At 61.9% G+C, this 57,671-nt stretch carries 43 protein-coding genes (1 of these 43 running past the window's edge); 16 read left to right on the top strand and 27 right to left on the bottom strand.

The features are described from left to right. Window positions 1-3,217: the 3' portion of an AAA family ATPase gene (locus VHX65_05630; protein ID HEX3998013.1), read on the top strand. It extends 299 nt beyond the left edge of the window; only the last 3,217 of its 3,516 coding nucleotides appear in the window; its start codon lies off the left edge, out of view; its stop codon occupies window positions 3,215-3,217. A 29-nt stretch (window positions 3,218-3,246) separates the two neighbouring features. Here the strand turns inward: VHX65_05630 and VHX65_05625 are convergent, their stop codons facing one another. The 10 genes from VHX65_05625 to VHX65_05580 form a co-directional block, all read right to left on the bottom strand. Further along, window positions 3,247-7,230 (bottom strand): hydantoinase B/oxoprolinase family protein, encoded by a 3,984-nt coding sequence (locus tag VHX65_05625; protein HEX3998012.1) that lies wholly within the window; start codon window positions 7,228-7,230, stop codon window positions 3,247-3,249. 200 nt (window positions 7,231-7,430) lie between these two features. Further along, window positions 7,431-8,663, bottom strand: coding sequence for a PLP-dependent aspartate aminotransferase family protein (locus VHX65_05620; GenBank protein HEX3998011.1), 1,233 nt, complete (start codon window positions 8,661-8,663; stop codon window positions 7,431-7,433). Window positions 8,664-8,771: 108 nt separating this feature from the next. Then, the gene (locus VHX65_05615) at window positions 8,772-10,208 is read right to left on the bottom strand and encodes a pyridoxal-phosphate dependent enzyme (GenBank protein HEX3998010.1); all 1,437 of its coding nucleotides are present in this window, start codon (window positions 10,206-10,208) and stop codon (window positions 8,772-8,774) included. A 253-nt stretch (window positions 10,209-10,461) separates the two neighbouring features. Next, on the bottom strand, window positions 10,462-12,021 hold the full coding sequence (locus VHX65_05610) for an arylsulfatase (GenBank protein ID HEX3998009.1): 1,560 nt from the start codon (window positions 12,019-12,021) through the stop codon (window positions 10,462-10,464). Between the two features lie 127 nt (window positions 12,022-12,148). Continuing rightward, window positions 12,149-12,775, bottom strand: a complete 627-nt coding sequence (locus VHX65_05605) for a hypothetical protein (GenBank protein HEX3998008.1) — start codon at window positions 12,773-12,775, stop codon at window positions 12,149-12,151. 529 nt (window positions 12,776-13,304) lie between these two features. Further along, window positions 13,305-14,768 (bottom strand): UDP-N-acetylmuramoyl-tripeptide--D-alanyl-D-alanine ligase, encoded by a 1,464-nt coding sequence (murF, locus tag VHX65_05600; GenBank protein ID HEX3998007.1) that lies wholly within the window; start codon window positions 14,766-14,768, stop codon window positions 13,305-13,307. A gap of 40 nt (window positions 14,769-14,808) precedes the next feature. After that, window positions 14,809-16,329 (bottom strand): UDP-N-acetylmuramoyl-L-alanyl-D-glutamate--2,6-diaminopimelate ligase, encoded by a 1,521-nt coding sequence (locus tag VHX65_05595; GenBank protein HEX3998006.1) that lies wholly within the window; start codon window positions 16,327-16,329, stop codon window positions 14,809-14,811. 237 nt (window positions 16,330-16,566) lie between these two features. Beyond that, entirely contained in the window at window positions 16,567-17,025 is a 459-nt protein-coding gene (gene rpiB, locus VHX65_05590) for a ribose 5-phosphate isomerase B (protein HEX3998005.1), read from the bottom strand. Window positions 17,026-17,180: 155 nt separating this feature from the next. Then, entirely contained in the window at window positions 17,181-18,305 is a 1,125-nt protein-coding gene (locus tag VHX65_05585) for an L-threonylcarbamoyladenylate synthase (GenBank protein ID HEX3998004.1), read from the bottom strand. A 237-nt stretch (window positions 18,306-18,542) separates the two neighbouring features. Next, window positions 18,543-19,733, bottom strand: coding sequence for an SUMF1/EgtB/PvdO family nonheme iron enzyme (locus VHX65_05580; protein HEX3998003.1), 1,191 nt, complete (start codon window positions 19,731-19,733; stop codon window positions 18,543-18,545). A gap of 20 nt (window positions 19,734-19,753) precedes the next feature. Here VHX65_05580 and VHX65_05575 point away from each other — a divergent pair, with 20 nt between their 5' ends. Genes VHX65_05575 through VHX65_05565 form a run of 3 tightly spaced genes read left to right on the top strand, consistent with a single transcriptional unit; the run spans window position 19,754 to window position 22,119 of the window. Further along, window positions 19,754-20,221, top strand: coding sequence for a sigma-70 family RNA polymerase sigma factor (locus VHX65_05575; GenBank protein ID HEX3998002.1), 468 nt, complete (start codon window positions 19,754-19,756; stop codon window positions 20,219-20,221). Beyond that, window positions 20,218-20,628, top strand: a complete 411-nt coding sequence (locus tag VHX65_05570; GenBank protein HEX3998001.1) for a hypothetical protein — start codon at window positions 20,218-20,220, stop codon at window positions 20,626-20,628. The genes VHX65_05575 and VHX65_05570 overlap by 4 nt, the downstream gene beginning before the upstream one ends. 27 nt (window positions 20,629-20,655) lie before the next feature. Further along, window positions 20,656-22,119 (top strand): hypothetical protein, encoded by a 1,464-nt coding sequence (locus VHX65_05565; protein HEX3998000.1) that lies wholly within the window; start codon window positions 20,656-20,658, stop codon window positions 22,117-22,119. A gap of 122 nt (window positions 22,120-22,241) precedes the next feature. Here VHX65_05565 and VHX65_05560 read toward each other — a convergent pair whose 3' ends face one another. The 4 genes from VHX65_05560 to VHX65_05545 form a co-directional block, all read right to left on the bottom strand. After that, entirely contained in the window at window positions 22,242-23,171 is a 930-nt protein-coding gene (locus VHX65_05560) for a DNA integrity scanning protein DisA nucleotide-binding domain protein (GenBank protein HEX3997999.1), read from the bottom strand. A 169-nt stretch (window positions 23,172-23,340) separates the two neighbouring features. Then, on the bottom strand, window positions 23,341-23,790 hold the full coding sequence (locus VHX65_05555; GenBank protein ID HEX3997998.1) for a VOC family protein: 450 nt from the start codon (window positions 23,788-23,790) through the stop codon (window positions 23,341-23,343). A gap of 144 nt (window positions 23,791-23,934) precedes the next feature. Continuing rightward, complete coding sequence (locus VHX65_05550; protein ID HEX3997997.1) at window positions 23,935-25,110, bottom strand: TlpA disulfide reductase family protein; 1,176 nt, start codon at window positions 25,108-25,110, stop codon at window positions 23,935-23,937. A gap of 470 nt (window positions 25,111-25,580) precedes the next feature. Then, on the bottom strand, window positions 25,581-25,994 hold the full coding sequence (locus VHX65_05545) for a hypothetical protein (protein ID HEX3997996.1): 414 nt from the start codon (window positions 25,992-25,994) through the stop codon (window positions 25,581-25,583). Window positions 25,995-26,268: 274 nt separating this feature from the next. Between VHX65_05545 and VHX65_05540 the strand changes: the two genes are divergently transcribed. The 7 genes from VHX65_05540 to VHX65_05510 all read left to right on the top strand — a co-directional run bounded on the left by VHX65_05540 (window position 26,269) and on the right by VHX65_05510 (window position 35,545). Next, the gene (locus tag VHX65_05540; protein HEX3997995.1) at window positions 26,269-26,868 is read left to right on the top strand and encodes a DUF4416 family protein; all 600 of its coding nucleotides are present in this window, start codon (window positions 26,269-26,271) and stop codon (window positions 26,866-26,868) included. A gap of 70 nt (window positions 26,869-26,938) precedes the next feature. Further along, entirely contained in the window at window positions 26,939-28,114 is a 1,176-nt protein-coding gene (locus VHX65_05535; GenBank protein HEX3997994.1) for an MraY family glycosyltransferase, read from the top strand. Window positions 28,115-28,191: 77 nt separating this feature from the next. Then, window positions 28,192-30,792 (top strand): O-antigen ligase family protein, encoded by a 2,601-nt coding sequence (locus VHX65_05530; protein ID HEX3997993.1) that lies wholly within the window; start codon window positions 28,192-28,194, stop codon window positions 30,790-30,792. A gap of 179 nt (window positions 30,793-30,971) precedes the next feature. Then, the gene (locus tag VHX65_05525) at window positions 30,972-32,150 is read left to right on the top strand and encodes a DUF1573 domain-containing protein (GenBank protein HEX3997992.1); all 1,179 of its coding nucleotides are present in this window, start codon (window positions 30,972-30,974) and stop codon (window positions 32,148-32,150) included. A gap of 27 nt (window positions 32,151-32,177) precedes the next feature. Then, entirely contained in the window at window positions 32,178-33,782 is a 1,605-nt protein-coding gene (locus VHX65_05520) for a multiheme c-type cytochrome (GenBank protein HEX3997991.1), read from the top strand. Between the two features lie 95 nt (window positions 33,783-33,877). Continuing rightward, a complete protein-coding gene (gene truB / locus VHX65_05515) occupies window positions 33,878-34,765 on the top strand; it encodes a tRNA pseudouridine(55) synthase TruB (GenBank protein HEX3997990.1) in 888 nt (295 codons plus the stop codon). A 96-nt stretch (window positions 34,766-34,861) separates the two neighbouring features. Then, window positions 34,862-35,545, top strand: coding sequence for a hypothetical protein (locus tag VHX65_05510; protein ID HEX3997989.1), 684 nt, complete (start codon window positions 34,862-34,864; stop codon window positions 35,543-35,545). A gap of 343 nt (window positions 35,546-35,888) precedes the next feature. Here the strand turns inward: VHX65_05510 and VHX65_05505 are convergent, their stop codons facing one another. Next, window positions 35,889-37,724 (bottom strand): PQQ-binding-like beta-propeller repeat protein, encoded by a 1,836-nt coding sequence (locus tag VHX65_05505; protein HEX3997988.1) that lies wholly within the window; start codon window positions 37,722-37,724, stop codon window positions 35,889-35,891. 199 nt (window positions 37,725-37,923) lie between these two features. After that, window positions 37,924-40,569, bottom strand: a complete 2,646-nt coding sequence (locus VHX65_05500) for a PQQ-binding-like beta-propeller repeat protein (protein ID HEX3997987.1) — start codon at window positions 40,567-40,569, stop codon at window positions 37,924-37,926. 895 nt (window positions 40,570-41,464) lie between these two features. On the opposite strand from VHX65_05500, the gene VHX65_05495 reads away from it, so the two are divergent. After that, a complete protein-coding gene (locus VHX65_05495; GenBank protein HEX3997986.1) occupies window positions 41,465-41,869 on the top strand; it encodes a hypothetical protein in 405 nt (134 codons plus the stop codon). A 147-nt stretch (window positions 41,870-42,016) separates the two neighbouring features. Beyond that, entirely contained in the window at window positions 42,017-42,172 is a 156-nt protein-coding gene (locus tag VHX65_05490; GenBank protein ID HEX3997985.1) for a hypothetical protein, read from the top strand. 503 nt (window positions 42,173-42,675) lie between these two features. Here VHX65_05490 and VHX65_05485 read toward each other — a convergent pair. After that, window positions 42,676-43,629 carry a nucleoside hydrolase gene (locus VHX65_05485; GenBank protein ID HEX3997984.1) on the bottom strand — a complete coding sequence of 318 codons (954 nt, stop codon included), beginning with the start codon at window positions 43,627-43,629 and terminating at the stop codon, window positions 42,676-42,678. 233 nt (window positions 43,630-43,862) lie between these two features. Here VHX65_05485 and trpD point away from each other — a divergent pair, with 233 nt between their 5' ends. Then, window positions 43,863-44,897, top strand: coding sequence for an anthranilate phosphoribosyltransferase (gene trpD / locus VHX65_05480; protein HEX3997983.1), 1,035 nt, complete (start codon window positions 43,863-43,865; stop codon window positions 44,895-44,897). Between the two features lie 107 nt (window positions 44,898-45,004). Here the strand turns inward: trpD and VHX65_05475 are convergent, their stop codons facing one another. The 4 genes from VHX65_05475 to VHX65_05460 form a co-directional block, all read right to left on the bottom strand. Beyond that, entirely contained in the window at window positions 45,005-45,793 is a 789-nt protein-coding gene (locus VHX65_05475; protein ID HEX3997982.1) for an MBL fold metallo-hydrolase, read from the bottom strand. A gap of 147 nt (window positions 45,794-45,940) precedes the next feature. Next, window positions 45,941-47,284 carry an acetyl-CoA carboxylase biotin carboxylase subunit gene (accC, locus tag VHX65_05470; GenBank protein ID HEX3997981.1) on the bottom strand — a complete coding sequence of 448 codons (1,344 nt, stop codon included), beginning with the start codon at window positions 47,282-47,284 and terminating at the stop codon, window positions 45,941-45,943. Window positions 47,285-47,528: 244 nt separating this feature from the next. After that, the gene (gene accB, locus VHX65_05465; GenBank protein HEX3997980.1) at window positions 47,529-48,029 is read right to left on the bottom strand and encodes an acetyl-CoA carboxylase biotin carboxyl carrier protein; all 501 of its coding nucleotides are present in this window, start codon (window positions 48,027-48,029) and stop codon (window positions 47,529-47,531) included. A 177-nt stretch (window positions 48,030-48,206) separates the two neighbouring features. Then, window positions 48,207-49,295, bottom strand: a complete 1,089-nt coding sequence (locus VHX65_05460) for a Xaa-Pro peptidase family protein (GenBank protein HEX3997979.1) — start codon at window positions 49,293-49,295, stop codon at window positions 48,207-48,209. A gap of 227 nt (window positions 49,296-49,522) precedes the next feature. Between VHX65_05460 and larB the strand changes: the two genes are divergently transcribed. Continuing rightward, a complete protein-coding gene (gene larB / locus VHX65_05455; GenBank protein HEX3997978.1) occupies window positions 49,523-50,287 on the top strand; it encodes a nickel pincer cofactor biosynthesis protein LarB in 765 nt (254 codons plus the stop codon). Between the two features lie 388 nt (window positions 50,288-50,675). Then, entirely contained in the window at window positions 50,676-51,530 is an 855-nt protein-coding gene (locus tag VHX65_05450) for an NAD(P)H-hydrate dehydratase (protein ID HEX3997977.1), read from the top strand. Window positions 51,531-51,644: 114 nt separating this feature from the next. On the opposite strand, the gene VHX65_05445 is transcribed toward VHX65_05450, so the two are convergent. The 6 genes from VHX65_05445 to VHX65_05420 all read right to left on the bottom strand — a co-directional run bounded on the left by VHX65_05445 (window position 51,645) and on the right by VHX65_05420 (window position 57,471). After that, complete coding sequence (locus VHX65_05445; GenBank protein HEX3997976.1) at window positions 51,645-52,118, bottom strand: hypothetical protein; 474 nt, start codon at window positions 52,116-52,118, stop codon at window positions 51,645-51,647. 128 nt (window positions 52,119-52,246) lie between these two features. After that, the gene (locus tag VHX65_05440) at window positions 52,247-53,662 is read right to left on the bottom strand and encodes a magnesium chelatase (protein HEX3997975.1); all 1,416 of its coding nucleotides are present in this window, start codon (window positions 53,660-53,662) and stop codon (window positions 52,247-52,249) included. A 287-nt stretch (window positions 53,663-53,949) separates the two neighbouring features. After that, on the bottom strand, window positions 53,950-54,816 hold the full coding sequence (locus VHX65_05435; GenBank protein ID HEX3997974.1) for a hypothetical protein: 867 nt from the start codon (window positions 54,814-54,816) through the stop codon (window positions 53,950-53,952). Window positions 54,817-54,924: 108 nt separating this feature from the next. Continuing rightward, window positions 54,925-55,344 (bottom strand): hypothetical protein, encoded by a 420-nt coding sequence (locus tag VHX65_05430; protein ID HEX3997973.1) that lies wholly within the window; start codon window positions 55,342-55,344, stop codon window positions 54,925-54,927. Window positions 55,345-55,354: 10 nt separating this feature from the next. Continuing rightward, complete coding sequence (locus tag VHX65_05425; protein HEX3997972.1) at window positions 55,355-55,888, bottom strand: hypothetical protein; 534 nt, start codon at window positions 55,886-55,888, stop codon at window positions 55,355-55,357. 392 nt (window positions 55,889-56,280) lie between these two features. Then, complete coding sequence (locus VHX65_05420; GenBank protein HEX3997971.1) at window positions 56,281-57,471, bottom strand: SMI1/KNR4 family protein; 1,191 nt, start codon at window positions 57,469-57,471, stop codon at window positions 56,281-56,283. Window positions 57,472-57,671 lie beyond the last annotated feature (200 nt).

Raw genomic sequence — 57,671 nt, 5'->3', positions numbered from 1 at the left:
CGCGATCGTCGAAGAAGAAGCATTGCGCGGTTTTTTGGGCGGAATCGACCCGATGCGGTTCAAGACATTTTTCGGCATCGATCATGGAATGCTGGTGAAAGGCGGCAAGGAAATCATCGAAGGCGGCGGCGACACAGGCCAGATTCTCTTCTCCGCCGGCGGGGCCAACGATCTGCGCGAAATTCTTAGCGGCCTGCAAAAAGATGCCGAAAAACTGTTCGCCCCCACCGCACGGAATCGCGATCTGAACCGCCTCCTAACGGAACTCTCCGACGCCAAACGAGCCATGCGCGACCATCAATTGCCGGCTCGCGAGTGGGAAGAACACCATCAAGCATTCGCACGGGCCAGCAAGCGCAAACAAGAAGCCGAAGTGGACCTCCATGAGGCCTGTGCCGAAAAATCCCGGCTGGAGCGCATCGCAAAGGCGCTGCCGTTGATCGCGCGGCTCGCGGATTTGGGGCAGAAGGCCGTGCCCCTTTCCGCAACCGTGTTGCTGACCGCGGATTTCACCAAGCGCCGGCAAGCCGCACAGCAACATCTCCGCGATGCCGAGCGCGAGCAAAATCGCGCGCGGGCGAAGATCGAGGAACGGCAACAGCAGCTCGGCGAACTAGACATCCCGACTTCCTTGGTCGAGCGGCGATCGGCCGTCGAGCCGTTGGCACAGGAATTGGGCGTGTATCGCCGAGCGCAGCGCGACCGGCCCAAACAAGATGCCAAGGCCCGGCAGTTCGAAGCCGATGCCGCCGAATTGCTCCGCCAATTGGGCAATGGCCTCAATCTCGCCGCCGCCGAGACGTTGCATCTTCCCGAGAGCAAGCGAGTTCGCATCCGCGACCTTGGCAGTCAATACGGCACGCTGGTGAAGGAGGTGGAAGACTGGGACGTAAAGTTGGCCGAGTTGGAGCCCGCAATCCAGGAAAGCGCGGCCCAATTGCTGCGGCTGCCGGCCGCGCGCGATGCCGGCGCGCTCGCCTTGGCCGTGCAAGATGCGCTTCGCCTGGGCAACATCGAAGAGGAACTGTCGGCGGCGCGCAACGGTTGTGAATCGTCGAGCAAGCAACTTGCGATCGCGCTTGGGCGTTTGTCGCTTTGGCTCGGCACGATTGACGAGCTTGAGACGATCGCGGTGCCGCTCTCGGAAACGATCGAGCGCTTCGAAAAGGAATTCGCCGACATCGACAAGGAGCAAAAAGCCGCGGATCGGCGATTGGAGGAGCACCGCGTAGAGGCGGGCGAACTCGAGCGAACGTTCGACGCCCTGCGGCTCGAATTCGATGTGCCCACCGAGGGCGATCTACAAGCAGCCCGGCAAGAGCGCGAACGAGTCTGGCAGTCGATTCGCCAGTCGTGGCTTGCGGGCGAACGGGGTTCGGAACAACTCGCAGCCGCCTTCGGACGGGGCGTGGAAGCCAGCGATCAGGTCGCCGACCGCTTGCGCCGCGAGGCTGATCGCGTTGCCACGCATGCCCAACTCGCGGCTCAGCAGTCGGAGTGTGCCCGGCGAATCGCCGCCTTGTCGGAGCAACTGCAATCGGTTGCCGCTCGCCGCGAAAGAGAACTCGCTGATTGGAATCGGCTTTGGCAGCCGGTTTGCAATGCTCCGCTGACGCCGCGCGAAATGCTTCGCTGGAGCCGGCAACATGCCGAATTGGTGCAACAGGCGGAATCGCTGCGCCGGCAGCGCGATCGGGCTCAGCAGTTGCAAGAGCGGGTTGAGCAACACCGCAGCCGCCTCGTCGAACTCCTTTCCGCCTTCGACCCCGCACAACTGCCGCCGAGCCCCACGCTCGAGCAACTCGTCGCCGCCGCCACCCGGTGGATCGATGAAGCGGCCGACATCGTTCGGCAGCACCGCGATCTTACCGTCGAATCGGAACGGTTGGAAAAGGAGCAGAAGCGGGCGCAGCACAGATTATCGGCCGCCCAAGTCAAGCTTGACACCTGGCAAAAAGAATGGGCCGCCGTGATTGCCGATTTGCCGCTCGATGCCGCTGGGAGCCCGAATGAAGCCAACGCGGTACTCGACCTGCTCGCGCAATTGCGCGAAAAGCAGCAAGGTGTCAAAGAGGCCCGTGAACGGATCGGCGAAATGGATCAGGCAATGGAACAGTTCGCGGCCGACGTTCGGGAATTGGCAGACCAAGTCGCGCCGGACTTGAAGGATTTGCCCGCCGATCGTGCCGCCGAGGAATTGGGACAGCGACTTCATGCCGCGCTTGCCGCCGATCGAAATCGGGCGCTGCTCGAAAAGCAGTTGGCCGACGAGCGGCAATGTCTTGCCGCTGCCAGCGAAGCAATCGAGAAAGCGCAGATTCAAATGGAATCGCTCTGCCAGGAAGCCCGATGCGAAACCGTCGCCGATCTGCCCGGCGCGGAAGATCGATCGTTCGAACGCCGTGAGCTCGAGAAAACGATCCGCGGTCAAGAAGAAAGGATGCGCGATTTCAGCGCCGGCCAGCCGCTGGCGGTCTTCATCGCGGAAGCGCAAACAGCAGATGCCGACGCGCTCGAGCCGCGGATTCGCCAGCTCGACCAACAAATCGACCAACTCGACCGCGAATTGAAGGACCAGCTCGGCCCAAAGATCGGCGAGGAGCGGCATGCGCTCGACATGATGGATTCAAGCGCCAAAGCTGCCGACGCTGCCGAGCAAGTCCACGACCTGATGACTCAAATCGGCGGCGCCGCCCGGGAATATGCTCGGCTCCAAATCTCGCTTGCGACATTGAAAATAGGGATCGAGCGATATCGCAAGCGGCACCAGGGCCCCATCATTGGGCGGGCCGGCGAATTCCTTTGCCGTCTGACGCTGGGGGCCTTTGCCGGACTGAAGGAAGAGTTTGACAGCGAGGGGCGGCCGGAACTCATGGCCGTTCGCGCCGCCGATGACCGGCTGGTTCGCATGTCGGAAATGAGCGACGGCACGGCCGACCAGCTTTTTCTTGCCGTGAGGCTGGCGTGGCTGAGCGAATATCTCGAAACACATCCACCGATTCCATTCATCGTCGACGACATCCTGATCCGCTTCGACGACGAACGATCGGCCGCGACATTGCAATTGCTTGCCGAATTCTCGGCGCGCGCGCAAGTGATCCTGTTCACGCACCATCGGCATATCGTGGAATTGGCCCGATCGTCGCTGGACGCCGATTCGCTTTTCGTCCACGAATTGCCCTCGGCTTCGGTTGTGCAATCGACGCTCGCGGATTGACAACACGGCAGCGCGGCGTGGCGCGAAGTTCAGCCTTCCGCGCCCCAACCGCCGCCGCCGGGCGTTTCAATGGTAAGAACGTCGCCCAGGGCGAGCGAAAATTGGCTGCACGCGCCGAGATCGAGCGTCGTGCCGTCGGCGCGGCGTAGCGTGTTGCGGCCAAGCGAACCCGGTTCTCCGCCCGCCATGCCGTAGGGCGGATACGGCCCGCGGCGCTGCGATAGAATCGACACTTCCAAGGGGCGCAAGAATTCGAGCCGGCGCACCACGCCATCGCCGCCGCGCCTCTGTCCCCGGCCGCCGGAGCCGCGGCGAATCGAAAATCCCAACAGCCGCACCGGATATCGCCGCTCGAGAATTTCCGGGTCGGTGAGCCGCGTGTTGGTCATGTGCGTGTGCACCGCGTCGGCGCCGGGCTCGTCGGCCGTGGCGCCGGAGCCGCCGCACAGCGTTTCGTAATAGCCGAAATGCGCATCGCCGAACAGCAGATTGTTCATCGTGCCTTGGCTGGCCGCGGCCAAACCGAATGCGCCCAGCAACACATCGACGACGCGCTGCGAGGTTTCGACATTGCCCCCCGCCATCGCGGCGCAAAGCTCCGGCCGATCACGCGACGGTGGATTCAACAAACACTCCGGCAACACCACGCGCACCGGTGACAATACGCCTTCGTTCAGCGGAATATCTTCATCGATCAACAGCCGCAGCACATACATCAGCGCCGCCGTGACAATCGCCTGATTGGCATTCAGGTTTCCGGGTAGCACCGGGCCCGTGCCCGTGAAATCGATTTCGGCGGCCGGCCCATCGGAACCGGGGAATAGCGTGATCGCGACTCGAATCGGCGAACCATCGTCGAGATGATCGACAAACTCGCGCCGGCCGGGCGAAAGCCGGGAAAGGGCGATCCGTGTCTTCCGCTCGGCCGCAGTTTGAATGTGCCGCATATAGGCCTCGATCATCGGCCAACCCTCCCGCGCCACGAGCGCTTCGAGTTGCACGACGCCTTGCCGGTTCGCTGCGACTTGCGCCGCGACATCGGCCAGATTGTCGGCCACCGCGCGGCTGGGAAGCGGAGCGGAGGATAGCAATTCGCCGAGCGCATCGAACCGCGGTTCGCCCGCGGCAAGCAAGCGGAAGTTGCGAATCAGCACTCCTTCCTCGGCCAGGTTCTTCGATTTCGGAGGCATCGAACCGGGAACCATCCCGCCGATCTCGGCATGGTGCGCTCGGCTCGCCGTGATGAACAGCAACCGCGGCGAACGGCCGCCCGCGACGGCGAGCGCCACCGGCTCGTGAACCGGCGTCACGACGGTCACATCCGGCAAATGCGAGCCGCCGCGATACGGGTCATTGGTCACGAACACGTCGCCGGGTTCGATCGCCGGATTGTCGGCCAAAATGCAACGAACCGTTTGCCCCATCGCTCCGAGATGCACGGGAATATGCGGAGCGTTCACGACCAATTCGCCATGAGCGGTGAAAATCGCACAGCTAAAATCGAGCCGCTCCTTCACGTTCACGCTCGAAGCCGTATCGCGCAGAACGACCCCCATCTGCTCGGCAATCCCGGCGAAATGGTTGTTGAAAATTTCCAACAGCACCGGATCGGCGTCCACCGTAGCAGGCACACTCCGTGTGCCGTCCGCCCCGCTGTTGCCGTTTTGCTGCTTGCCAAACGCCGCCAGAGCTTGAGGCATCTGCCCCGAGGATTTGATCTCGTCCGACGATTCCCTTGCTAGCACATCGGGCTCCCGCGATGCGGGCTCCTCTTGCGCGGTGTCGTTTAGCAGGATTTCTCCGCCGCTGAGAACTTCCGCCTCCCAGCCGGGATCGACGACCGTCGTCGAGGCGAACTCGTGCACGATCGCCGGACCGGCAAAGCGATGGCCCGGTCGAAGTTCGTCGCGACGGAAAACCTGCGTGTCGAGTGGCCTGCCATCGAAGCGGACGGTTGTCTGCCGCTTTGTAGAGAGCGGGCGAGATGCGACGCGGCCCGATTGCGACAACGACTCCGCTTGCCGGCCGATCGCTTCGATCCGCGCTGCCACGATCTCCAGCGGACGTTTGGCATGGGTGTAGCCATACAGCCGGCTATGTTCGGCGCGAAAGGCCGCTGCAAAATCGCCGTCGGCAGGCCGATCGATCGTCAAGTATGTATCCGTGCCGCGATAGCGCAGGTCCATCCGCCGCCGGATTTCGATCGCCTCCTGGTTGAATTGCCCAAGCGAATCTTCCGCGGTGATTTCCGCGCGGGCTTCTTCGGCGAGCCGGTCCCAAATCCGCTCCACCGTGCCAAGCGTTTCTTGCGAATAGGGGCCATAAATGCCTTCCACTCGATGCCGCACCGCATCGGCCAGCCCAATGCCCCGAGCGCTGAGCAGGCCCGCGTCGGGGTGCGTGAGAAGTTGCCCAACGCCCAATTGCCGGGCCACCGCGCAGGCATGCTGCCCCGCCGCGCCGCCAAACGGCACCAGCACATATTGCCGCGGGTCGCAGCCGCGGGCGATCGATACCTTGCGAATCGCGCGAACCATGTTCACATTCGCCACGCGGAGCAATCCGTCGGCCATTTCAGCCGGCGAATAGCGCCGGCCCGTCGCCGCGGCGACCTCGGCGGCCAATTCGCTCAGCCGGCGGTCGACGGCGTCGAGATCGAGCGGAAACGGAAAGCCGCCGGGAAGAATTTTGCCCGAGTGGACGTTCAAATCGGTCACCGTAAGCGGACCGCCGCGGCCGTAGCAGGCGGGCCCGGGATCGGCGCCGGCGCTATCCGGGCCGACGACGAGCTTCACGCCATCGAAACGGCAGATCGAGCCGCCGCCGGCCGCGACCGTTTCGATGGCCATCATCGGCGCGACGACACGGACGCCCGACTTCTCGGTTTCGTATTCCAAATCGTATTGGCCATCGAAGCGTGAGACATCGGTGCTCGTGCCCCCCATGTCGAATCCGATGGCCCGATCGAATCCGGCCGATCTTGCGACGCGTGAGAAACCAACGACTCCGCCCGCAGGGCCGGAGAGAATGCTGTCTTTGCCGACGAATTGCTCTGCCGCGACCAGACCGCCCGCCGAGGTGAGAATTCGCAAATCGCTGTCCGCGAGTGCCGTTCGCAGTCGGGCGATATACGATCGCAAAATCGGATTCAGATACGCATCCATCGCCGTCGTGTCGCTGCGGGAAACGATCTTCACGAGCGGGGCCACGACGCTCGATACGCTGATTTCCGCAAAGCCCACTTGGCGAGCAATCTCGGCGACGAGTTGCTCGTGGGCCGGATAGGCAAAGCCATGGAGCAAGCAGATGGCCAACGATTCGATTCCCGTCGGCCGCAGTGCCGCCAATTGCCTGCGAATCGCTTCCGGATCGGGCGATCGCAACACCGCGCCGTCGGCCGCGACGCGCTCGTCGATCTCGACGACCGTCGCCGGCAACACCGGCAACTTGTGAATCGCCAATTCGAATAACTTCGGGCGATTCTGATAGCCGATGTACGGCAAATCGCCGAATCCGCGGGTAGTCACGAGCGCCGTGCGTGCGCCGCGGCGCGTGATCAGCGCATTCGTGCCGCGCGTGGTTCCCAAACGGACCGACACCTGCGGAATCGGCTCGTCGGCCGCTAGCCGCAACAGGTATCGCACACCGAGGATCGGCGATTCCTGTCCCGACGACAGTTCATAAACTTGCCCGACTCGTGGCAACGCATCCATGGGAGCGACCAAGCGCAGGCCGCCGGTCGCAGCGTCAAACGACGCGACGCTCGCTTCCGCCGCGACTTGGCCGCCGGAATCCAACAATCGCAACGTGAAACCGTTCCAAAATCCCAGCGGGTCGGACTTGCGCAACGGGTCGACGATTTCAATGGCGGTTGTGCCGTCGCCGGCTGCTCCTTTGGTGACGCCCGAGCTGAGCAATTTGTGCCGGACGAGCGCGCCATCGGGCCGCCGAGCCACGCAGTCGGTAAACGTGCCGCCGACGTCGATCCAGAATTCCCATAATTTCGGAGTCATGCGCGTTCGACTCTAACCGCTCGACAGCAGAATCGCTAGGGGTTAGCGCGCCGACGCGCTTCGGCATTTCGCCCGGCGGCAACGTATAATCCCAGCATGACAGGCGATACTTTCGATCGCACGTTACGAGCTTTCATGAAGGCGTCAGCCAGATAATCGGCGAGTCGATACAGCAGTCGGCTTAGTCTGTGCGAAAAGGCCTACTGCAGCGCTTGCTCCAGATCGGCGAGCAGGTCTTGCACGTCTTCGACGCCGACCGATAGCCGCACCAATCCGTCGTCGATGCCGATCGCAGCCCGTTGGGCGGCCGGGATCGAGGCGTGGGTCATCAGGCCGGGATGCTCGATGAGGCTTTCGACGCCTCCGAGGCTTTCGGCGAGGGAAAAAATGCGGCAGCGTTCGAGCAGCCGTTTGGCCCGTGGCTGTCCGCCATCGACCACCACCGACACCATTCCGCCGAAAGCGCGCATCTGGCGCTTGGCCAGATCGTGCTGCCGGTGCGAGCGCAGGCCGGGATAGTAGACCCGGACGATGTCGCCGCGGCGCTCGAGCCAATCGGCGATCTGCATCGCGCTTTCGCAGTGCCGCTGCATGCGCAGCGAGAGCGTTTTCAATCCGCGCAAGGCCAGAAAGCAATCGAACGGCCCGAGAATCCCGCCCACCGCGTTCTGCAGGAAGCGAAGCTGATCTGCCAAATCTTTTCGATCGCCGACGATCGCCGCTCCGCCGATCATGTCGCTATGGCCGTTGAGATATTTCGTCACCGAGTGGACGACGATGTCGAATCCCAGCGTCAGGGGGCATTGCACGAACGGCGTGGCAAACGTGTTGTCGGCGACGCTGATCAAATGATGCCGCGCCGCGAGCGCGGCGATGCGCTCCAGGTCGGCCAATTTCAAAAGCGGGTTGGATGGCGACTCGATCCACACCATCCGCGTGTTCGGCAATATGGCCGCTTCGAGCGCCGGCAGATTGGTCGGATCGACATACGTGAAATCGAGGTTCGCCGTGCGGCGGCGCACGCGTTCGAACAGGCGATACGAACCGCCGTATAAATCGTCGCATACGACAACGTGCGCGCCATGGTCGAGCACCTCGAGCACCGTGGCTGCTGCAGCCAAGCCCGAGGCAAACGCGAACGCCGATTGCCCGTTTTCCAAATCGGCCACGCAGCGCTCGAAGGCGAAGCGCGTCGGGTTGTGCGAACGACCGTAGTCGAAGCCCTTATGTACGCCGGGCGACTGCTGCACATAGGTGCTCGTGGCGTAGATCGGCTGCATCACCGCCCCGGTCGTCGGATCGGGATGCTGGCCGGCATGAACCGCTCGCGTGGCGAATCCGAGCCGCGGCGGCAAAGTCGATGCGAGGGGCAGCACGACGGGGACGACACTCGTCGCCGCACCAGCGATTGCCGGAGTTGTTTCGTGAAGCATGTTTGTTCATTTCCTGATGTCGCAAAAACCGATTGATGTTCGACGCGCGAAACCGCAAGCGAGCCACCAGCCCACTCGGCGTGGGAAGCTCGCTTGCGGTTTCGCGCGTTAGCGCCGCCGCAAAAAGTTCAACAGGTCGGTCCGGGTAATCAGTCCGTGAAAACCTGTTTCATCGGCGACGATCACCACCAGTCCACTTGTAAGAATCGCTCGCGCCTCGTCGATCCGGGCGTGTCGCGGCAGCGTCACCAATCGGGAGATCATGTGCCGCTCGACCGGCTGCTGAAAGCCGGCCGGGTCGTCGGCCACCGCCAACAGCAGGTCCGATTCGTCGATCAGCCCGACGATCGCGCTGCGCTGCACGACGGGAAGCTGCGACACGTCGTGCGATCGCATCCGTGTATGCGCGATATAAAGCGGATCGCTCGGCGCCACGGTGACCACGGCCTGATCGGCAAACCGGCGGCTGATCAAGTCGCGCAGATCGCCGGTGCGCTCGCGGCGGTCGATGCCCTGGTCGGCAAGCCAGTTGTCGTTGTACATTTTCGAAAGATATTTGTTGCCCGAGTCGCAGGCGAACGTAACGACGCGCTTCGGCTCGGTCTGCTCGCGGCAATAGCGCAGGGCGGCGGCGACGAGGGTGCCCGACGACGAGCCGGCCAACAGCCCTTCGCGCCGCAACAGGTCGCGGGCAACCTCGAAACTTTCGCGATCGGAAATCTGGTACGCCCGCCGCACGCGGGAAAGATCGGCGATCGGCGGCAGAAAATCCTCGCCGATGCCTTCGACGAGCCACGAGCCGGCCTCGCCGATGCGGCCGGTTGCGATGTAATCAGCCAACACCGAGCCGACCGGATCGGCCAGCACGATTTCCACATGCGGCGCGACTTTGGCGAAATAGCGGCTCAGGCCGGTGAGCGTGCCGCCGGAGCCGACGCCGCACACGACCGCATCCAGCCGCCCTTCGCATTGCCGCCAGATTTCCGGAGCGGTGGTCGTTTCGTGGGCCGCCGGATTGGCTGGATTGTTGAACTGATTGACGTAGAAGCTGCGCGGCGTTTGCCGGGCGATCTGCTCGGCCATGTCTTGATAATATTCCGGATGGCCGCGGCCGACGTCGCTGCGGGTCATCACCACCTCGGCCCCCAGTGCCTTGAGATGGTTCACCTTTTCCTGGCTCATCTTGTCGGGAATGACGAGGATCAGGCGATATTGCTTTTGAGCCGCGATCAGCGCGAGGCCCAAGCCGGTGTTGCCGGCCGTGGCTTCGACGAGCGTCGAGCCGGGCTGAATCCGGCCGTCGCGCTCGGCCGCTTCGATCATCGAGCGGCCGATGCGATCTTTGATCGAACCGCCGGGGTTGCAGTTCTCGAGTTTCACCAGCAGTTCGCACGGACCGGTGTCGATCGCGCGCAGCGGCACGAGCGGCGTATTGCCGATCAGGTCGAGCAGTTGCACGGTGCGCGAGTCGGAGGGGCACGTCGACGTGTGGATTGGCACATTGCCGCCGGCAATCAATCCATCGGCCAAGAAACCGGTAGACATGGTTAGACCTCGCAAGAAAAATCGGGTCGCAGATAGTATCTGCGCGCGGCGAACCGGTCTATGGCAACGCGAGATGCTAGCGGCGAACTGCGGCACACAAGCCCGAAGCATTAGCGAGGAAATCGTTGACAGATTCTCGTGTGCCACTGGCTCTGCCAGTGTGAGCTGCGAGTTGGCAGGCTCCCCAATGAAGACACTGGCAGAGCCAGTGGCACACAAGCAATCGTCCATGGGGCAATACTTCAACGGGCTCTTAGTCGCCGATTTCGCGCAGCTTTTCGCTCGCCTTGGCACTGGCCGTTTTGAAGATTTCGACCCGCACGTCGTTCGACTGCGTGGCGCCGGGCGTGCTGCGGCCTTCCGCAACGTAGCGCTCGAACAGCTTCGTCAGGCGGCGGACGATATCGCGGTGGTCGGCTTCGACATTGGTTCGCTCGCCGACGTCGCCCCGCATGTTGTAGAGCTGAATCTCGGGCAAACCTGCTTTCGTCGCTTGAGCATCGTGCGGCGTGCTCCAACCGCCGGAGCCGGGGCAAAACTCGAGCTTCCACGGACCCTGGCGAATCGCGAACAGGCCGTCGATCGAATGATGCACGACCGCTTCGCGCAGCGGCGCCTTGTCGCGGCCCAACAGCGCCGGCAGGATGCTGACGCTGTCTTCGCCGGCATTGTCTGGAAGCTTGTCGCCGACCAAATCGGCGCACGTTGCCAGCAAGTCGGTAAGGCAGGTGAGCTGATCGCTGGCGGCGGCGGCTTTCACCTGGCCCGGCCAACGGACGATGAACGGAATGCGGTGGCCGCCGTCCCAAATATCCGACTTATATCCGCGAAATTCGGCGCTTGGGTAGTGCCCCTTGGCTTCGAGCTTGTCGACACCGGCGGCCGGACTGCAGCCGTTGTCGCTGGTGAAGATGACGAGCGTGTCGTCGGCCAAGCCGGCTTTGTCGATCGCGTGCAGCACTTCGCCGGTCGCCCAATCGGTTTGCATCACGAAATCTCCATATGGCCCCAACGGACTTTTGCCTTGCCATTCGGCGGTCGGCACGATCGGCGTGTGCGGCGAGGTGAACGCGAGGTACAAGAAAAACGGATTTCCTAACTTCGCGCTCGCCGCATGGCCGCCAATATATGCGACCGCTTTGCGGGTCAATGTCGGCAGAACATCGACTGCGTCGAAGCTTTTCGCGGCTGGCCCGGCACGCAACCACTTCTTGGTCACCGAGGGAATTTCCGTGAAGCGGTGGTTTTCGACGAAGGCGAACGGCGGCATATCGAGCGATGCGCTGATGCCGTAGAAATAGTCAAATCCATGCTCGAGCGGGCCATCTTCGATCGAGTCGGCATAACCGTGCGGGCCGAATTTCAAGCCGAGGTGCCATTTTCCCAGGCAGGCCGTGGCATAGCCGTGTTGCTTGAGCAGCACGGGCACGGTCAGCCGCTGCGGGGCGATGAGCGGAGGACTTTCGCCCGCCAGCACGCCGCTTTGCAGCCGCGAGCGCCAAGCGTAGCGCCCGGTGAGAATGCCGTAGCGCGTCGGCGTGCAAACCGACGAACCGCCATGGGCGTCGGTAAATGCCATACCCTGCGTCGCCAAGCGATCGATATTCGGCGTAGGGATTTTGCCTCGTCGCGGGTTCAAGCAATGCACGTCGCCGTATCCCAGATCGTCGCAGAGGATGTAGACGATATTCGGCCGCGGCGGGGCTTGCTGCGACGAATCCGCTGCGAGAACTGCGTGCGCAGCGGTAGAAACGAAAAGCAAACACGCGGCAACGAAAAAACAAATGCGGGTCAGAAAACTGGTTCGATTCATTCTTTCGTTTTTCTTCCACGGTTGATTGGGCAGCGAACGCCGGCAATCGATGGAGCCCGCAAAGGCTAGGCTTTCGACCGGGAACGATTATAGCAGGCGCGCTGCTCCGGCTCTTGCGCGACAGATCTCACACCAATTCGGCTTCGCTCATGCCGGCAGGGAAGCGGAGTTCCAGGCCATTTGACCCGCCCTGCATCCAGATCAGCCGCAATCGGCTCAAGAAGCGGATTGCCGGACCGCAATCGCCGAAGTCGCGCGCCGCATGCCAGCGGCGATTCGTGCCGAGCGCTGTAAAGATCGCCGCAGCTTGCTCGATCGTTGCATCGGAAGCGCGAGTCACCGATTGCAAGGTTCTGATCGCGAACACGGTTGTTCGCGGCGCGAGAAATAAGGTTTGTGTCACGACCCAAGCCTCTACCAGTGTTGCGCCCACCAGGCGTGTATCCGCTGTCGAAGTGAAAGGGCTTTCGTATTCGCTGAAACCCGACTGCGCGAAATCGTCGAGCTCGAAGAGCGGGCCCGAACTACGCAGCCCCTCGAACGCCAGGATGGCTGTAAACGCCCAAGCGACATAGCAGCTTGGCCCCCACATTCCCTGCACGCCGGCAATCGAGAATGGCAAATAAAATAAATACCGTCCGATCCAAAACGATCCCACCCATAGCACGGGGGCCGCGGCGCAGAGCGCCGAGCCAATCGCGATTTGCAGCCGATTGTGTCGCGACAGTTTCGCTCGCAGCTTTTCGGAGGTCATTGGTGGAGGTCCAGCGAAGGCATTCCAGGGGCGCGGGTTGACGGCGCTCGGATATCTCTGTATTCGACCGTGGCCCGCGATTCTTGGCAAAACCGAGGGAGTGTGAAGGTCTGTCAAAGATACCCCTCGCTAACGCGTCGGGCTTGTGTGGCGGTCTGCGAGAAGGTCCTAAAAGCGGAACAGCGATGGAAAATGGCTTCCATCGCCGCTCGAACCGCGACCCCGGGGGTCGCGGCAACGAATTGTTCCGCGTGTGGTGCTTCCAACCTCGGCTGGCTGCCCCAGCGAGATGCACCACGGCCGCTACGCGCCGCGTGTTCCCTGAGACACCGGAGCGGCACTTGCCGCCCCGGTGCTCAGTCGTAGGCTCCATCGCGAAGCACTTGCCGCTAGCGGTTGACCCAGAAACCGCCCTGCAGCAAGCTGATGCTCCTACCCCAGGAGGGAGGGTGACGCTCCAGTTCCCGCAAACCGAGCGTCTACGATGGAGCCTTAATGTTTCCTTGGGTGTACGGTTCGAAAAAATCGCCTACGCCGCAATTCGCAACGGAATCTTCGACGCCAGCCGTGATTTCAGCGACTCGACAATGCGTTCCATGCCCATCGATCGGCCCCCTTTCACCAGCACGACGTCGCCCGCCCGCACGACGCCGCTCAAATGCTCGAGCGTTTCTTCCCACCGCGCGAAGGGTACGGCCCGATCGGCGGGCATTCCGGCAGCGATCGCGGCAGTGGCTACACGCTCCGCTTGCCGGCCGCAGGCAATGAGTTGATCGGCCCCGCAACGATCGACCACATCCGCGCCCAATCGCTGGTGCCACAGCGCAGCCGCGTCGGGACTATCGAAGGCGAGGCTGCTGTAATCGCCGCTGACGAGAATTCGCCGGCCCGAAGTGTCGATTTCGCGCAGCAATTCCAACGCGGCCCGCATCGACGTCGGATTCGAGTCGTAGGCGTCGTTGATGATTTGCACGCCTGCGGCGCCGGTCATCTCGCATCGCATCGGGAGCGAGCGGAAAGTGGTCAGTGCCGTCGCGATTTCGCGCAGGTCCAATCCGAATGATCGACCGACGGCGATTGCCGCCAGGGCTGAAGTGACGTGATGCCGGCCCCAAACCGGAATATCGAACGCTTGATGTTCGACGCGGAATCGCAGGCGACCGTCGGTGCTAATCACGTCGACGGCCGAAATATCGCATTCCGCGCCGCGGCCGATCCAGACGATTCGACCGGCCCAGCGGCTAGCCACGCGGCGCAGTGCCGGTTCGTCGGCGTTCAGGATCGCGGTGGTTCCCTGCGGCAACTCGCTCAGCAATTCGGCATGCGAGCGGGCCACGCTGTCGGCACTTGTGAAACCGGCCGGATAGGCCAGATGCACATTAGTGATCACGCCGAATTGCGGCCGCGCCAGCCGGGCCAAGCGAGCAATTTCGCCCGGTCGGTTGGCCGATAGCTCGACGAGGCCATATTGGTGCCATTGTTCGAGTGCCAGCAGGCTGAGCGGCACGTCGATCTGGTTGTTGCATTTTTTCGGAATCGCCGCGCCACAGAGGCGGTAGCCCAACACGGTGTCGATCATCCGCCGCGTGGTTGATTTGCCAACGCTTCCGGCGATCGCGACGACCGGGGCCGAGCAACGGCTGCGATTCCAGGCCGCCAGTTCCCACATCGACTTTTGCGAATCGTCGACTTCGAGCGCCCACCGGCCGGCCCACGGCTCGACCCGCCTTCCGGAGACGACGACACCGGCCGCTCCGCGCACGAAGGCTTCTTCGGCGAAATGGGCGCCGTTGAATCGCGAGCCGACGAGCCCCCAAAAAACTTCATCGGACTCGACTTCCCTGCTATCGACCACCACCGGGCCGACCAAGGTCGTTTCGCCGTCGCGCGGCGGCATCGCTCCCAGGCGAAGCTTGCCGCCGAGCAATTCGTGAAGATCGGCCAAAGTAAGCTGCATGACGTAGTCGCTCAAACACTCGTGGGTGTGAATCATGTGCCTAGGGCAGCGTTCGGGATGTCGGAAATTCTTCTTGTTACGCCGCTCTTTGCCGCTGCCATGCCGGCACCAGCATCTCGGTCGAAAGGCCGTGGCTGTACAGCCATTGCCGAGCCGATTGCCGATCGTCGATTGCCAGGCGCCGATTGCCAACGAACTGCTGCTCTTCATGGCCGCGGCCGGCGATCAACACGCAATCGCCCGCTTCGGCTTGCGAGAGGGCCCAGCCGATTGCATCAGTCCGGTCGGGAATCACTTCGACGATGTTGGGCCGCTCGAAGCCGCGAAGCACGTCGCGCAGGATTCGCGTTGGGGGCTCGCAACGCGGATTGGTCTGGGTTAGCACGGCCAGATCGGATTGGCGTTCGACTTCGGCCGCCAGCAGCGGGCGTTGGTCGCGATCCTGTTCCCCTTCGGCGCCGAACACGCAAATCACTCGGCCCGGCGTTACTTCGCGAAGCGTGTCGAGCGCGGCGGCTAGGGCGTCGGATGTGCGAGCATAATCGACAAACACTCCGAACGACTGCCCGCATTCGATCCGCTCCATGCGGCCGGGCACTTTTTCGACGCGTTCCAATCCGCGAGCGATTTCCGACAGTTCGAATCCCCACACCAAGCCCGTGGTCGCTGCGATCAAGCAGTTCGACACATGATGGTCGCCAATCATGCGCGTGCGCACGGCAACCGTGTCGCAGCCGGCGGTGAGCAGAAATGTTTGTTCGCTCATCGATCGATCGACCACTTCGGCCGTCACCTCGGCCATCGCCCGCATGCCGGCCGTGAGCAGCGGAGCCGTCACGGCGGAGGCAAAACTTGCGGCGACCGGATCGTCGGCATTGAGCACGGCGAAGCCATCGGTCGCCAGGTAGCTGAAGATTTTCGCTTTTGCCGAGCGATAGTTGGCCAGGGTGTTGTGGATATCGAGATGATTGCGGCGAACATTGGTGATGCACGCCGCATGCAGCTCGATTCCTTCGATGCGCCCTTGGCTCAGCGCTTCGCTCGAAATTTCCATTACGGCATGCGAGCAGCCGACCGATTCCATGCGGCTAAGCCACTGCGCGAGCACGGCGGCCGATGGCGTCGTTTCCGGCGAGGGAGACGACCACTGGCCGTCGCTCAGCTCGATGGTCCCGAGCATGCCGGTCGCGTGGCCGGCCGCTTCGAGAATGCCGCGGATCAACCAGCTCGTGGTCGTCTTGCCGCTTGTGCCTGTGACGCCGATCACTTTCAGCCGCCGGCTCGGATTATCGACCAGCGCCTGAGCGATGCGGGCGAAGGCAACGCGAGTGTCGGGCACGACGCAGAGCGGCAGACCGCCCGTGGGCACGAAGCGTTCGGCGAGAACGGCGGTCGCTCCGTGGCGCAGGGCGTCGTCGACATGATGATGGCCGTCGGCGCGTGAGCCGACCAGAGCGGCGAACAGGTCTCCCTCGGCAACTTCCTGCCAGTCGCCGGCAATGCTGGAGACGATGATGTCGTCGGCGCCGAAGAACTTTGCCTTGGGGAAAAGTTGGCGCAGGCTGATTGAGCGCGTAAGGGGGGTCCACTGGGGCATATCGCAAGGCCTCCTTGCCTCGCGTCGCCGATCGGGTTCGGCGCCGCCTTTTGGAATGGGTCGTCCGCGGGCGGGAGCCCACTTCCTGTGGTTCCGCCAACGAAGAGTGGGGCGGATTGTGTCGATTTCCCGATTTGTGTCAAGGCAGGTTTATCTGCCGCAATCCGTCGGTTCGCGCGTGGCTCGCCCGACAGTCGGCCGGGTCGCCGAGTTGCCGGTTGGCGATCCGCCAACCGATCATGATTGCCGGCCGGCGGCCTCTGCTTCGAGAGCGGCGATTTTTTCGACCCGCCGCGCATGCCGGCCCCCTTCGAAGGGCGTGTCCAGCCAGATTTCGACCATGCGATCGATCAGCCGTTCGCCCAGCAAATCGGCCGAAAGGCAGAGGACGTTGAGATCGTTGTGGCGGCGGCTCAATTCGGCCGTCAGATCGTCGTGACAGGGAGCGGCACGCACGCCGGGAAATTTATTCGCGGCGATACACATTCCCAGCCCGGTGCCACAGATGAGAATGCCGCGATCGGCGTCGCCGGCAGAGATTTTCCGGGCCACCTTCGCCGCCACGTCGGGATAATCGCAACTTTCGGTCGAACTGCTGCCGACATCCTCGACAGAATGCCCGAGCCGCGTCAAAAGCTCCAAGAGCTTCGATTTCACATGCACGCCGCGATGATCACTGCCGAGAGCCACTCGCATGATTTCGTTCTCTATTCAAAACACCGCCGGTCCAAATCAAGGCATGGCCGGTTCTCGTTGACCATGGACCAGTGAATTGGCACACGGCGAGCAAACCATTCGAAAAAACCTATCCTTGCTCGCGTTGCGGACCCTGGAAACGGGCGATGGGGGAATCACAATTCCAACTTGGAAAGCCTGTCCGACAACTCTTTGTGCAATTGCTTGGCACACGCGCGATACACATCCTGCGAACTGCCGATCGGGTCGGGAATGTCCGTCTGATCGAGGGCCAGCAATTCGGTGCGCCGCGCGGCCTCGGGCCAGCGGGCCAACACCGATTGCCGATGCATCCGCGTCATCGTCCAAATCACATCGGCAAATCGCACCAGACGATCGCCGAGCGGGCGGCTCTCGTGCGCCGAAAGATCGAGCCCCATTTCCGCCATCACATCGACGGCCTCGCAGGCCGCTCCGCCGCCGCTCATCGCCGACAAACCGGCCGATTGCACCGTGATCCCGCGGTCTTCCAAATCGTCCGCCTCGCAGCCCAACCGCTCAGCCAGGATTTGCCGGGCGATGATCTCGGCCATGGGGCTGCGGCAGGTATTGCCGGTGCAGATCAATAGAATCACGAGGTTCGACAGCCGCCGCAGCGTTTGCTCGGAAACAACGCCTGGCCGGAGCAGTTCGAGCCGCCCGTTTTCGACCTTCACCACGCTCGAGCACGATCCGAAACGGCTTTCGCCGTCGTCCAGCACCATGGCCACGTCGTCGCCCAAAGCCCGCACGACTTCCGAAGCCGCTTTCGATTCCGGTTGCCCGCTGCGATTCGCGCTGGAAATGGCCAGTGGCCCGGCCAAGAGCCGCATCACATCGAGAAAAAAAGGATGGGCCGGCACACGCAGTCCGACCGCTCCCGACGGCACCACTGCCTGGCGCACGGCCGGGGCCAGCTGCGTCAACACGCTGGCCGGATGATCGTCGCGGCAAACGAGCGTCACTGGGCCCGGCCAGCAGCGGCGAGCCAGCCGCTGCGCGAGCCCGCTCATCTGTGGCACGTAGTCGAGCGCATCGTCGGCGCTTTTCACGGCCAAGGTGAGTGGGCGAACACTTGCCGCCCGCCGCTTGGCCACGAGCAGTTTGGCCACGGCCGTTTCGTCGAGCGCGCTGGCGGCTAGGGAATAGACCGTTTCGGTCGGCAGCGCAATCACGTGCCCCTCGGCGAGCGCCTGCACGGCCCGATGCACGACATCGCGCGAATCTTCGGCGTTGCGAATATCAAGCACGACCGGAGGCATCGACGAATCCTTGTGTGTCTCGCAGCGTCGGGGCCGGCTCGCCACCAGCGGCGTGCTAAGACTCCGCGCCCCCGCTTTGCCGGCGATCAACCCTAATACTTTACTATAGCAGTCGTTGCGCCGAGCGACAACAAGGATGGCACGCCGCCGCCGGACTAGGCCGGCCTAGGGGGGAGTTCCACGTCTGAACCCTTTTTGACCACACTCGGTCGAATTTGGCGACGCGGGCCGATTCGTCTATTGCATGGTGCGGGCTGGGCGGAAGCCGAGGATGAAGTCTTCGCTTTCCGGAGGATGCTTCAGATCGCGGCGGGCCATGCGGACATTCGGCAGTTCGCTAAGAAACTTTTCGCCCCGCGCGACCCGAATCTGGCCGCTAATGACCGGCGAGGGGTCGATCTTGCCGACGAACGCCAGGTCCCCATGGTCGAAATAATCCTGGCACCATTCGAGCGCGTTGCCCAATGTGTCGAACAAGCCCCAATCGTTCGGCTTCAGCAGCCCGACCGGCCAAAGGTGGCCCGCCGAATTGGCGCCGTACCACGCGTATTTCGGCAGCAATTCGTCGGCCTGGCCGTAATAGTGGCTGGTGCTCGTGCCGGCCCGGGCAGCGCATTCCCATTCCGCTTCGGTGGGGAGCCGATAGCCGGCGCGCTTGAGATAATCGTCGAACGGTTGCATGCCCGCTGCGAACCGGCCGTCTTTGTTCGGCTGGTAGCACGGCTGGAGTTTTTCTTCCGCGCTGAGCCAGTTGCAATAGGCCGCGGCCTGATACCACGACACTCCATTGGCCGGGCATCGCGTGTCGATCGCACCGCCGTCGGTTTTCGCCAAATGTATCTCGTCGGGCTTATACTGATTCGGCGATTTCAGAAATTTCAGGAAGTCGGCAACGGTTACATCGTGTGCGGCGATGGCAAATGAATAGTCGATTTTCACGGTCTTGAGCAGCTCGACATTGCCGGTCTCTCGATTCGGCTCCGACTTGGGCGAGCCGATTTGCACGTCGCCGGGGACATGCACGATCACCATCGTTTGGCTCTGGCTGTTCACATACCACGACTGTCCTTCCGGATGCTGGCCGATCAATTCGTGGTCGATTTCGGCGAGGCGATCTTCGTGCCCCCAATGGCGCAGCAGCCATTCCGCCGCGCCGCGCAAACCGGACTCGGCCGTCTGACGATAGATGGCAGCCAATGGTTCGATCAGGGCTTGCCGCCCCGCATCGCTCAACTGATCCTTCGTGAATTCGCCGAGCGCTAGAATCAGAGCCTGGCGGATCATTGGATCGCTCTCGCGGTTCAATCGATCGACGAGGAGCGCCGAATCGCCGCCGAGTGGAGCGATCCGGTGGATGACGAAGCTTCGCACGCGCGGATAGGTCGGATAGAGTGGATCCTTCCGGTAGCGGCGGAATATTTTTGGCATGGCGTCGTCATAATAAGTAAATGACACCGCACGATTTTGCCCGCCTGCTGGACGACCATTGCGCGGCGCTCATTCTTTACGCCCGGCAATGGTGCGATTCGCCCGAGGATATCGTGCAGGAAGCGTTTTTGAAACTCGTCGCTGCTCGGCGGCAACCTGAAAACGCGGTGGCTTGGTTGTTTCGAGTCGTGCGAAATGCGGCCATCGATGCATCGCGACAGTCGCGGCGCCGGCAGCGGCGCGAGGCGGCTGCAGCCCGGCCGGACCGTTGGTTTGTCGAAGATGAGACGAACGGGCTGACGGCCGGGGCTGCCGTGAATGCCTTGCAAACATTGCCGCTGGACCAGCGGGAAGTGATCGTGGCCCGGCTATGGGGCGGACTGGGGTTCGAAGAAATCGCGGAAATCGCCGGCTGCTCGCAGAGCACTGCCTTTCGCCGTTTTTCAAGCGGCGTCGAAGCGTTGCGCAAGGAGTTGAATTTGCCATGAACGAACAAGACTCCGCGATCGATCGTTTGAGCCGTCTCACGCCGAATCGCGGCAAGATCGATCGCGACGCGCTGATTTTCGCGGCTGGCCGCCGGTCGGCCGGAAAAAACCGGGGCTGGAAGGCGATGACCGGAATTCTGGTCGCTGGGCAACTGCTCACGCTCGCGTTTCTCGGGCCTCATCCGGCGGCCTCGCGGCCATCGAACCAAGTGCGAATTGCGAGCGATCGGCCAGAGCAAGTGGAACGTGGAACGACGGCTCCGCTTCCGAGTGAATGGCTACAGCTCCGCGAAAGCCTGCTTGCCGGCGAGCGTATGCCGGCGCCGAAGGAATCCAACGAGGCGCTGGTGCCCGATGACCCGCCGTTGCGTGCGTTTGCGGTCGCTTCGCCGACATTGCTGAATTGAAATCGCAACCCGAAAAAGGAAATGTCCATGCGTCGAACATTTGCCACGCTGGTTTTGTTGTTCGCGATGCCGAGCGCGGGGGCTGCCGACGAGCCGAAGAAAACGGAGCCGCCCACGAAGCCCGTTGCGACGGCGCCGGCCGCTGCGCAGCAGTCGGAGAGTGCTGAAACGGTGATCCGGATCACCGTGCATCCGATGGCCGCCCCAATTCCGGCTTTGAAATATCAACTGCTGCCCGAGCTTGCGGAGATGAACCAAGGGAACCCCGTTCAGGGATATTTGAAATGTTTCATGGAGGAAAATGCGTTTTTCTTCAGCAAAGAGTCGGAGGCGGAGCGAGAGAAGTGGCTTGCGATGCCGCTCGCGGAATTGCCGCTCGCGAAAATCGGAAATTATGGCGGCAGCGCGCTTCGCCAAGCCGATTACGCCGCTCGGCTCAACGCGCCTGATTGGCAGGTCCTACGGCAACTGAAAACCGATGGACCCTATTTGCTGCTGCCCGACGTCCAGGAAATGCGCCTTCTCGGACGAGCCTTGGAAGTGCGGTTCCGCTCCGAAGTCGCCGCTGGACACTTCGACAAAGCGATCGTCACGGCTAAGACGATGTTGGCTCTTTCGCGGCACCTGTCTGACCATCCCACGCTGGTCGGCAATCTGGTCGGCATGGCAGTTTGCGGATCGGCAATCGAGCCGCTGGAGGAAATGATCCAGCAGCCGGACGCTCCGAATCTGTATTGGGCCCTCTCCGGCCTTCCTTCGCCGCTGGTCGGCATTTCCAAGGGCCTTCAAGGAGAGCGGACAATGTTCGAAAGCGAGCTGGCTCCGCTCGAAACCCGATCGCCGCTAAGCGATGCCCAAGTGCAAAAGAGCTTGGATCGGCTCGACGAACTCGTGAAACTGAGTTCGGGCAATGGCAAAGAAATTCGCGAAACGGTCGAAACAGGGGCCAAGGATGAAGTCGTCTTGGCTGCCGCTCGCAAGCGCCTCGGCGAGGCGGGCTTCGACGCGAAACAACTCGATAGGTTTCCGCCCCTGCAAGTACTTCTCGCGGATGAAATCATCGCCTTTCACCGCCTCCGCGACGACGACATGAAAGCTATGACGCTCCCCTATTCGCAGATGGAAACGGTCCTGGCAGCGAATCGAGAGAAGCACAACGATCCGCAAGCGCTCGGGGCCGTGTCGGCCAACTTCTTTTTGCCAACCATCAGGGTGCGAACAGTGCAAGTCCGGCTTGAGCAGCGGATCGCGCTATTGCGCTCGATCGAAGCGCTGCGGATGTATGGGGCCGATCACGACGGCCATTTGCCCGAGCGGCTTGATAATGCGCCAGCGCCGATTCCGCTCGATCCCGTTTCCGGCAAGCCATTCAGCTACCGGCTCAACGGCACGACGGCCACGCTCCGCGGCGAACCCGCCCCCGGCAAGAGCGGCAGCTATGGATCGAACATCAACGCCGTGTACGAGGTCACCATGAAGGGCGGGAAATGACCGGCAAGGAAATGACGAATGACGAAGCACGAATGACGAACGGCGGCCGGTTTCGCTGCTCCCGTACTCGTCCCTCGTCCCCCGTCCCCCGTCCCTCGCCACTCGTCCCTCGCCACTCGTCCCTAATCCGCCGCCGGCGGTTCGTATTCGAAATCTTTCCATTTCATCGGGCGGCGGAATGGCTCGATGCGCAGAATCACTTCGCCGTTTTGAAAGATGCGCACGGTGCCGTTCGATTCGCTTACCGCCACGGCGACGCTCTTGGTCGCTCGTGTGATCGCGGCGGCTGCCCAGTGCCGAGCGCCGAGGCCCTTCGAGAGCGTGATGTTCGTCGCCGGGGCATCGATGTAGCGATTGGCGGCCTCGACGGTGCCGTCGGGCGTGATAATGAATGCTCCATCCATCTGAGCGACTTCCTTGAGGCCTTCGCGAACACGCGGATCGCTCAGGTTGCGTTCCTTTCGGCCATAGCCACGCACCGGATCGAAACCGGTCGGATGGCTCATTGCCAGCACCTTGCGCGTGTCGCCGATCACGAACAGCGTTCCGACCGGTTTCCCTTCGCGTCCCTCGCGGCCGATTTCGACCGCCAGATCGACCACGGTTTTGAGCGTGTCGAGCGGGACGTGTGTTTCGATCTGCCGCAGGTCGCGGGCGGTGAGTCGTTCGAGCCGCTCGCTCAAATTGATAACGCTGATGGAATCGATCGTGCCGGCATCGAAACCGCTATACATCGCCACGACACGTGCTCCCGGGGTGAGAATGTCGTCGGCGACGCTTTCCAACAGCGCCTGGGTCAGCTTTTCATAGATCGGGCTGTCGACCATGTTGAGCACGACCGTCGCGAGGCCGGCATCGGCCGCCCCCTCGAGCTGCTCCGTGGTGTCGGCGGCCACGAGCACCTTTCCGTCGCCCACCAGCAGCTTCAGTTGGTCCCATTCCGTCGGAGCTTCGAGGAGCACCAGCAGCGCGTCGGCAGCCACCAAACCGGCCAATCTTCCGGCGAGATCGATGATTTTCTGAAATTGATCGGTCAGCCGCTGCGCCTTCATCCGTCGGCTCGCTCCCAAACGCTCAAAAATCCGCTATTTCGGCAAGATCCGAGTGGGCATAGTACGGAGTTTTTTACATCGCTGCAAGGCAAGAGAGGGGCGAGGGACGAGGGACGAGGGACGAGGCGGCAGCGGCACACATGTTGCCCAACTTCCGATCGCTATGGCTTCATCGCTTCGAGGCGGCGGCGCATCTCGTCCTCGGAAACGTCTTCGATGTGCGTGGCGATCGACCATTTGTGGCCGAATGATCTTCGAGCGTACCGGAGCGGTCGCCGTAGAACTGATTTTTCAGCGGCCGCAGTTCCTTTGCGCCGGCGGCGATCGCTTGCTGAAAACGGGCATCGACATCTTCGACATAAAGCAAGATGCTCGTGGCCGTGCCCCCGAGCGATTTCGGGCTCATCGCTCCGACTTCCGGATGCTCGTCGGCCAGCATGATGGCCGGGTCGCCGATCTTGATCTCGGCGTGGCCGATGCTTCCGTCCGGCCCGTCGAGTCGAAACAGTTCCGTAGCGCCGAAGGCCCGTTTGTAAAATTCGATCGCCGCGGCAGCGCCGGAAACGATCAAATAGGGCGTCGCGGTGTGGTAGCCGGTTGGAATCGGATTTACAGCCATAGGAGTTTCTCCCTATGCCGCAGCAAGGCTGGGAGGCTGTTGGGCAACGCGCCGGCGTGTCGCCAAATCTGCCCGCGCGGCAAATCGGTGTTTCCGGCGTTGGCGTGTAGTCTTAAGCCTGTAGCCTCAAGCCTGTCGCACGCCTCACTGTCCCAGATACTTTTCGAGCAATTCGCCAAGCTTCTTGCCCCGGGCGCTCAGCGAAACGACGTTGCCTTCCTTGTCAACCAGGATCGTCGCCGGAATCGCGCCGATGCCGTAGTATTTTGCGATCGACTCATCCCAACCGTGCGGTTCGCCTTCGGCGCCGTAGATGATCGGCCAGGGGATTTTTTCATCGGAGAGAAATTTCTCGAGTGCGTCGCGGTCGTCGTCCAAGCTGATGCCGATAACGTCGAACCCCTTGTCGTGATACTTCGCGTAGTTCTTCTTGACGTTCGGCAGCTCGGCCCGGCATGGCCCACACCACGTGGCCCAGAAATCCACAAGCACGACCTTCCCTTTGAGCGACGCCTGGTTGAACGGCTTGCCGCCAACGAGCGTACCTTTCAATTCGATTGGATGGCCGGGGAGTTCGAGCCGGCGGATGGTCCCCTCGAAGCTCTTGGCCAGATCGGCGATCTGCGGATCCGCGCTCTTGGAAAGGATGTCGTTCAGATCGTGATATGCCTGAACGGCGAGCTTGGTGTCGGTGGAATTGCCGAGGGCCTGGGCGACCATCATCGCCACTTGGATGTCTTGCTTATTGTCGGGCGCGGCGGCGAGCTTGGCTTTGACTTCGGTCCACAGTTTTTGATTTTCTTCCGGCGATCCCTTGCCCTCCATCAGATCGCGCACCTGAAGTTGCAAGCCGATTTGCGCGCCCAGCTTGGCCATCTTCGGATCCTTGTCGTTCTTCAGATCGGCGACCATCGTGCGCAGCTCTTTGCCGGCCTTGGCATCGTCGGCAAAGTTTTCGAGCGTGCTCAACGCTTCGACTTTGGCATGGATGGCCTCGAGCCGGGTTTTTCCCTCGGGCTTGGTGGCCAAGATTTTGTCGGCGGCTTCCAGCATGGCTCCGCGCGTCTTGAGCACGAACGGCTTGATTTGATCTTCGTCTTGGGGCGGATGAATGGTGCGCACGCGGTCGATGAATTTCTGCAATTCTTCAGGACCGCCGGTGGGAAGCTTGAGCGAATCTTCGTCAGTGCCGGCGCCCGGCTTTTCGGTTGCCGATTTTTCGGCCGGCTTGTCGTCGGCTCGGCAGAGAGAAATCGTCCAGATCAGGCAACCGGTGGCAGCCAGAGCGGCAAACAGTGTGAGCAGGCGAGTTCGACGCATGACGATTTCTCCTTTGGATTAGAAATACCTGCCGGCACTTCGGCCCCAGATCGAAGGGCCGCATCGATAGCGCGGGCCAGTTATTCCTCGGCGACAAAAAAGGGCGCGTCCGATCGATTGCGCCGGACCACATCTGGATGGAATCATACGCAATGGGCTGCGTAAGAGCATACACCGCTCGCAACCGGCATGGCTAGCTGAAGTCGCCCGGAAACAAGAATTGATCTGAAAACAACCGCCGCCATTGCCGCAGGACGGAGTGCCCTGCCCACGGCTTTGCGTGGGCATGTAATCCGCAAAAACCTGCCCACGCCGAGCCGTGGGGCTGGCGCCCGGCATCCCGAATGCCGAGCGGCTTTCTACGGCGGCAAGACTCCGGGCGGCCCGATCCAGAAACGAAGCGAGAGCGGAAGCGCCGCCGGCGCTCCGCCCTCGCGAATACCGCTCTTCGAAAGCATCCTGCTGGCAGACTACGGCAGCTTGCCGGCTTTGATCATTTCGTCGTAGGTGTCTCCAGACGGCGACTTTTCTTCGCCCACCTTGTCGAAACCTTCCTCGATCGCCTTGACGGCTTTGTCGAGCACGTCCTTGGCCGCCGCATCGCCGCCGCTGGCCTTGGCGGCCTTAATGTCTTTGGCAACATGGCCGCCGGTAAACTTTTCGAGGGCCTTGCCGTAATCGTTGCGGACCGTCTTTTCCTGGCCCTTCACATGGCAGACGTTGCAGCTTTGTTTCTTGAACGCGGCCTTGAGGGCCGGATTGTTGCTCGGGGCAATATATTTTTGCTCGAACGCTTTCTTGAAGGCCGGCAGCGCCTGAGCCTGCGAGACCCAAAAGGCCATCGTCACCACGGCACCGAGCAACAGCAATCCCGCAGCTTTCATCGTGATCTCCTCCAAAGGTGTCGGAAAAAGTGGTTGTAAGCACAAGAGCGGCTCCGCAATTTGCCAGCGGAATTTGCCCATTGTGCGCCGGCGCTCGGCCCGAATCAACTATACGATAGGAAAAAGGCTACAGACGGAAGACTAAAACCTGTCGGTACGAGGGCCTGCGGACGCTACGCGTCCTACAGGTCTGTAGCCGGTATGGCCTGCAGCCTGTAGCCTGTAGCCTCCGACCTTCCTCCTGCAGCCGTTTAGCCTTCGGCCGGTAGTTTCCATGAGCCAGCCACCATCTGACCCGTTGCCCCCGACCGCTGCCCCTCCTTGCTCGCCCTTCCTCCTTCGCCCGTCGCCCCTAGTTCTGCCGATCCTCGCCGCGTTCAGCCGCTACCACGAGGCTCTCGAGTGGGGGTGCCGCCGAGCGGCGGAAGCTTGGGGTGCCGGGGCGCTTGCGAGTCCGCCGTTCGAATTCCGCGAAACCGATTATTACAGCGCAACCATGGGCTGCGGGTTGATCAAGCGATTTTGGGCCTTCGAGCCGCTGCGCGATTCGAGCGAATTGAGCCAATGGAAGCGGCAGTCGATTGGCTGGGAAGCGGAATATGCCGAGCTCAGCCGGCATCCGGAGCCGCGCCCGCTGAATCTCGATCCCGGCTACCTGACGCTTGCAAAACTTGTGCTCGCCTCGACCAAAGACCACGCCCATCGCATCTATCTTGGCCAGGGAATTTTTGCCGAGGTGACCTTGAATTTCAAAGATGGCCGCTGGCAGCCGCGAGACTGGACATTTCCGGATTACCGCCGGGCCGATTATCATGAATTTTTCCTCGCGGCGAGACAGTTACTCCGAGCCCGGCCGACGGGGAAAACGACGTGAGGGCTTGTGAAAGAATGGGGACTGGCTCCCGGCCCGGTCGAAAAAGGCTGAATAAAAGGGTTTCCGCGAGGTGCCTGTCCCCATTCTTTCACATCCTCTGAGCGGTGGGCAATGGTTCATCTTCCTGGCCGCGGCCGTCGGGCCGAGCCTGGCGATTAGCTGGGTCGCCGCATTTTGGCTTCGCCGGCACGCGCCGCGGTGGGGACTCGTCGATCGGCCGGGAGCGCGGAAAGTTCACACGTCGCCGACGCCGCTGGGCGGTGGTTTGGCAATTTGGCTCGGCGTGTTGTTGCCGTTTGCCGTGGGCCAACTCTTGCTCTGGATTTGGCACATCGATCCGGATCCGTTCGAAAACTGGCTTGCCTCGTTTCCCGCGCTGCGATTCATTCAGCCCTTTCTCAACGGCCTGTGGCTACAGTCGGCCGATCTTTGGTTGTTGTTGGGCCTGGGAACATTGCTACTGGCCCTCGGGCTAGTGGACGATTATCGCGGGGTCGATTGGCGGCTGCGGCTCGGGGCGCAAACGCTCGCGGCGATCGTGGTGGTGTTCGTTCGCGGATGGAAACTGTCGCTCGTGCCGCATTGGCCGTGGGCCGCCGGATTGCTCAGCCTGTTGTGGATCGTCGGGTTGGTGAATTCGTTCAACATGCTCGACAACATGGATGGGCTGTCGGCGGGTGTGGGAGCGATTGCGGCAGCGATGTTGGCAGCCGTGATGCTCTTGGTGCCCGATCCGCAAAGCCGGCTGCCGCATTTGTTCGTGGCTGGGTTTCTATTGGTGCTCGTCGGCTCGCTGTTGGGATTCTTGTGGCACAATCGGCCGCCGGCCCGGATTTTCATGGGCGACGCGGGAAGCTATTTTCTCGGCTTCTCACTGGCGACGATCGCCACGGTGGCCACGTATGCCGGCGGCGACCTGCCGCGGCATGCGATCTTGGCGCCGATATGCGTGCTGGCCGTTCCGCTGTACGATTTGGCTACCGTCATGGCGATTCGCTTGCGGGAAGGCCGCAGCCCATTTCAAGCCGACAAGAGCCATTTTTCCCACCGGCTGGTCGAACTGGGGCTGTCGAAAACCCAAGCCGTGCTGACGATTTATCTGCTCACGGCAACATGCGGCTTGGGGGCGCTGCTGCTGCACGAAGTCGATCAGGTCGGCGCCATGATGATCGTGCTGCTAGTCGGCTGCGTGTTGCTGTTGATCGGAATTTTGGAAACCGCGGCACGGCGCCGGCGAACCCATTGAGCCGGATTGCCGGCCGATCGAGGGAGTGCAGGCTTTTCTAATCGTTTCGAATTACTCTTGCTTCCGGTCTTTGGCCTATGGCTCGCCGCCATCGCAAACAACAACGCGACATCGCGACTCCGGCAAGCGGCCAGGCATCCTGGGCCGAAGCGTCTCCCGGCGCGGCGGCAGGATCGGGCGATCGCTTTCGCCATCTGCTGTTGGCCTTGGCTGCCGCGATTCTGGTTGCCCGACCGCTAGTACCCAGCGACGGTGGGCCGTGGATTGGCGATGGCCAGGTTGCCGCCGCGCTTTGGATTGCGCTGGCCGCGTTGTGGGTTGTCCAATCGCTCAGTCGGCCGCGGCTGCAAGTTCGCTTCGGCTGGATCGACGCGGCAGCGGTCGCCTTCAGCGGATGGTGGTCGGTCGCCGCGCTGCGGGGAGCCGTCCATTCGGCGCCGCGGCCATCGATCAACATGCTTTGGGAAGGCGTCGCGACATTGCTCGCGTTTCTGCTGCTGCGGCAATTGGTCGAGCCGGCAGCTTTTTTCGATGCGGCTATTGCTAACGAACACGTTGATGCGAGCACTGGCAAAGCCAGTGGCACACGGCAGGACGCCCCAGGGCAGAGTCGCACAACGCAGACCAGGGCACGGCAGAACAGCGGCCGGGAAACGCGGGCCATGGTCGCCGTGATGATCGCCGTCGGCATGATGCTGGCGGTCGCGGCACTCTACCAATACGTTGTCACGATGCCGGCCAACCGGCAGCGGTTTGTCGAACATCCCGAGGCGATGTTTCGCGAAGCGCAGATGGATGTCCCTGCTCCGGGTACGCAAGCGTATCGCAGCTTTGCCGATCGGCTGAACAGCCCGGAACCGTATGCGACATTCAATCTCACGAATTCGCTGGCGGCGTTTCTCGCCCCCTGGCTGGTGATCGCATTGGGCCTAGCGTTACTTGGCTGGCAGCTGCGGCAACGGGCATCGCGCCGGTTTTGGCACCGCTTGGGCATAGTCGCGTGTGCGATTCTGATTGCATTCGCCTTGGCGCTCACGCGCAGCCGCAGCGCGTGGATTGGGACGGTCGTGGGGCTCGGTTGCATTGCGGTTTGGTGGCTATTCGCGGTTTGGTGCTCCGCCGACGAGGCGCCGGTCAAAGCGGCAGCACCGCGGCCAAGGTCCGTCCGTTGGGTTCGATGGATTGCGCTCGCCGCAATGCTGCTGGCGATGGTTTCGGCGGTCGGCGTTGTCGTCCTCTTCGCGGTGCGACCGGAATTGCGCAAACCGGCCGCTCGTTCGTTCGAAGTGCGGCTCGATTATTGGCGCGCGACGTGTCGGATGATTGCCGATCGACCTTGGTGGGGCGTCGGGCCGGGAAATTTCGGCGATTATTACACGCAGTATCGCCTTCCATCGGCTTGGGAGGATGTGCGCGATCCGCATAATTTCGCCCTGGAAATCGCCGCCAGCGCGGGACTGCCCGCGCTCGTCTTGTTTCTCGCGATCGTCGCCGGCTTTGCCATCCGTCTGCGCCGGCGAAATCGCGCGGCTCGCATCGTCGCCGACGGCGAATTCAGGACGGTTGCAATCGCCGAACTTGTGCCGCGACTATCGGATGGCGCCTGGTGGATCTTCGGCGGCGCGCTGGTCGGAGTGTGGCTCGCGCTGCGATGGAATTTGTTATTAGGTTTTGCAAGTTGGGAGGAAGAGGCGGTCGTGCGGATGGCGATCGCCGGAGTCACCTGGTGGCTGCTCTGGCCATGGATTCGCGACGGCCGGCTTTCGCCATGGCTCTGCGGCATCGGGATGCTGGTGTTGCTCGTTGCCCTGTTGGCCGTCGGCGGAATTACGTTCGGCGGCGTCAATGAAACGCTCTGGCTGCTGCTCGCCCTCGGGCTGAATGCCGCCGATTCCCGGCAAGCGGCGATGGCCCTGGCTCATGGCGACGTCGGCGAACGCGGCGAACGTGGCGACGGCAAAAAATCGCTGCCATGGGGCATAAGCGTGGCGCTGCTCGTGATCGTGGTTGGCCTGTGGGTGTCGCAATATCTGACCGCTTACGAACCGGTGCTCGTATCGCAAGGCGACTTGGATTCCGCCCGGGCGTATGCGGCCGACGGCAACGATTCGCAACAGGTGCAGGAGCTCATGCAGGCCGCCGAGGCCGATCCTCTTGCCGTTGAGCCTCGCAGGGACCTTGCCATATTGCGGTTTGCCGAGTGGCTCCGCGGCGACCAACAAGGGCATCGCAGCGGCCCGTTCACCAGCCGATTGATCGGCGATTTCGAAAACTGGATGAACCAAGCGTTGGAGTTGGAGCCGCAATCCGCCTCCCTGCGAGCCGAGGCCGGCAGCGTTTGGCAGGCGATTTTCGAAATCAGCCGGGTGCCCGCCGACGGGCGCAACGCAGTCGACCTTTGCCGGCAAGCGGCCGAGCTTTATCCGACCGGCGTCGCCATCCAATTCGAATTGGCTCAAACGCTGGCGCTGACCGGCGACACCGCCGCGGCAAAAGCGGCGGCCCGCGAGGCGCTGCGGCTCGACGAACTTCGCCCCCCGGCCGAACGGGCCCTGAACGACGAACAACGCAAGCTGGCCGAGCGTATTATTTCGGGCGATAATCTTAAGCTTGCCCCGTGGCCAGCGCCCCGGCTCGGGCCGCCGCTGCCTCCCGGCCAAGGACGAAAACCGCGGTAGCGCGGGCCGCCGGGCGTCGATGCCCGCGGTGCTTTGATAGCTTGATCACGATCGCCGAGTCGCTAACGCTTCGGGCTAGTATGGACGCGACCCAGCGCGATACTAGCCCGAAGCGTTAGCGAGGGACGGCCCACCACCCAGCATTTGTTGAGCGATCTTTGACGTTCTGGAGTTGACCAATGCGAGTCTGGATTATTGCAGGCGCCGCGCTGCTCGTCGGCATCGTCGGCGGATGGTTTTGGACCGTCGCGGAGTTGGGGCTTCGGCCGAGCGGCGGCGAGCGCATCCAGTGGGGTTGGCCCGCGTCGCCGCTCACTTCGCCGGCTCTCGCGCTGCCGGGCCATGAACCCAAGCTGGTCTTGGAAAACGATGAGTTCAATTTCGGCAGCATCGAACTCGGCGGCAAGGGGCGACATGCGTTCGTGTTCAAGAATGTCGGCCGTGGGCCGCTGGTTCTGACCAAGGGTGAAACCAGTTGTGTTTGCACGCTATCGAAAATCGATCATCCCAACGTCGCGCCCGGCGGCTCGACGATAGTCGAAGTCGAATGGCATCCGAAGTCGCGCGGCCCATTTCGGCAAAGCGCCCAGGTGCTGACCAACGACCCGGCGCGGCAGAGACTCGAATTGACCGTCTACGGCAACGTCGTGTCAAGCTATCTGCAGGCGCCAGAGACGATTGTTTTCTCTAGCATCGCGCCCAATCGAAGCGAGACGGCCGAATCGCGCGTGTATTCGTTCGATAGCGACCATCTGGCTGTCGAGGATCCGCAATGGTCGGACAAATCGTTGGCGAAGTTTTTCGACCTCGCCCTAACGCCCCTGACGGCGGACCAGCTAAAGGAGGAAGAAGGGGCAAAAAGCGGCGTGCTGGTGTATGTCACCGTCAAACCCGGCTTGCCCGCAGGGGCATTTGCCGAGAGAATCCGCTTTCAATTGAACACGCCCGGCAATCCTCAGTTGCAATTGGCCATCGAAGGGCACATTGCTAGCCAGGTGGAATTACAAGGGGGACCGGAGTGGGATGCCGCGCGGGGAATTTTGATGCTGGATCAGGTGCGGTCGCGCGAAGGGGCGAAAGCGGTGCTGTACCTGATGATTCGCGGCGATGCACTCAAACAGGCTGATTTTCGGGTCGCCAAGGTGGTGCCGACGACGCTTAAAGCGACCGTGGGAAAGTTGCAGAAATTGAAGGCCGACGTCGGACGCGTGCCGCTGACGATCGAAATTCCGCCCGGCACGCCTTCGGAAGACCATTTAGGCACCCCGATCGCCCCATTGGCGCGCATTTTTCTCGACACCGGTTTGCCCGACAACAAACAGATGCAGATTTTGGTGCGTTACGCGATCGAGGAATAGGATCTCTTTATCATCACAGGGAAGTGCATGCTTCGAAAAACCATTGCGGCAGCGGCGGCATTTGCGGCGACGCTGTTCTTTTCGCTCGGCTGTCCGCGGCCGGATGCCAATCAAGACGCGAAGCCACAGCCGAACGCGAGTTCCGGTAGTTTGGAGCAATCTACGCGGCAGCCGGCGGCGCCGGCGCATGTAGCCAGCGAGTCTTCCCCGCCCGCAACGCTCATCAAGCCGAACCCTGGTCCGTCGGCCGGCGCGGCGGCCAATGATCCGCCGTTCAAGAACTGGCCCCGCCCGAAGGCCGTCATCGTTTGCAGCGGCATGCAAATGGGCTATATCGAGCCCTGCGGCTGCTCCGGCTTGGAGAATCAAAAGGGAGGGCTTAGCCGGCGGGCAAACTTCTTGAATAAACTGGCGGCCGACGGCTGGGCCGTCGAAACCGTCGACGTCGGCGGTCAGATCGAGCGATTCGGCAAACAGGCCGAATTGAAATTCCTGGCCACCTCCGATGCGCTCAAAACGATGCACTACACGGCCATCGGATTCGGGCCAGACGATTTGAAATTGCCGGCCGAATCGCTCACCCTCGCCGTAACGGATCTCAAGCAAGCCGACAGCCCGTTCGTGTCGGCAAATGTCGCCCTGTTCGATTTCAGCCAAGGATTGACGCCGCGCTTCCGTGTCAGCACGGTCGGCGGAATCAAAATCGGCGTTACTTCGATTCTCGGCGACGCCGAGCAGAAGGCGATCAACAATCCCGACGTGGCTTTCAAGCCGGCCCAAGCGGCGCTGGCCGAAGTCGTGCCGCAGATGAAAAAAGCGGGGGCCGAGCGGATGCTGCTGTTGGCGCAGGCGTCGAAGGACGAAACACTCCAATTGGTGAAGCAATTTCCGGAATTCGATTTCGTCGTCGTCAGCTACGGAGCGCCGGTCCCTCCGCCGCAGCCCGACACGGCCCCCGACGCGAAAACGCGGCTGATCGAAGTCAGCCAGAAGGCCGAGTATGTGAACGTCGTCGGCTTGTTCGACGACGCGGAACATCCCGTGCGATTCGAGCGCGTCGCACTCGACGCTCATTGGGGCGAATCGCGCGACATGAAGCGCGTGATGGCCGATTATCAGGAGCAGCTCAAAACACTCGGGCTAGCCGGCCTGAATGTTACGCCCGAGAAACAGCCGAGCGGTTGGACCTATGCGGGCTCGCAGGCCTGCGCCGATTGCCACACGAAGGCTTTTGCGGTGTGGGAAAAAACGCCGCATGCCAAAGCGCTCGACACTCTGGCAAAGCTCAATCCGCCGCGCAATTTCGATCCGCAATGCTTGAGCTGCCATGTGACCGGTTGGGATCCGCAACGGTTCCGGCCGTTCGAAGGGGGCTACGAGAGCATGCAAAAAACGCCGCAATTGGCCCACAACGGCTGCGAAAATTGCCACGGCCCGGGCTCCGAACACGTGGCCATCGAGTCGGGCACGAAAACCGTTGACGATAAAGAGCGCGACCGGCTCCGCGCCGCGATGCACGTCTCCATGGCCGACGCCGAACAAGGCTGCATCCGTTGCCACGACGGCGACAACAGCCTGAATTTCAACTTCAAAACCTATTGGCCGAAAGTCGCCCACAAAGGGAAAGACTGAAATAGGAGAGGGGTTAGGGTGAGAGGTTAGAACGCGCGAGCGTGCTTCGTCTCCTAGCCCCTAACCCTATCCCCTCACCCTAGTCAGGAGTTCCTGTGTCATTTGGGTTGTTGAATCTGCGTAAACCGGCACGGGTCACTTCCGCGGACGTGGTCGGGTGGCTGAAGCGCGTCGTGCGGCCCGATAAGATCGGCCATGCCGGAACGCTCGATCCGCTGGCCGAGGGTGTGCTGGTCGTTGCGGTCGGCTCGGCCACGCGGCTCATCGAATACGTGCAGCGCATGCCGAAGCGCTATTGGGCCACGTTTCTTCTCGGCCGCCGCAGCCCATCCGACGATGTCGAGCTCGATGCCGAATTGCTTTTGGATCCGCCGGTGCCGAACCTCGCCGAGCTCGAGCAGGCCGCGGCCGGGTTTGTCGGCGAGATCCAGCAGCGGCCTCCCAACTTTTCGGCCGTGAAAATCGGCGGACGCCGGGCCTACGAACTAGCCCGGGCTGGACGCAGCGTCGAACTCGCTCCGCGGCCGGTGACGATCCACAGCCTGCGAATCGCCGAATACGATTATCCGCGCGTCGTCCTCGATATTCGCTGCGGATCGGGAACTTATGTTCGCTCGCTGGGGCGAGATTTGGCGGAATCGCTCGCCACGGCGGCGGTGATGTCGAATCTGGTGCGGACCGAAATCGGGCCATTCCACTTGGCCGCCGCCGCAGACCCACGCTCGATCACGCGCGAAAATCTCGCCGCGGCCCTGTTGCCGGCATTGCAAGCCGTCGCATCGCTGCCGGTCGTCCGGCTGGGCGACGATGAGGCGACCGCCGTGCTTCACGGCCTGAGCTTGCCGGCCGATCGCCAGCGACCGCAAGAACTTCTGCCGGGCGACGAATGCGCGGCCGTCGACGCCGCCGGCGAACTGACGGCCATCCTCCGCATGCGCCCCGACGGCTCGCTTTGGCCGGTTTGCAATCTCAGGCAGGCATGAGCGCGGGTTGATTGCGTTGCGGAGCGATATTGCACAGCGATAAAATGCGCAGCGGGGACGGAACGCAATTGCTTGCTTGCGATGGGAGTGTGACCGATGTTGCGCGCGACGAACAGTTTTGCTTTGACGATGGTGATCGGCCTCTTGGGCGTTGGCCGGTTGGCGGCCCAGATGGTTCCTTATCGCGGGGCGGGCGCGACGACGGTGCAATTGCCGACGTTCAATTTCTTTGCGATCAGCACCTCAGTCGAAGTGCCCGATAGTGGCGAAGGATTTCTGGGCGGGATGAATTCCGCGGCAAGCGGCAGTTCACAAGCCGGCATTCCCGGCTTGGGATTCCGGCCGTTCGCCAATAGCGCGACCGCCAACGGCGGCCACGGCGGCAGCGTGAGCGTGCGGGCAACGATCCACGATTTCGACGCGATGGACAAGGCCCTGCTTGGAAAGGATTTTGACGCCACGGGCGGAAACGCCGCCGCCTCGGGCAATCCACAATCGGCGCCGAATGTGTTGGCCACGGACGCGGCCGGGGCGAGCCTGGCCGAGATCCGTCGCGAGCAGGTGGCCGAGGATGCGGCCACGGCCGCCGAAGCGCAGAAAATCATCGATCGGGCTCAGGCCCACGAGGCGGCCGGGAAGCCGGGGCTCGCCAAGATCGAATATCGCAGCGCGGCCCGTCGAGCCAGCGGGGCGCTCAAGCAGCAAGCGCTCGCGAATTTGCAGCGGTTGAGCGCCGGATCGCAATCGCCGGCGGCGAATCGTCGAACCGTGCCGCAGTGAGGCGGCGATGCCACACACTGCTGGAGCAAGCCAGCAGTGGCCCCCTTTATGCCGCTGCCAGTGAGGGCAACGCAACATCTCGGTCCGGAAAGCGACCTCGTCATTGCGATTCAGAAGCCCTTATGCCGCTGCCAGTGAAGGCAAGGCAACGTCACGGTCCGGAAAGCGACCTCGTCATTCCGATTCAGAAGCCCTTATGCCGCTGCCAGTGAAGGCAAGGCAACGTCTGTCAGCGGCGTCCCTCGCTAACGCTTCGGGCTAGTCTCGGCGATACAAGCCCGACGCGTTAGCGAGGGACGCGCGCCGCTGGGCACGCCACAATAGCCAAGCGGCAGGGAACAGTTTATTGCTGGGCGACTTGCGGCGGGGCTTGGATCGCGAACAAGTAGTTTTTGTTCGAGATGTAAAGCACGTTGTCGGCAACGATCGGCGTGCTGTAGACGGCGCTGCCCATGCTGATGCCGCCCGGCTTGCCGTCGGAATCCTTCGAGAGCAATTCCATTTTCGGCGAGAGCTTGAAGATGAACACCGAGCCGTCTTCATTGCCGATATACACCTTATCTTCCACGATGCAGGCCGATCCCCAGCAGGCGGCGAGCATGTCGTAGGCCCAATGGGGCTTGCCCGTCTTTGCATCAAGGCAATGCAATACGCCGCTGAAATCGGCGATGAAGAGCAGATTGTTTTTGATCGTGGCGGTGCCGATCGTGCGGTGCATCGTTTCGGTGAAATCGAGCTTGCCATCGCCGTTCGCATCGAAGCCGGCATAGTGCCACACCGCGGCCGAGTTCGCATTGGGCCGGGCGACTTCGCCGAGCTCGGTGCGGACGGCCTGATTGCGGTTGACGTGCAGGATCGGATGCTCGAGGTCTTTCACGTTGTAGGCCAATTCGGGGCTCACGTCGCCGCGCTTGGTCGGGTCGATGCACCAGAAATGGCCGTTCCCTTCGCCGTGTTCCGGATCTTCGCCGACGCCGACATAGACCAGGCCGTCGTAGATCACCGGAGTGCCGATGATGTGGTTGCGCGTCGACTGGCCGCCAAGAACGTATTTCGACTCCTTCGGGTTACAATCGAATTTCCAGAGCAGCTTCGGGTGGCCATCGACGTTTTCGGCGGTGCCCAAGAAGCTATACACATAGCCGTCGCCGGCGCCGAAGATCACTTGCGGCACGCCGCCGAGCACGGCCCACGATGGGCTCGACCATTGGCCGTGGAGCACGTTCTTGCCGGGCGTGTTGTCGGTCCAAAGCACTTTGCCCGTGTTCTTGTCGACGGCAATGAAACTCGGGGCAAACGGCGAGGGGAGCTTGATATGGGCTTCGTCGACGCCGTTGCCAGTGTTGACGAACAGAATGTCGCCGGCGTCGGTCACCGAGCAGGCGGCCATATTGTGCTGCGAGACGCCGAGCGTCTTCATCATGTCGAGCGTCCAGATCACGGCCGGTTCGTCGGTCGTGCCTGCTTTGCGCTTGTCGACGTCGAGGCATTTCACTTCGCCGCGGCTGGTGACGTACCACAAGCGGCGCCCTTCGGCCAACGGGGTGGAGCAGATGCCTTGCAGGGGCCAGTCGTTCACGCGGCCGGTGGGGAGCTTTTCGCTCGAGTCTTGCCAGAGAAATTTTCCGTCGTCTTGGTTGAAGCACAGCAGCACTCCCAAATCGACGGCCGGCGGATAGCGCTTCAGATAGCCGGAGCCGTTGTTGGTGCCGATGAACACCTTGCCATTGGCCACGATCGGATTGCCGTAGCTCTGGGAGCCGAGGCGAGCGGCCCAGCGGATATTCTTCGCGCCTTCCTTTTTCCACGCGCCGGTTTGATCGTCGAACGAGCCGACGTTCCAATCGGTCGGAATATTCTTGCCGGTGGGCGTGTTGTCGCGGATCGACGAGCCGCCCCATTGGTTCCAATCGCCGGACTTGATTTGCGAGGCGACCGGGTCGATGGGGAGTTTCTCATCGTTGGAAGCGGCGCCCTTTGCTGGCGACTCTGGCTTGGCCGCCTCTTTCGTGGCGGTCGCGTTTGCGGGCGTAGCGGAGTTTGAAGTGGCCGCGGGATCGGATGCTTTATCGACATCCTTTTGTGCGCCGCGGGCGCCGGCAATCGTCATGGCAACGATCGCCGCAACGGCGCCGATCGGGAAGATGAATTTTCGAAAACGCCAAATGGTTCGGCTCATGGCGAAAAACTCCGTGGAACAGCAGAGTGGAGGGGTGGGCGAGGTCGGTTGTGAGGTGGGAAATCAAATGGATCGAAGTTTGCCGGACTGCGGTTTCGCAGGGCAGTGGGCTACCAAAACGTAGCTCGCAATCCTGTGGCACTCCGTCGGGCTGGAAAGCCCGACCTACGGTGTGCCCCGTCGGGCTGGAAAGCCCGACCTACGGGGTGGCTGCGGTCTTGGCGGTGTCTGAATTGGGGTATACCTGCACGTTGTCGTAGTAAATTTCGGGCTTGTTCGTGGCGTCGCCGAATAAACCGGGGCTTCCCTCGACATTCGGCAATTTGTCGGTCGCTTCGATCGTCCAGGCGTCGGGCTCCTTATCATCGCGCGGCCAGACTTTCCCCTTCAAGATCGCCTTGCCATCGACCAGCGAAGCGCGAAATTTGATCGTATACCACGTCTTTGGCTTCCACTTGAACGGGACCGTCTCCGAAAACTGTGTGGCCACTTGCGGCGGCCAATAGCGAATCTGCAATTCCTGATCGGCACCGAGCATTGCCAGCGTATAGCGCTGGCCGATCAGGCCGATATCGGGAATCTTTTCGCCTTCGCCAGACGCGCGGACATCGGCCTGGACGGTGTAGTCGTGCAGGTTGATCGGGCCCATCCAGCTTTGGCTGCGCGTCCCTTTGGGAATCGTGTTCACTTTCACGAGCACCTTGCGGCCATCGAGCTCGCGAACCACGTTGCGATGGCTCGCGCCGACCCAAGTGATCGGCGGCTCACCGACCTTTACGCCCTTGGCATTCGCCGCGAGCGGAATTTTCTGGAAGTCGAACTTCCAGGGCAGCGGCGGCACAACGCGAATTCGCGCTGTACCCTTGATATCGCCGACCTTCGCGGTGACGATCGTCGCCGTGTGCTCGGCATTGTTGTCGGCCTTGTATAAACCGGCGTCGTCGATCTTGCCCGGACCAGCGAGCGTGAAGCTCGCGGTCGGCGCATCACGAAGGAATTGGCCGCGGCTGTTGAAGAGCCGGATGTGGAATTGCTGTTCTCCGCCGGAAGTCATCAACAACTCGGCCGGCACGACTTGCACCTCGGCCGGCGTTTTGTCGTCGGCCGATGGCGGCTCGGCAGGCCGCGGCGGAATTGGCGTGGCCGCCGGTTTCTGATCCTTTTTGCCGAGGCAATAGAGGCGGGCATTCGTGGCCAGATAGAGCCGGCCGTGCGAGACAACCACCGACGCCGACACTTCGTCGTCGGTCGGCAAACGCATCTTCTGCACCACCTCGACCCCCTTGGCCGTCGGCCGGAAGCAATGCCAGGCGGTCGTCGAGCAAAGATAGATTTTGCCGTCGGCGAACAGCGGGCTGCCGCGAACGATCTCGCCGATCAACTTGACCTGCTTGACCAGTTTGCCGGTGGCCGCGTCGACGATGTAGAGATTGTTTTGATCGTCGGACTGATAGATTCGGCCGTCGACGAGGATCGGCGAACTCTTGCCGGCCATCACGCCTCGCAAATGCCAAATCGGGGCATCTTGCGTGATATCGCCTTTGCCGACACCGCGGAATGCAGTCAGCATGCCTTGCGTGACGTTGTCGAGATTCTCTTCATTCTGGGCCATGTAGATTGTCTTGCCGACGACCAACGGCGAAACGCTCAATCCGCGCCGCGACATCTTGAAATGCCAGATCGGCTGGCCGGTGCGCGGTTGAAACGACCAGACGGCCCCATCGCTGGAACCGAAAATCATCTCGGGCTGATTTTCGAGCACCGTCAAGAAGGGCGTGCTGAACGTCGTATCCTCGGGAAGCGGCGTGGTGCCGTTGTACCAGCGAACTTCGCCGGTGTTTTTGTCCAAGCCCAAGAAACGATGGGCCGGCAGCGACTTATCGCCCCAACCCACCGTGACGCAACTGATCATCACCATATCGTCGAAAACGACGGGAATATTGGTGCGGCCGCCATAGACACTGATGCCGCCGAATTCTTCTTGCAACGAATGCGACCAGATTTCATGGCCCGTGTCGCCGTCGAAACATTGCGCCAAACCGTTGGTGCCCAACGAATAGACCCGGCCGGTCGCCGGATCGCCGACGCAACTGGCCCAGCCGATGCGCTCCGCCGGCACGTCGGACAAAAACATGTTGTGGCGATTGTGCCAGATTTCTTTGCCGGTCTGGGCGTCGAGGCAAATCACTTGTTCGCCGTCTTCATGCGTGCCCGGCTTGTAGCGATTAATCATGTAGACCTTTCCTCGCATGATGATGGGCGAGGAAATGCCGCCAGCGGTGTCATTTTTCCAGAGAACGTTTTCGCCGGTTTCCGGATTCCAGTGGTCGATCAGGCCGGTTTCGCGGGAGACGCCGTTTTGCTCGGGCCCGCGCCAATTGGGCCAATCCAGCGGATCGCCGGCGACATGGGTTTCGCCGGGAGCCCCTTCGCCGGGCTTCGTTTCTGCAGGCTTCGTTTCTGCAGGCTTCGTTTCTGCAGGCTTCGTTTCTGCAGGCTTTGATTCGACAGGCTTTGATTCGACAGGCCTGGTCTCTGCCGGCTTGGTCTCTGCCGGCTTGGTCTCTGCCGGCTTGGTCTCTGCCGGCGTGATGGGATTGGTTTCGGCCGGGAGAGTCTTCGGCGTTACGGCGGTGTCCGGCTTCGTGGGCGGAACCTCGGGCGGCACTGTCTCGACCTTTGCCGGCTTGGGGGGCGGGACGATTTCATCCGCGGGAGTTTTCGCCGGGGCATTTGGTGGAGTGGACTGGGCAACTTGCTTGGCTGGTTCGTTGGCGGATTCACCGCAACCAGCAATGCCAAGGATCACGAGCAGGCCGCAAACGGCAGAGAAACGGTGTCGCATGAGTTTTTAGCTCCCGGTGGGTTCCGGAGGTCCGGCGGGAATGGTGGGAAGGATAGGTTCAAGATAAGCCACAGCCGGCAAACCGACAAGGCGCATCATTGAGGGGGTGGGAGAAGATTTTCTGGCGGCGCAATTCTTCCGCCACGGCAAGAACTTTAACTCAATTCAGATGTTCGATGCGCCGCCCGCTGCAGACGGAATCTCGCGGCTTGCGGGGGGATCGCGACCGCTGCTTGCCGCAGTGCGAACCAGGCGATCACGCAGACGCGCGTTAACCGGCGAAAGTTTTGTGCGTGATGCCGGTGATCCGGCCTCGATGCGCGCGGTGCGCGCGTTAAGGTTTGGCCACCTTATGGGCGCGTCAAGGTTTGCCCAACAGGAGTCGTAAGCCATTCTGTGAAAATTACTTCCGGTCGCTCAAGGGGTCTTCCTTACGCTGCCGATACGGTAGGTGTCCTTACAGAAGATACGTGCTCCCGAAGCACGTTCAAGGGCGCGTCAGGCAACCGCGCGGCTATTCGGACCATGGATTGGTTCGACGGCCCTGGCGCACTACATCGTTTGAACCGCGAGCATTCCAGCCCGCATTACCCCGCCCGAAATTTGTCCAATCCGACGATTCCAGCGACAAGGACGCGAAAGCTGGCTCGACCGAACGGAACGGACAGCCGACACGTTCCGAAGCTGCCTTGACGGACGCGTCGGCTTGAGGCGCGGGACCAACGAACGCTCGCGGTTCAACCCCTAACAGGAGAGGTTGCTCGATGAAATGGAAATTGGTACTTGGAGCGCTAGTTCTTAGCGCAGGCCTCTGCGGACAGAGCTTCGGCGCCGAATTGCTCGACCGCATGCTTGGCCTGAACTGTTGCGGCAGTGAAAACTGTGCCGCCCCTTCGTGCTGCGAAAAGACCTGCTGCGCGGCTGCCCCGAGCTGCTGTGCAGCGGCCCCAAGCTGCTGCGCCAAGCCGGCCTGCGAGGCGTCGTGCGGCTGCGCCAAACCGTCGTGCTGCGCCGCGGCCCCGAGCTGCTGCGCCAAGCCGGCCTGCGAGGCATCGTGCGGTTGTGCCAGCAGCTGCGGTTGCGCGAGCAGCTGCGGTTGCTCGAGCTGCGGATGCTGCTGCCACCACATCGACCTGTTCTGCGGTTTGCACCGCTGCGGTTGCGGCTGCTGCGAGAAGAGCTGCGGATGCGCCGCTCCCTCGTGCTGTGCGGCTGCCCCAAGCTGCTGCGCCGCGGCCCCAAGCTGCTGCGCCAAGCCGTCGTGCTGTGCAGCCCCGAGCTGCTGTGCGAAGCCGGCTGAAGCGTCGTGCGGTTGCGCCAATAGCTGCGGTTGCGCGAGCAACTGCGGTTGCGGATGCTGCCACCACCACTGCTGCGGCTTGTTCGACCTGTTCGGCTGCGGTTGCTGCTCGAGCTGCTGCCATAGTTGCTGCGAGAAGAGCTGCGGATGCGCCGCTCCCTCGTGCTGTGCGGCTGCCCCGAGCTGCTGCGCCAAGCCGGCTTGCGAGCCGAGCTGCGGATGCGCCAAGCCGTCGTGCTGTGCAGCCCCGAGCTGCTGTGCGAAGCCGGCTTGCGAGCCGAGCTGCGGTTGTGCGAAGGCTGAGCCGTCTTGCGGTTGCACCAGCAACTGCGGCTGCTCGAGCTGCGGATGCGGTTGCCGGCACCACTGCGGTCTGTTCGACCTCTTCTGCTGCACTCACTCCTGCGGCTGCTCGAGCTGCGGCTCCAGCTGCTGCGAAAAGAGCTGCGCTTGCGAAGCTTCTTGCGGTGCGGCTCCGGCTGCTGCTGCCCCGGCTCCGGCCCCGGCTGCTCCGGTAGCTCCTCCGGCTCCTCCGGCCCCGCCGAAGACGACGGACGACAGCACCCCGCCGGCTCCGCTGGTCGATCACTCGGCCTCGCTGAGCCACGCTCAGACCTATGCCAACACCTACTAGTTTCGGTTGGCTCTGAGTGCGATGCGATGATTCAACTCTGCCCGGGAGATTTCTCCCGGGCAGAGTTTTTGTTTTAGGCTGTGAGGCTGTGAGGCTTGAGCTACGAAGGCAACGAAGCCAAGGCCGACAAAGTGCGGTCGTCGCGTTGCCTCAAAGCCCCACGGCCTTCCCCTCATCCGGCTCGCGCGGCTTCGGCCAGCGTGCGGAGGATATAGTCCTTTACGCCGAGGGCGTCCATCGACACGGCCACGTCGGCATTGGACCGCCATTTCTGCGCCTGTCGGCGGTCGAACACGGTCGCACCAAACGTTATTTCGCCTTGCGTTTCGACGTCGCCACCCATCTCGCGTGTTTCGAACAGCTCCGAATGGGCCGCTGCTACGACGCCCAAAGCATCGTCGATATACATCCCTTCCAAGCCCAGCTCTTGCCGATGCGAACGAAACGCAAACGGCAAAATTCGCCGCAATAGCGAGCCCGCGCGGGTCGATTCGGCAGGCAGCAGGTCGAGCCAATCGAATGTCATGATCAATTGGTTGGTCACTTCCAGCGGCAACAGCGTCTTCGTCATATGCGACCGCAGCACCGTTCGGGCCGAGAGGGGATCGCAATAAATATTGAATTCCGCGGCCGGAGTGACATTGCCCGGCCCCGTTACGCTGCCGCCGACGATAATTAACCGTCCGACGCCCGCGGCAAATGTCGAGTCGCGCTGGATGGCGCGGGCGATATTCGTCAGCGGCCCCAGCGCGAGAATCGTGATCTCCTCGGGCGCCGCGCGCACTTCATCGCACAGCACCTTTTCGGCCGGATGCATGTTGTGCAATTCGGCGACTGGAAATCCGGCGTTGCCCAAGCCATCGGAGCCATGAATGATCCGCGCGTCGTCGGACACCGCGATATCGAGCGGCGCCGCGCCCAGTCGCGGCAAGCGCGCCGGATCGAGCAATTCGACGATCGTTTGAACGTTGACCGTCGCCTGCTGCGCGCCGACGTTGCCCGCCGTGGCCGTCACGGCGACCACCTCTAGCCCCGGGTCGAATAGCGCGAGCACCACTGCCAGTGCATCGTCGATCCCCGGATCCACGTCGAGAATCACCTTCCTGGCCATGCGCGGATCCAACACTTGTTGCAAGGACGAATGCTAGTAAAAGACACCAGGCCGGCTTCGAGATTCCTTCGATCGCGAGGCCGGAAAATGCCTCATTTTGATACGGCTTTCCGCAATCGAGACGCTGGTGGCCCTCGAAGCAGGCCGACTCGCGGTATTCTAAGAACTGGTCGTTAGCCGAACAAGGGTTGCGTTCGTACAATGCTCGCGTCGAAATGCCTCGGATGAGATCCGCCTAGTTGAAATTCATGACACAACAAACGATGCCGCCCACAATCGCCGCCATCCTGGGCCAGATCTCGGCGGGGATAAACCTCGCGCAGGATGAGATGACCACGGCCATCGACCGGGTGATGAGCGGCGAACTCAGCGAATCGGAAATCGCGATTTTGCTTACCGCTTTGCGCGTCAAAGGCGAGACCGTCGGTGAAGTCGCCGGCGCCGCGATCGCCATGCGCCGGCACATGACGCCGATTCGCTCGCAGCGCAGCGGGATCATCGACACTTGCGGAACGGGCGGCGACGGATGGCGAACCTTCAACGTCAGCACGGCGGCGGCAATCGTAACCGCGGCAGCCGGCGTGCCCGTGGCAAAGCACGGCAACCGTGCCGTTTCGAGCCGGAGTGGCTCGGCCGATGTGCTTGCCGCGCTGGGCGTCAATATCGAAGCCGACGTGCCGGCCGTCGAACGATGTCTCGATCAGTTGGGAATTTGCTTTTGCTATGCCCCGCTGTTGCATCCGGCCATGCGACAAGTCTCGGCGATTCGTAAGCGGCTCGGCGTGCCGACCATTTTCAACCTTCTCGGGCCGCTGTCGAATCCGGCCGGTGCGCCGTTTCAGTTGCTTGGCGTCGGCAAGCCGCATTTGCACGAATTGTTGGCCGAATCGCTCGCGCGATTGGGAACCACACGCTCGCTCGTTGTTACCGGCGAAGGAAATTTCGACGAAGTGACCATCGCCGGCGCGACCCGCGTCACCGAAATTGCTGCGGGCAATCTCCGCAGGTTCACTTGGCGCCCGGCGGACTTCGGCCTCACGCCGTCGCCGCTGGACGCGCTATTCGTGTCGGGTCCGGAGGAAAGCGCGGCAATGATCCACCGTGTGCTGGCGGGCGAACGCGGGGGGGCCCGCGACATCGTCGTGGCGAACTCGGCGGCCGCCATTTACACTGCCGGCCAAGCCGACGCGCCGCTCGCGGCTGCAAAAATTGCGGCCGACGCGATCGATAGCGGCGCCGCTCGCGACCTGCTCGAGCAATGGGCCGAGCAAACGAATCAATGACGGCGACTGCCGCAGGATGGGTGCCATGCCCACGGCCTCGGCGTGGGCATGATCTTGCGGACTACATGCCCAGGCAAGGCCGCGGGCATCGCGCCCCGATCACGCGGTCAACTCAACGGAACTCGCAAGCCATCGTAGGCCAGTTCCATGCCGGCGGGGAGCGCGGCGTTGGTCGCTTCGTGCTCCAATTCGTGCGACATGTGCGTGAACAGCGTCCGCTTCGGATTCAACTCCCGGGCCGCGGCGATCGCCTGATCCAAGCTGAAATGGGTCGTATGCGAACGCGGCCTCAATGCGTCGAGGATTAGCACATCGAGCCCTTCCAATAGTGGCCGGCTTTCGGCCGGGATGGCATTGGTATCGGTGCAATATGCGATATTGCCGAAGCGAAAGCCCATCACGCGAAAGCGGCCATGCTCGAGCCGCATCGGCGTCACCCGTTGCCCCAGCACGAAAAATGGCTCGGTCGTGATGCGGTTGAAATCCAACTGCGGCACTCCGCCGCCATAGGACGGCGCCTCGGGCGTGAACGCATAGTCGAACGATTTGCGAATCCGCGCCTCGACGAAATCTTCGCAGTACACCGGCATTCGCCGGCCCAGGTAATAGGGAAAGATTCGCAGATCATCGAGGCCAAACAAATGGTCCGCGTGGTCGTGCGTATAGAGCACGCTGTGCACGCGTCCAATCTTCTCGCGAAGCAATTGCGCGCGCAGATCGGGCGGCGTGTCGACGAGCAGATTCCCTTCCGGCAGCCCGAGCACCACCGCGCAGCGTGTGCGTTGGTTTTTCGGATGATCGCTCATGCAGGTGCTGCAATCGCACCCGACACAGGGCACGCCGACCGAAGTGCCGGTGCCAAGAAACACAAGCTGTCCGCGAATGTCGGCGTACATGGATTCGAGCGGCTGACAAGAGTGCATCCGCACTCTAACAGCGCCCCCGAGCCCAGGGAAGGCCGCGGGAACGAACAGCGCACGAAGGCAATCCTGCGGCGGGCTTCACCGGGCTTGGACACTTTGAGCGATGGCCGGTGCGGGGGGCTAGTTCATCCACGTGCGCTCGACGAATGTCGTGTCGATGCGGCTTTCGCTGAACGCCGCGTGCGAAAGAATTTCCTGATGCAACGGCACCGTGGTGCGAATGCCCTCGACCCGCAATTCACGCAACGCACGCAGCATGCAATCGATGGCCTCGCGGCGCGTCGGCTGATGAACGATCAGCTTGCCGATCATCGAATCGTAGTACGGCGAAACCGTGTAGCCGCTGTAGGCATGCGAATCGAAGCGCACGCCGAAGCCGCCGGGAGCGATAATCCGCTCGATGCGGCCGGGCGAGGGCTGAAAATTCCGCCGCGGGTCTTCGGCGTTGATGCGGCATTCGATCGCATGCCCGCGGGCTTGGATGTCGTCTTGCTTGAAGGGTAACGGCTCCCCGGCAGCGACGCGAATCTGCGACTTGATCAGATCGATGCCGGTGACCATTTCGCTCACCGGGTGCTCGACTTGAATGCGGGCATTGACTTCGATGAAGTAGAAATTGCCGGTTTGATCGACGATGAATTCGCACGTGCCGGCGTTGGTGTATCCGGCGGTTTTGGCAAGCCGAACGGCCGCTTCGCACATGGCCGTCCGCGTTTCCGGGGGCAATGCCGCCGAGGGGCTTTCTTCGATCAATTTTTGATGCCGCCGTTGCACGGAGCAATCGCGCTCCCAGAGATGCACCACGTTGCCATGATGATCGGCCAGCAGTTGCACTTCGACGTGCCTTGGCCGCTCGATGTAGCGCTCCAAATAGATGCCCGCATTGCCGAATGCGGCTTCGGCTTCGGCGGCGGCTTGTTGTAGAGCGCTCTTGAGCGACAGATCGTTGGCGGCGACGCGCATTCCGCGGCCGCCGCCGCCGGCCGTGGCCTTGATGAGCACGGGAAAGCCGATTTCATGGGCCAGGCGAACGGCATCCCCCTCGCTTTGAATCAGTCCCTCGCTTCCCGGCACGACCGGCACTCCGGCTTCGCGCGCGATCCGCCGGGCTTCGTTCTTGTCGCCGAGCTGACTCATGGCCTGCGGCGTCGGACCGATGAAGTCGATATTGCAGGTGCGGCAGACCTCGTTGAAATGCGCGTTTTCCGAAAGGAAGCCATAACCGGGATGAATGGCCTGCACGTTGCCGATTTCCGCGGCGCTGATAATCCGCTCGATTCGCAGATAGCTGTCGGCAGCCTTCGCCGGACCGACACAATAGGCTTCGTCGGCCAATTCGAGGTACGCGGCGCCACGATCGGCCTCGCTGAAGATGGCGACCGTTTCGATGCCCATTTCTCGGCAAGCGCGAATGACGCGCAAAGCAATCTCGCCGCGATTGGCTATCAGAATACGTTTGAACAATTTGCGGTCAGGGGTCGGGGGCCGGGCGTCGGATGTCGGAGATTAGTGGCCAGTGTCGGGGCATACGTCATTGTCGGCACGGGCTCCGGCCCCAAATTCGGGTCCGTTTTGCAGCGCCGTTTGGCAGCTCGGTCTCGCTAACGCTTCGGGCCAATATCTTCCACCGCAACACTAGCCCGAAGCGTTAGCGAGGGAGGCCCCGACGACAAACGATGTTTTCGAGAAGTCCTTTTCCATTCGGTTCCTACTGACGCGTGTCGATCTTGAACAGCGGCTGCCCGTATTCGACGGGCTGGCCGTTCTCCACCAGCACAGCAGCCACACGGCCCGCGATCTCGGCTTGAATCTGGTTATGCACCTTCATCGCTTCGAGAATGCAGACCACCGTTTCCGGCCCGATATGATCTCCCACTTTGACGAACGGCGGAGATTCGGGGCTCGGGGCGGCGTAAAACGTGCCAACCATCGGGCTGGTGATCACTTTCAGATCGGCGTCGGCCGGCGCGGCGCCGCCGGCGGGCGGCGCGCCCGGCGTCGTGGTAGATTGTGGAACGGCAGCGGGAGGGAGCGGTGAATAATGGGCCGCCGGAGCAAGTTGCACTTCCCCGCCGCGCCGCAGCCGAATTCGCTGATCCCCTTGTCGCAGATCAATCTCGGCCAGATCGTGCTGTTCCATCATCTCGACGAGCCGGCGCACCTTCTTAACGTCAAAAATATCGCCGGCGCCAGGGCCCGAATTGGACATGCCGAGTCTCCGCGGATGATCCCGGCATTGGCCGGAGAATATTGTTTCGGATGAATCCTTCACCGACACGCCAGGCCGGAACCTGACCTATTGACTCGGCCGAAGAATATCTTCTCCACAGCCCCCTCTCTTCTTGCGGGAGAAGGCAGGGTGTTTTTCGGCCAAGCCTTGATCGCTTCAAACCAAGCAGGCGTCGGACCACTGTTTCGGCACGTTGGTCAGCACTTCATGCCCGCCTTTCGTCACCAGCACATCGTCTTCGATCCGCACGCCCCCCCAGCCGGGCAAATAAATTCCCGGCTCGACGGTCACGACCATCCCCGATTCCAAAATATGCTTTTGCCCTTGGCCCAGCCGTGGTCCTTCATGGATGTCCAGGCCAATGCCGTGACCGAGTCCATGGCCGAATTGGCGGCCGAATCCGGCGTCTTCAATCACCTTTCGAGCGGCCGAATCGACGTCCTGACACGAGACGCCGGGCCGGATGGCCTCAATGCCCGCGAGCTGCGCTTTTAACACAACTCCGTACACGCGTTCGAGTTTGGGCGGGATTTTACCGGTCACCAAAACCCGCGTCAAGTCGCTCTTATACAAGCTATCGGCTCCCCAATCGACCAACACAAACTCGCTCTCGCCGATCCGCTTGGCGGTCGGCCGAGCGTGCGGCAACGCGGCCCGCGGCCCTACGGCAATGATCGACGGGAAGCTCGCCCCCTTCGCGCCGAACAGGCGCATTTGGTGTTCGAGATTGTCGGCAACCTCTTTTTCCGTCTGTTCAGGCCGAATCGAGGCACGCAGCACCGCAAAGGCTCGCTGCGCCTGATCAATGGCCCGGCGAATTTCGGCCACTTCTTCCTTGTCTTTCACCATCCGCTGCCGCTCGACCAAATTCGGAAGCGGCACGAGGCCGACCTTCGGCAACTTGTTGGCAATCCGGTCGGCAAGACCCAATGTGATCGAATCGGCTTCGACAGCGAGTTGCTTCGGGCCAGCTCGTTCGACCGCGCGGGCCACGAGCTCGAGCATGTTCATCTTCACGCTGCGAATTTCCACGTCGATCCCGCCGCATTCCTCCTCGATTTGGGTCGTATAACGCGGGTCGCTAAGCAGGATGGCATGCTTGGGCGTCACCAGCAGGAAACTGTCGTCGCCGGTGAAGCCCGTCAGGTACGTGACATTGACGAAATTCGTCACCAGCAGGCCATCGGCGCCGGCTTTGGCAAGACTTTTGCGAAGCTTGTCGCATCGCGCTCGGAAGCGGTCCATGAATGCTCGCTCGGAGATGGGGCCGCTAAAGAGAGCCCGAATTGGGTTTGGTGGTAGTCATTTGCTACCAGATCGAGGGTGCGGTTCGCAAGAGGCCGGCTAGCCGAAGCGCGAAACCGCAAGCGAGCGTCAACCCGGTATCAGGTCGGCGGCTCGCTTGCGGTTTCGCGCGGTGGCCGTGGTGTGGCCTGTCGCGTTCATCGTTTCCGCCAAGTACATTGACCGAAATGAACCAATCGCAAATTGCCGAACTTGCCGAACAACTGTCGCGAGGCACGATCTCGCTCGACCATTTCTTGCGCGAATTGGGCCGCCCAAAAACGGCCGATCTCGGCGATGTGCAGCTCGACTTGGACCGCAGCCGGCGATGCGGGTTTCCCGAGGTCGTGTTCGGCGAAGGAAAGAGCCTCGCAACCATCGAACGAATTTTCGAGCGGCTGATCGCCGAGGGGGCCGACGTGTTGGCCACGCGAATTGCCGCCGAGCCGGCCGCGGCGCTATTGGAGCGATTTCCTCGCGGCAATTACAACCTGATCGCACGCACCTTTCGCATCGCGGTCGAAATGGAATCGCCGAACACAGGCGGTCTGGTGGCCGTTGTCGCTGCCGGCACCACCGACTTGCCCGTGGCCGAGGAAGCCGTGGAAACGGCGCGCTGGATGGGCGCGGCCGTGACGCTCGTGGCCGATGTCGGCGTCGCTGGTCCGCAGCGATTGCTCGATCATCTGGACGAAATTCGCCGGGCCGATGCGGTCGTCGTCGTCGCCGGAATGGAAGGGGCGCTGCCGAGCATGGTCGGCGGCCATGTGGCGGCGCCCGTGATTGCAGTTCCGACGAGCGTCGGCTACGGTGCGAATTTCGGCGGCCTCGCTGCGCTGCTCAGCATGCTGAACAGTTGCGCGGCGAATGTCTCGGTCGTGAATATCGACGCCGGATTCAAAGGCGGGTATGTTGCTGGATTGATTGCACGAAGAAAAGGCCGTGAGGCTTGAGACCGTGAGGCTGTGAGGCACGACAGCAATCGACGCTTCGCGTCGAGATTGCTCGCACCAAGAGAGCACGCCACCTGACAGTCCCACACTATACTGGCCCAAAGCATTAGCGAGGAATCCTCGACACTGGCCCGAAGCGTCAGCGAGGAATCCTCGACCACTGGCCCGAAGCGTCGGCGAGGAATCCTCGACACTGGCTCGAAGCGTTAGCGAGGAATCCTCGACCACTGGCCCGAAGCGGACACTGGCCCGAAGCGTCAGCGAGGGAGCCTCGTTCCATGCACGAAATTTGCGAGCGCAACGCGCTGTTGCACTTCTTCCTCGCTAACGCTTCGGGCTAGTATGTCGAATTTTTCACAGCAGTCTCAAGCCTCACAGCCTTTCCTCCATGCACCTTCCACGACTTGCACCGCGGCGTCCGGAGAGCCACAAGGGCGACTTTGGCCACGCGCTGTTGATCGGTGGTTCGCAGGGGATGGCCGGCTCCATTTCGCTTTCGGCAATGGCGTGTCTGCGCAGCGGCGCCGGATTAGTCACGGTCGCCACACCCGCCGCGTGCCAGACCACCGTGGCAGGTTTCGAACCGTCGCTCATGACGGCTGCGCTGCCGTGCGATGAAGAAGGCCGGATCGCCTCGGCCGGGCTCGCTAAAATCCGCGAACTCGCCGGCCGGGCAACCGTCGTTGCCTGCGGTCCCGGCTTAGGCCGCAGTTTGGAAGTGACCGGCATCGTCGCCGCACTCTATAGCGAATTGCGGCAACCGATGGTCGTCGATGCGGATGGCCTCAACGCGCTTTCGACGCTGACTAATGCATTGCCGAACCATGCGGGGCCGCGGGTTCTCACACCGCATCCTGGCGAATTCGCGCGCCTGATGCGGGCATCCAACATGCCCCCGGAAGAGCGGCCATCGGCAGCCGTCGATTTGGCGAGCCGGGCCGGAATCATCGTGCTGCTTAAAGGCCATCCCACGCTTGTGACCGACGGGCCGCGCGAATGGCGAAACCCGACCGGCAATCCCGGCATGGCCACGGGCGGCACCGGCGACATTCTCACGGGCGTGATCGCCGCCCTCTTGTGCCAGGGCATGTCGCCGCTAGAAGCCGCGCAGCTCGGCGCCTATGTCCACGGCTTGGCCGGCGATCTTGCCGCAGAGAAGCTGGGGCAGGTGTCGATGATCGCCAGCGATTTGCTGCGATTCCTGCCGGACGCGTTTATGAAACTCGCGGCGACGCCGGACTGAAAACGATTCAGGCTGAAAAGCGAAGCCGCACTCGCGGTTTCGCCTTCCAGCCCGTTTGCCTCGGAACCGACTGCCAGAGGCGATAGTGCTCACAGCCGGTCCTTCGCCAAACGACTACCAGTAAACCCGTCCGCGGCCGATGCCGATCCCAATTCTCACGCCCACCCTCGGTCCGTAATAGCCGTAGCCATAGCCGGGCGCGTAGTAGCTCGAGTATGGGGTAGAGGAGCCATAGTACGGGGAGCCATAGTACGGGGAGCTGTAGCCGTAGGTCGGATAGCTGTATCCATAGCTATACGGATAAAACGAGTATGGATTTCCGTACCAAGCGCTGTAGGCGCCGCCGTAATAATAGGGCCGATAATACGGGCGATAATTGGCCCGATACGGTGCACGGTAATACGTGTGGGAATAACCGCGCCATGCGGCCGGCTCAATCTTCACGTTCGCGGTGTCGCTGGGTTTCAAATCAGCGGTGCGCACGTGCACAATGGTTTGCGCTTGCAGCGGGCTCGCCGCGGCAAAAACCCAGCCGCCGGCCAACATGAGCGCGGCAGCTACCGACAATAAGCTGATTTTCTGGTACATGATCCTCGATCCTCGCAAAATGGGGAAAGACCCTCCTAACGGGTCCTCCTAACAACGCCATTATGATACAACGCTCCAACGACGGCTACATGAAAGCAAACGGCGCGCCCACAAATTCACATTTCAATTCACGTTTCGTACACGATCCGACCATGGTGCTGCGACCGCGAAATCTTCTCCAGCGAATGCAATCCGGCCAAAACAAACTCGACACACGCCGCCCGAACCGCCGGATCGCCCGAGGCATTCACCTCGAAAGCCTTGTCCCACACCGGCGGAACCCGCTCCAGTCGCCGGGCATATTCCGAGGATGGCAGCATGTCACCCACCTCGATCTTCACTCCCTCACCGAAAATTTGCCCAATCTCTTCGATCCCGTGCCGATCGACATACTCGCCAAACACGATTCGGATCGCCTCGGCCAGTACGGCATCGAGCACCTGCCGCTCGGATAGCTGGTGGCTGCCCATCATGTCGAGTTCGAGCTTTCCCAGCGACGAAGCATACAGATGCCCCAAATCGCTGATCCGCGGCACGGCTGGCCGCTCGCCAAGCCGGACCGATCGGTGCCGGGCGCTGGCGACCATCGTGCGGTAGTTCGCGATGCTGAACCGCGCGCTAACGCCCGACTGCTGATCGACATACTTGCTTTTCCGAGCCAGGATCGTCGCTTGCTCGATCACCTCCCGCATGAAATAGGGCACTACGACCGGAAATTCGCCGCCGAAATCCACCGCCGCCTCTTGCTCCATGATCTGGATTCCCAAATCGCGCTCGCGCGGATAATGCGTGTGAATCACCGCTCCAATGCGGTCTTTCAATTGCGGAATCACCTTGCCGCTGCGGTTGAACGTCGACGGATTGGCCGAAAACAACAGTAGCACGTCGATATCGAAGCGGATCGGGTAGCCGCGGATCTGCACGTCGCGCTCTTCGAGGATATTGAACAACCCGACTTGCACCAATTCATCCAGTTCGGGCAATTCGTTCATGGCGAAAATGCCGCGGTGCATGCGCGGAATCAGGCCGAAATGCAGGGCTTCTTCGGCCGACATGCTCGTTCCCCCCGCCAACTTCGAAGGATCGATTTCGCCGATGATGTCGGCGAACTTGGTGCCCGGGGCAAGCCGCTCGGCATATCGGTCTTCTCGCTTCCACCATCCGATCGGAATCTCCGCTTCCGTCCGCGACGCCACGAGCCGCTTGCCCACATTGCTGATCGGCCGCAGCGGATCGTCGTGCAGCGGGGCCTCGGGCACATTGATATAGGGAATTTCAGGATCCAAAAACCGCACCAACAGCCGCATCAGCCGGCTTTTGGCTTGCCCTTTCTCGCCGAGGAACAGCATGTCGTGCCCGGCGATCAGGGCGATGTCGATTTCGGGGATGACCGTGTTATCGTAGCCGACGATGCCCGGAAACAGTTCGTCGCCGTCGCGGAGCATGCGGAGGAAATTGTCTTGAATTTCGCGTTTGACAGTTTTGGAAACCCATCCGCTGGCGCGTAGGTCGCGAAGGTTCGTTGGCTTTGGCGAAGAATGCATGGGGGTGCGTCGATTTCGGCGGGGTGAGCGGATCAGGATGAAAGACGCCCGACGTGGGACCGGCGGCGATATCACATTGCCGCGATCCTCCACCGATTATAGCGCCCCGATCAGGTTAGCCAACCGCAGCCAAGCCTTCCGCACTTCGAACGAGCCCGTCGCGCCGATTTCTCTCCTTCTCCATTCGCAGGAACGCGCTCCTAACCCTCGCTCCCTCTCCCGCAAAGGGGAGAGGGGAGAACGAGGCGGTGTCAGCAACCCATAGAAATGTCCCCATTTCAAAACCATTAGAAATGTCCCGCTACTGTTAGGGGTCTACTCTTCTTCTTCCTCTTCTTCTTCTTTCCCGCCGGCCTGTCCGCCTTGCGCAGCGGAGGGAGCGCAGGGAGCGTAGCGACCGAAGCGACCGAAGCGCAGCAAGGCGGACAGGCCGGCGGCGCGACCCGCGGGGGGAGCACCTTCGTCCGCCACGGATGGTCGGCCGCTGGCCGTATGCCGGCCCGGCCCACGCCCGTGGGGCCCGCGGCCGCCGATCGTTGGTTTGTTCGCCGCTCGAAGATCTCGTGCCATGCCAGCTCTCGCCCAGAGCGCATCAGGCGAATCGTGCCGTCCAAATGTTCGCACACCAAGACGCTCTGCCGCACCAACGCCAACGATTGATTGGCAGCCGCCAGTTGAAAGCGCCGTCCACGCCACTGAACCGTCCAGTCGTTATGTACAACCCGCGATTCTTGAAGGCACAACGCGTCATCCAGCTTCAGGGTCCGCGGCAACCGTCGATGCATGTTCGCCGTCCGCGTGGCCGTCACCGTAAATCGCTCGTTCATCTCCGGAAGGAACTTCTCCTCCAGGAACCGATTCGCCGAGTCCAAGTCGTCGATCCCAGATAATCGCAACGCCTTCACCAGCCGGTCCTGGAACACCGCATGGCGGCGTTCGACGCGACCCTTCGCCTGCGGACTGTGGGCGCAAATCAACTCCACTTCCAACTCCGACATCGCCCGGCCAAACTGCGTTAATGGCCCGCTTTCCGCTAATTCTTCGTCCGCCGTCGCCGTCCGAGCCGTCTCGTAAATCCCGGCCCGATCCACGTACAACGATCGCGGCAAGCCATACTGCTCGACGTACCGACGAAAGCTCGTCATGGCTGCCACCGTCGTCTCCTCCTCAAAGAATCGGGCGCACGTCTGATTCGTCGCGTCGTCAATCAGAGCGTAAAAGAGGGGAGCGTTAAAGGTGTCAGGAACCGAACTGAGGAAAATTCAATGTATTTGATTTACCGTCTCAGCCTGGTAGCGGCTGGGGGGAGGGCTGCAAATGGCCTGCACGAGGAAACCGAATGGCGGGATGAGTCGTTGCCAGCACGTCCGGAGAACGGTCATCAAAGTCGCTTGAACTTGTGCGCCGGCCCACGTCCGGTTGCCGCCCCAAACCTTGCGGTTCACCACCGCTCCGCGCAAGCCTTGTTCTGCCTCGTGGTTCGTCGCCGCGATCGTCGGATCAATCAGGAACCAAAACCAGTTCAGCGCGCGCGCTCGCACATGCCCGGCCAACCGCCGGTTCGATGGATTGCAATATTCACGACGCACCAGTTCGTCCAACTCGCTACTGAGCTCCAAGCCTGCCTCGGCCTGTTCGCTTGTGGTAATCCAGAGCGCGAAGTTTCTCTTCAATTGTATCATGGGCCATGCGCTACTCCGAACAAAGACGCTCTAATGCCGCTTCGAATCGTTCACGCACATCCGCATAACTTGGATCGGCGGCCATTGCGCTGATCTCGTCCACCATGCTTCGGTCGGCCGCGCTGACGAGCGCATTCGCCAATGCCCACCGCTCTTCACTGCCGGGCGCATCTTTCTGCCCGACCAATTCTTGCAAGATTGTCATTCCGGCGCAGCCGCGCGCTTCAGGCACAGTAAGTGCGCGCGCAACTCCCTGTCGCAAAGAAGGGTGCCGTATCGACGGAAGATATCTGGCCAGCACGGGAATTGCCGCCGGGTAGGCCGCGTTCGTATTTACCAAGTCCCAAACCGAGCTAACGGCATGACCCGCTTTAGCCAACTCTTCCAACATGGGCCGTTCTTCTGGTTCAAGCTCGGCGCGAAGCTGCGCAATGCGGGCGCGGCGCCGGTCCTCACGAATTTGGTTTTGGCGTAGCCAACCGGGATCGCTTGTAAGCCTTTGCATTAGCTCCGCGGCCGTAACTGGTTTTCTCTTATTGGACATCATCGTGCGCCAGGAATGTTCCTTAGGGTAATAGTTCCTTCAGTGATTGCATCTTGCAGCGGTCCCGAAAGCTGAGTGGAAGGTCGGACCCAAAGGTCGAATCGCAAGTTGGTTTGCTGGCAATAGGACGCATAGTGCTCATAGGCAGGCTCGCACCGCCGGGCCGTGCGGGCCATCGAACGGGCACTGGTGCCGCGGGCAATCGTGAGGCCCTCGAACAAGGTCGACAGCAGCTTCACGCATTTGCCGTGCGATCGAATTTCGAATTTACGGGGGACGGGAGTAATTTAAAAAGACTCCCGTCCCCTTAATTTCGCTCCTTTGCCTGCCCCTTTTCGTTTTCCGGCGTAGTTATCGTCCAACTCGCAGCGACCGATCGCACATCGCGAGAGCTACTGCGCCTTGGGATCAGTATACGGCCGACGGAACATCTCCTTCCCAACGAGCCAATCCTCAAACCATTTTGACAGCGTAGGCGCCTCGGGGATCAGTCCCGCGCCAAGAAACAGCGACGTTCCGAGATAGCCGTAGGTGGCCGCTTCGGGCATGTTCGGCTCGTACCGTACGACCGGTGGATCGGCAGCGGTCTCGCCGTTGCTTAGGTCCACGCAGGAAAGAATGATGTCGCCCCATTGGCAAAAGGGCACCACGCCAGACACCCAAACCGCACCGCGCTTCACGCGTGCCCCGTGCAGCTGGTGGTATAGCGTGGCGACACTATGGTCGACCCTTGGAGAGAGTTGGCGGAGAAGTAGGAGGCCGTGACCAGGGCCAAAGCCGCCGTTGGCCATCTGCCCGTAAAGCCGTCGGAGCAGCGGGAGAAGGGCGAACCCGAGGCGCATTTCTTGTTCCGCGAGCTGATCGACCGAGACCGGCGGGTGAAGTTCTGCGGGAGAGGGGCCAATTTGAGCCGGCCTTCCGATGTCTTTAGCGAGCTTCACTCGGATTCTCCTCACCAATTCGTCAATCGCCGCCTGACCCATAGCCTGCATATATGTAGCCCCCTTGCTGGGCGGACCAGACCGCCGTGTTCCCAGATTCATCCAAAACTCGGTAGTGGATCTCAGCCCCGGTCGTGTACGATCCGTCGGCCATGGCGCCATGCAACTTTCGCATGGCGGAAACTGGCCGTCAAGAACGAGCAGGTCGCCCGACTGAAGGTCCGACGCGCGCACCGCACGGTTCTCTGTGTCGCCGATCCGCCACGGTTCGGACAAGCCCTGCCGATTGGCAAGCTCGATCTCGGCCGGCCTGATATTCCCACTGACGAACTGGCGTTGCGAAATAATCTCGCCGCCCCGATACAGGCTTGCGACAAGGTTGTGGTGTTCAGGGTCAAACTGGGTGCCGAGCGGAACCTCGCCGTCGGCCAACGAATCGGATTCCCCGCCCCCTCCTGCCGCCCCGCCAGAGGAACTGAAGTCAACGTTCGCGTCCTCTGTCGCCGGTGGGTGGAATGCAAGTCCTTCTCCGCCGTTCATTCCGGCCCAGGTGTCGAAGTTCAGCGGCCAGGGATTTACCTCGGCGGGCGTCACGAACAGCAGCACGCTCTGCTCCCAGCGCGGAATTCCACGGCGGTCCATGTCCGCGAGTGCGTTTCGGAGCGAGTAGTCGTGCAGCCATTCTTCTGCTTCCTCTCTTTGTAAGCGTTCACGATGTTTTGTCGCTTTCCGGAGATTGATCGCCTGATTTTAGTTGGTGTGTGGGTGGAGCGGTAGCGCGGAGATGTGTTCCAGAGTGGCAGGCGGAAGAGGAGCGGCAGGGTAAACGACAGCGCCGCTAA

The sequence above is a fragment of the Pirellulales bacterium genome (assembly GCA_036267355.1).
Lineage (GTDB): Bacteria > Planctomycetota > Planctomycetia > Pirellulales > DATAWG01 > DATAWG01.
The sequence above is the reverse complement of the archived record's forward strand: the minus strand, read 5'-3'. Positions and strand labels throughout refer to the sequence as shown.

Excerpts from the sequence above, each read along its gene's own strand:
- VHX65_05625 (HEX3998012.1), bottom strand. The coding sequence starts at position 7,230 with ATGACTCCGAAATTATGGGAATTCTGGATCGACGTCGGCGGCACGTTT.
- VHX65_05620 (HEX3998011.1), bottom strand. The coding sequence starts at position 8,663 with ATGCTTCACGAAACAACTCCGGCAATCGCTGGTGCGGCGACGAGTGTC.
- VHX65_05615 (HEX3998010.1), bottom strand. The coding sequence starts at position 10,208 with ATGTCTACCGGTTTCTTGGCCGATGGATTGATTGCCGGCGGCAATGTG.
- VHX65_05610 (HEX3998009.1), bottom strand. The coding sequence starts at position 12,021 with ATGAATCGAACCAGTTTTCTGACCCGCATTTGTTTTTTCGTTGCCGCG.
- VHX65_05605 (HEX3998008.1), bottom strand. The coding sequence starts at position 12,775 with ATGACCTCCGAAAAGCTGCGAGCGAAACTGTCGCGACACAATCGGCTG.
- murF (HEX3998007.1), bottom strand. The coding sequence starts at position 14,768 with ATGATTCACACCCACGAGTGTTTGAGCGACTACGTCATGCAGCTTACT.
- VHX65_05595 (HEX3998006.1), bottom strand. The coding sequence starts at position 16,329 with ATGCCCCAGTGGACCCCCCTTACGCGCTCAATCAGCCTGCGCCAACTT.
- rpiB (HEX3998005.1), bottom strand. The coding sequence starts at position 17,025 with ATGCGAGTGGCTCTCGGCAGTGATCATCGCGGCGTGCATGTGAAATCG.
- VHX65_05585 (HEX3998004.1), bottom strand. The coding sequence starts at position 18,305 with ATGCCTCCGGTCGTGCTTGATATTCGCAACGCCGAAGATTCGCGCGAT.
- VHX65_05580 (HEX3998003.1), bottom strand. The coding sequence starts at position 19,733 with ATGCCAAAAATATTCCGCCGCTACCGGAAGGATCCACTCTATCCGACC.
- VHX65_05575 (HEX3998002.1), top strand. The coding sequence starts at position 19,754 with ATGACACCGCACGATTTTGCCCGCCTGCTGGACGACCATTGCGCGGCG.
- VHX65_05570 (HEX3998001.1), top strand. The coding sequence starts at position 20,218 with ATGAACGAACAAGACTCCGCGATCGATCGTTTGAGCCGTCTCACGCCG.
- VHX65_05565 (HEX3998000.1), top strand. The coding sequence starts at position 20,656 with ATGCGTCGAACATTTGCCACGCTGGTTTTGTTGTTCGCGATGCCGAGC.
- VHX65_05560 (HEX3997999.1), bottom strand. The coding sequence starts at position 23,171 with ATGAAGGCGCAGCGGCTGACCGATCAATTTCAGAAAATCATCGATCTC.
- VHX65_05555 (HEX3997998.1), bottom strand. The coding sequence starts at position 23,790 with ATGGCTGTAAATCCGATTCCAACCGGCTACCACACCGCGACGCCCTAT.
- VHX65_05550 (HEX3997997.1), bottom strand. The coding sequence starts at position 25,110 with ATGCGTCGAACTCGCCTGCTCACACTGTTTGCCGCTCTGGCTGCCACC.
- VHX65_05545 (HEX3997996.1), bottom strand. The coding sequence starts at position 25,994 with ATGAAAGCTGCGGGATTGCTGTTGCTCGGTGCCGTGGTGACGATGGCC.
- VHX65_05540 (HEX3997995.1), top strand. The coding sequence starts at position 26,269 with ATGAGCCAGCCACCATCTGACCCGTTGCCCCCGACCGCTGCCCCTCCT.
- VHX65_05530 (HEX3997993.1), top strand. The coding sequence starts at position 28,192 with ATGGCTCGCCGCCATCGCAAACAACAACGCGACATCGCGACTCCGGCA.
- VHX65_05525 (HEX3997992.1), top strand. The coding sequence starts at position 30,972 with ATGCGAGTCTGGATTATTGCAGGCGCCGCGCTGCTCGTCGGCATCGTC.
- VHX65_05520 (HEX3997991.1), top strand. The coding sequence starts at position 32,178 with ATGCTTCGAAAAACCATTGCGGCAGCGGCGGCATTTGCGGCGACGCTG.
- VHX65_05510 (HEX3997989.1), top strand. The coding sequence starts at position 34,862 with ATGTTGCGCGCGACGAACAGTTTTGCTTTGACGATGGTGATCGGCCTC.
- VHX65_05505 (HEX3997988.1), bottom strand. The coding sequence starts at position 37,724 with ATGAGCCGAACCATTTGGCGTTTTCGAAAATTCATCTTCCCGATCGGC.
- VHX65_05500 (HEX3997987.1), bottom strand. The coding sequence starts at position 40,569 with ATGCGACACCGTTTCTCTGCCGTTTGCGGCCTGCTCGTGATCCTTGGC.
- VHX65_05490 (HEX3997985.1), top strand. The coding sequence starts at position 42,017 with ATGCGCCGCTCCCTCGTGCTGTGCGGCTGCCCCGAGCTGCTGCGCCAA.
- trpD (HEX3997983.1), top strand. The coding sequence starts at position 43,863 with ATGACACAACAAACGATGCCGCCCACAATCGCCGCCATCCTGGGCCAG.
- VHX65_05475 (HEX3997982.1), bottom strand. The coding sequence starts at position 45,793 with ATGTACGCCGACATTCGCGGACAGCTTGTGTTTCTTGGCACCGGCACT.
- accB (HEX3997980.1), bottom strand. The coding sequence starts at position 48,029 with ATGTCCAATTCGGGCCCTGGCGCCGGCGATATTTTTGACGTTAAGAAG.
- VHX65_05460 (HEX3997979.1), bottom strand. The coding sequence starts at position 49,295 with ATGGACCGCTTCCGAGCGCGATGCGACAAGCTTCGCAAAAGTCTTGCC.
- larB (HEX3997978.1), top strand. The coding sequence starts at position 49,523 with ATGAACCAATCGCAAATTGCCGAACTTGCCGAACAACTGTCGCGAGGC.
- VHX65_05450 (HEX3997977.1), top strand. The coding sequence starts at position 50,676 with ATGCACCTTCCACGACTTGCACCGCGGCGTCCGGAGAGCCACAAGGGC.
- VHX65_05445 (HEX3997976.1), bottom strand. The coding sequence starts at position 52,118 with ATGTACCAGAAAATCAGCTTATTGTCGGTAGCTGCCGCGCTCATGTTG.
- VHX65_05440 (HEX3997975.1), bottom strand. The coding sequence starts at position 53,662 with ATGCATTCTTCGCCAAAGCCAACGAACCTTCGCGACCTACGCGCCAGC.
- VHX65_05430 (HEX3997973.1), bottom strand. The coding sequence starts at position 55,344 with ATGATACAATTGAAGAGAAACTTCGCGCTCTGGATTACCACAAGCGAA.
- VHX65_05425 (HEX3997972.1), bottom strand. The coding sequence starts at position 55,888 with ATGTCCAATAAGAGAAAACCAGTTACGGCCGCGGAGCTAATGCAAAGG.
- VHX65_05420 (HEX3997971.1), bottom strand. The coding sequence starts at position 57,471 with ATGGACCGCCGTGGAATTCCGCGCTGGGAGCAGAGCGTGCTGCTGTTC.